The sequence below is a fragment of the Psychrobacillus sp. FSL W7-1493 genome (assembly GCF_038004905.1).
Taxonomy (GTDB): Bacteria; Bacillota; Bacilli; order Bacillales_A; family Planococcaceae; genus Psychrobacillus.
In genome coordinates this window covers 2,961,000-3,018,670 of the sequence record NZ_JBBOSB010000001.1, presented here as the reverse complement: position 1 = coordinate 3,018,670, position 57,671 = coordinate 2,961,000, and the positions used below count along the sequence as shown (strand labels likewise).

Genomic DNA, 57,671 nt, shown 5'->3' with positions numbered 1-57,671 from the left:
GGTGGCTTATCACTGGAAGTTTTAGATACTCATAAATTAGTTATCAGTGGGGCGAATCTGGAAGCTACGCTAGATGGAAACCCCGTGGAGCTATGGACATCATTTCTAGTCATCAAAGGTCAAATCCTATCCTTTAATAGTCCAAGTAAAGGAAGTATTGCTTACATAATTCCACAAGGAGGATTTTGTGCGGACGAGGTGATGAACAGTAGTTCAGCATATCCAAGAGCAGATATTGGATATGTACTGAAGCCAAACATGATTTTATATGGGAGGGATACTTCGTTTACAAAAAGACGTTCTCGATTAATACCGTCTCTTATTCCTGTTTATGAAAATGAAGTGACTGTTAATGTTTGGAAAAGTCCTCATTTGGCTTTATTTGAAACGAGCAGTATCGATACTTTTTTTAGTTCGATTTATACATATAAATCCGGGAATCGGATGGGATATTATTTAGATGGCCCTGAGCTAAAGTTCGTCTCTAAAGGCGATATTCTATCGGAGGCAACCCAGTTTGGTACTATTCAAATTACTAATAATGGTCAGCCGGTTGTTTTAATGGCAGATGCACATACGGTTGGTGGATATGCAACTATAGGAAAAGTTGCAGATGATGATTTGTGGAAGTTTTCACAGTTAAGGATAGGTGGAAAGGTCAGCTTTCAAGGGATATAGTGATGAGGATTGACATAATTACACTTAGCAGTTGTGTGTTTTATGACAATCCTTTTAAGAGTATGCATGAATCAATTTCATAAATAGTCCTTACAGATTGAACACGAACATTTTCTATTTATTGATTGAATCGGCAGGCGGCGACTCCGGTGGGATGAGTGAGATAGATAAGACATCACAACCACGCGCGTTAGTGATGGGTGAAGGCTTATCGCTCACCCCACGGAAAGCGTCCGACAAAGCGTAAATCAATTCTAATCTATCCCTTAAAAACAGGTTAATATTCTTGATCTTTTATTAATTGTTCGTATTTTTACATATTAAAAGGAATTATGAAATTGATACGCATATATATTGTTAAAGGAAGTTTCAATGCATTTCTAAATGTAGTTTTATTTCCTCGGAAATTTTTTTTAATTCATTCTCGTTCATCATATAATACCAAATTCCATCCTTTAGTTCTCCAGCACCCTCTTCAAAGGTTAAAGTTTCAATCGTATTTATACTTTTTTTATAATCTTTTTGTATATCTAGCATCTGCTCGAAGGTCATATTGGTTTGTATATTTTCTTCAATAATTAGGAGGAGTTCCTTATGCCTTAGGAGTAGATTGAAGTTTGCGCCCTTTTTTAGAAGAGATTGAATTACTTGTTTTTGACGATGTTGTCTTCCAAAATCTCCTTGTGGATCATCTTTGCGCATTCTCACATAATCTAGCGCCTGCTCTCCCTGTAATCTAATTTTTCCCTCAAGAAAGGTATGGCCAAACACTTCAAAGGTCGTTTCATTTACAACATCTACTCCACCTACAAAGTCCACGATGTCTTGGAAACCTTCCATATCAATTTTGACGACATAATCAATTGGGACGTGCAGTAGATTTTCTACTGTATTCACTGTCATTTCTATATCCCCAAATGCATAAGCATGATTGATTTTGTCATGTATACCTAACCCTATAATTTCTGTATAAGTATCGCGAGGAATACTCACCATTTTAATAGATTCACTAGTAGGGTTTACTGTTAGAAGAAGAAGTGTATCTGACCGTCCTTTATCACCATCTCTTTTATCCACACCCAATATCAATAGAGAAAAAGGAGTCTTCTGCTGTAACTCAATTTTTTCCTTTCGAAGGGTGGAAACTTCTCTTAATTCAGGTTCGTGTATTTCTTGTAGAGTTGTCGTAATATCCTTGTGAATATTTTGTACATAGAAAAATAGAGCAACTCCAATACAGAGTAAAAAAAATACAATGGACAAAATAATATTTTTTTTGGACATGAAAAACTTCTCCTTGCTCCTAAATAAATTTCTTCATGTAACAATATATGAGATAAGACTTTGTTCATTCCCTTTTTATTATTTTATCATTTATTAATGATATTTATATGCTTAAATGTGATAATTATCACATTTTAATTAAAATATTATAGGTATAATTAATCAAAAAGGGAGTGTTATTATATGCGTGGTTCTGTGAAAAGTAAACTTTTAGTCCTAGCTTTAATCGTTATATTACTACCTTTATCAATACTAGGTCTCAAGAATTATTTGTTAGCTAAAAAAGAATTTGATGAATTAGGGAAAATGGGGATTCAAAATGGTACCTATGCAATATTGGATTTAATTGATGAGTTGAATAAAGAGGTAGAAAAAGGCGTTATAACAATTGAAGAAGCAAAAGCACGAGTTGCAGATAAAATTATCGGTCCTTTAAAGGAGGACAATAAACGTTCTATCACTAATCCGGCAAGCTACGGGAAGAATTTCTATTATTATGTTATGGATGATAAAGGCAACTTATTAGTACACCCCAACCTGGAAGGGGAAAATATATATGATAACCAGTCGGAGGATGGTCAGTATTTTATAAGGGATATTATAAAAAAAGCATTAAATGGTGGGGGATATGTGTCTTATAAATGGCCACTTCCTAGTGACGAAGCGCAAGTGGAACCCAAAATTACATATAGTATAGAAGATCCTAATTGGGGTTGGGTAATTGTAGCAGGTACATATGAAATGGACTTTAATAAAGCTGCACATACCATGTTATTTACAACCATTGCGACCATTTTTATAGCCCTCCCGTTAGGGTTAGGAGTATTTTGGTATTTTGCTAGAAAAATGACATCTTACTTAAAGAAGATAATGGTTTTGACCATGGATATATCTGATGGAAAGCTTAGTGGAAATGAGATACCAATAGAAACAAGGGATGAGTTAGGTCAGCTTGCATTAAATGTGAATACTATGAAGAATAGTTTAGAGGAAATGGTGAGTCAAACAAAATTATCTTCAGACCATATGAAAGGCTCCTCTGAAATGCTGAGTGCTGTAATAGAAGAAACTACGGCAGCTGCAGATGAAATTTCACATGTTATTACAGAAATCTCTAAAGGGGCAGTTATACAAGCAGAGGAAGCAGAAGTAGCTTCTGATAAAGTAAATGATTTGTCTACAGTTATTGAGAAAACACTTAAGCAATATAATGAAATTATTGTAGGGGTTAGTCAAATGACAAGCGTACAAGAAAATGGTTTATCGAACATAAACGCCTTGACTACAAATACTGATAGACTGCAAGCAGTTATGGATGTCCTCCAGTCTACTTTTACTCAACTTACTGATCGTATGGGACAGATATCTCAAATTGTTCAGAGTATTAATGATATATCTGCCCAAACCAATCTACTTGCTTTGAATGCAAGTATCGAAGCTGCCAGAGCAGGAGAGCATGGAAAAGGGTTTGCGGTAGTAGCAGAGGAGGTAAGAAAGCTATCGGAAGGTACCCAAGTAGCTACAGATAGTGTACGTAATCTTTTAAAGCAAATTGAGCAGGACACACGTTTAGCAGAAGTTCAAATGACTGAAACTCAATCTATTTCAAATGAACAAATGGATTCAGTTGAGTATACAAAACAATCATTCGTTGAGCTGACTAAATCCATACAACAAATAAAAGAAGATCTTATCTATTTAAATGAAGAGATGAATATCATGTATTCTAATAGAGAAGTGGTTGTAGGGGCAATATCTAATATTGCAGCCGTTGCAGAGGAATCAGCAGCAGCAACAGAGCAAATGAATGCCTCAATTGAAGAGCAGAACAATGCTATTAATTCTATTATGAATTCAGCCCTTCAACTTCAACAGGAAGCTGAAAACATGCATGACTTGGTATCGAGATTTAAGTAAGAGATAAATGTGTTAGTATATATTCCATGTATACAAGGATAATGGGGCTACAACAGTACCTGTTATCTTTGTTTTTTTATCGAAAGAAAACGGGAATAACACCTTTAAATGAGCTATCTCTTTCTAGTTTTATTACTAGGTAAATGTTGAATCAAAAGAACAATAAAAAACTGCAGCAAGCTCAGGGGTATAACTTGAGCTTAACTGCAGTCTTAGGATGAAACTTTATCTTTACGATTCTTCCACTCTAGCACTTGCGCTATTTACTTGTAAGAAATATCTGCTGATATCTCGGAAAAAGGAGTTAAGCATATTATTGAACATGTCTAATGCATCAAAGGAATATAGTCTATAAGGATCTTCTTGTCCGTAGCCGCGAACGGAAATACCTTCTCTCAAATGGTGTAAGTTTCCTAAATGGGAAATCCAGTATCTATCTAGTGTTTCAATGTAGATGCTTTGGATGTCACTCCAAGTATCTAGATCCACATCCTTCTCTAGCACATCTAGCGCCATTCGGTAAACAACATTAAGTTCCTTTTGTAATTGTTCCTTACTTTCCACAGTGAAGTTAGAGTAATCGACTGGCTCCTTGGCAGCAAGCGTGCCGATAATTTTAATTTCATCAATTACTTCCTGATGCAAAGCAGTTTCCCCAGCTGTATCCATTTCTAAAAGATCTTTTAAGAAGTAATTTAAGCGTTCTTGAATAGCGATTTGAATTAGTGATTGCATATTTTCAATCTTTAATGCTTTTTCACGATAATTATAAATCACTTTTTGCTGATCATTGTTGACATCGTCTAATTTAAGTAAGTGTGATCTACCTGAGAAATGCATTCCTTCAATAACCTTTTGTACGTTATAGACGAATTTAGTAGGGTTAGGGGAAAGTATTAAACCATTCTCATCTGTTTTTACTTTTTTCTTATACTTTGCAAATTCTTCTTCATCATAATAGTAGAAAAGTTCGTCATCTAAGGAAACAATAAATTGTGTGCTACCAGGGTCACCTTGTCGACCACCACGGCCTCGTAGTTGCATATCGATACGAGCGCTACTATGAAGCTCAGTTCCGATAATATGTAGACCACCTAGTTCTGCCACACCTTCACCTAAAAGAATATCTGTTCCGCGGCCTGCCATATTAGTAGCTAGCATAATTTTATTCATTTGACCTGCGTTAGAAATAATCTCCGCTTCATCTTCCTCGGTCTTCGCATTTAACATGTTGTGCTTTAAGCCTTCCTCTTTAAAATAATTAGAAAGTTTCTCAGATTGTTCTATAGAGGTGGTCCCAATTAAAACAGGGCGTCCTATTTCGTGGTGTTTCTTTGTTTCTGCAATAATTTTCTTCATTTTATCTTCAGTCGATAAATAGACAACTGTCTCCATATCTATTCGCTTGTTTGGTTTGTTCGTAGGAATCTCTGTAACTCTTAAATTATACGTCTCCCAAAATTCATCACGGGATGGCATAGCACTTCCAGTCATTCCAGAGATGTGACTATACAGACGGAAATAATGTTGAATTGTAACAGAAGCCTGTGTATTGTTCTCTTCTTTGATGGAGACCTTTTCTTTAGCTTCTATCGCTTGGTGAAGACCGTCGCTATAGGTTCTTCCTTCCATTATACGTCCTGTATACTGGTCAACGATCTGTATTTTGTCGTCCTTCACAATATAATCAACATCTTTTCTCATAACTACTTTTGCACGAAGCGTCTGCATCGCTATATGTAGAAACTCTCTATGTTCGCGATCATATACATTGTCAATCCCAAAAGCCTCTTCTAAACGATCTGCACCTTCATCTAACAATACAATTTGTTTTGTTTCTGGGTAATAATCGTATTCTCTTTTGTCCTCAAACGATTCTACGACCATCTGCATAACCGGGAAGAGGTTTAAGCTTGCGTTAGACTTACCTGCAATGATTAAAGGTGTCCTTGCTTCGTCTATTAAAATACTATCTACTTCATCTATTAACGCATAGAAAAGTGGTCTTTGTACAAGCTCATCTTCTCGCTGAATCATATGGTCTCTTAAATAGTCGAATCCAAATTCTGTACCCGTTCCGTAAGTAATATCGCAATTGTATGCGGCTTGCTTTTCATCTTTTTCTAGACCAGCTACGTTAAGTCCAACGGAAAGACCAAGGAATTCAAAAAGTGGCTTCATTTGTTCGTAATCTCGAGTAGCTAAATATTCGTTTGCCGTAATAATATGGGTTCCTTTTCCGTATGCTGCCATTACGTAAGCAGGTAGTGTAGCCACTAACGTTTTACCTTCTCCTGTTTGCATCTGTGCAATTTGGGATTGTGTTAGAACAGCTCCACCCATTAGCTGAGAATCATAATGTCTCATTCCAAGCACTCGTTTGGAGGCTTCTCGAACGACAGCAAATGCTTCAATAATTAGTTCTTCTGGTGAAATCCCCTCGTTTAGCTGCTCGCGAAAAGTACTTGTATACGCTTGTAGCTCAGTGTCATTTTTTTGAGTGAATGAATCTTCTAGGGCATTTATTTTATTTACAATTTTTTTTAGCTGGTTTAACTCTATAACTTCTCCTGAAATCATTTTCTTAATAGATTGTAACATGTCTAATCTCCTATCTTTTATTTCCAATACTATTATATCATGAAACATAAGTGGTAGCATTTACTATATAAATAGCTATGATTACAATTTAGTTACATGATTATATTTAAAAAGTTTCCATATCATGTTAAAGTTAGAATAGATATGAAAGGGGTTAGAATGTTGAAAAAAATTAGTACAGCAATGCTTGCTATGGTTTTAGCAGCGCCGATGAGTAGTGTTCACGCAGAAGAGACAGTAAAAAAGCCAATGGTTGAAGTAACTGAGCAACAAGGATTAGAAGAAGCAAAAGAAGTTGTCGAAGAAAATTTAGAAGTCGATAACTCGGAAGAATGGCTAGACGACATTATAGAAGAAAAGCCAGTGGAAGAAGTAATTGAGGAAGGCTATGAAAATTTAGGTCCAATGATTTTTAAAGCTTCAGCTGTATCTTCTAAAATTGCAGCAAATAACGAGGGCGACTATTTTATTTACTACATCATGCATGGCTCTCCAGCGGCACTAGTTGTCGTAGACTATTCGTCAAAAGAAATCTTACATACGTTTACGTTAGAAGATTCGAAAAGTGCATGGGGCTTGGATGTAGATGAAAATGGAAAGCTTTGGATTGGTGGGTCGGTGTCGAGTGTTCTTTATAGCTATGACCCAAATGAGGAAGTGTTTGAAAAGCATGGAGCCATTTTTTCAAATAAAAGCGACACATCTATTCAAGATTTAATCGTTTCTGGTAATAAGGTATATGCAGGATCCGCATATGGTGGGTCATTAGTGGCTTTTGACACAGAAACAAAGGAAATAGAGGAATTTGGCCAAATTCGTAAGCGTAAAGAATTTGTAAAAGCTATCGTTGCTGATGAAGAAAAAGATGAAATTTACGTATCTATTGGATCACCAATGGATTTACTAGTAAAAAAGCCGAACACAAAAAATTTCACTTCCTTTTTGCCAGCAAAATACATGTCTGAAAAGTATGCACAAGACTTAGTTTTGACAGATGACTATATCATTGCTAGATTACACCCATCAAATATGGCTGTTATTTTTGACCGTAAAACTTTAAAAATAGTAGACGAATTTGAATTGAGCTCAAAAACAGTGTCCGTAGTCTCTCCAAATGGAGAAGGTATTTACTATACTAAGGGACAACAATTGATTAAATATGAGTTTGAGACAAAGCTCCATACAGAACTTGGTGTTTATCTGCCGAAAGGTACCGAAGCTATTAATCTAGATTTCATCGTAAAGAATCCTGGGGTTCCTAAAGAAGATGGGGTAGATAACGAGGTAGAAAATCTACTTCCAGGTACAGATACTCCACTTAAAGTAGAATCTGGTGTGAAAAATACAGAGGTTATAGTGTCTAAACCCGTTGTGCCGGTAAAAGATCCTTCTATTAAAGAAGAAAAAGGGTCAAATGGTGATCAGGTTATAGTTCCCGAAGAGCCAGTAGAAGAACCAAAAGAATGGATTCTATCAGGGATGGTTGATAATCTAGGTCAAATTTTCGAGTACAATCCACGAACTGGAGATTTACAATACCATAACTTTAATTTACCAGAACAGCCTGTAGAGCTTTACACACTTGCTTCTAGCTCAGATGGGAAACATATTTATGCAAATGGTTATATGTCAGGTGGCCTTGGCGTATACAACGTAGCAACAGGGAACAAGGAATTATACCGTAACATTAGCCAAGTAGAATCTATGTTTGAGATTAATAACAAGCTTTATATTGGTGCCTATCCATTAGCGAGATTATTAGTATATGATCGTGCCATTCCATGGGGAACTGGAAATCCAGCTGAAGTAATTAGAATGAGTTCTCATGGTCAAGAGCGTTCAACAGCTGTAGCAGCATACAATGGTGGAAAAGAAATCATTCTTGGAACTCTTCCGGACACGAGTGTAGGAGGAGGTGCGTTAGTCTTTTACGATACGACTAACAAAGAAACCGATATTTACGAGAATTATATTTATAACCAAAGCATCGTTTCATTAGTTAGCAGAGGAACTCAAGTATTTGGTGGAACTTCTATACACGCAAACCAACAAGTGAATCCTAGGGGAGCAAGGTTATTCTATTTTGACCGATTCGATCCTGAAGCTAAGAAATATATCCATCTACCATTTAGCTCAAGTATGATTACTAGTTTAATAGTAGATAAAGAGAATTTTGTCTGGGGAATGGCTGATGGAAAGCTCTTTAAATATAAGGATGAATGGACAGATATTAAGACAGCAGAGCTATTACCTTTGATATCAGGTCGATTCCGTAATGCTCAAATTTTAGAGGGTGTAGATGGTTACATTTACGGAAGTGTGGAAGGTAAGCTATTCCGTGCAACGAAAGACACTTTACAGGTTGAATGGTTAAAGGATAAAGGTGTTTATGGACTGGAGCAGGACTTAAACGGAAACCTATATTATTACGATGGAAGCAATCTATGGAGATACACGATTGAAAAAAATCGTGGAAAACAAGCTGAAACAGCTGGGAAATGAAGGAGAATTTAATAAAAATGAAACGAAAATTGCTATACCTTTTTGTCGTTTTTGCAGTGGTCACGAGTTCACTATTCCAACCAAGTCAAGTAGAAGCGCAAGCAACGAAAGTGTATTGGGACGGTATTTTAATGGTTCCAGGTCAAGTGGGAAAAATTAAAGTAGTAAAACCGATCAACCTATGGAAACGCACATCTAGTGGTCTAGTGTTTGAAAAAGTTCTGAAGCCAGGTGAACAATACCGTGTCTATCGATATGATGATTTATACGGTGGACAATATGGGCTTGGTGGAGGAATGTATATTACTAAAATGGCGGGATATGTGGAATATAAAACACCGTCTAAAGCTAAGCTTAGAGAATTAGAGAATGCGCAAGGTGGGGCACCAGTTAGCCCCCCTGTAGGAAATCCTACTTCTAACTTATTTCCAAAAGAAGCTATACCTACACTTTCTATCGGTAAGGTAGCTGCCCAGGCAATTACTCAAATAGCTCCAGGGGTAAGGAAAAAACTGATAGACATTGATGGGGCACTAGGAGCTCAAAAGCTTTTTGTTATTGATTACGATGGGAAAACTTCCAACATTCAAATGAAAGCAGAGCTTGCGAAGGATCAAATAGTTGGGTTTGAAACAACTTCCTCACAAGCAAATAGTGTTCCGCAAAATGATTCTTATCATGTTGTAGCAGGAGTTAACGGTGATTATTTTGATAAAACAGGTCAACCGGTGGATTTAATGATGATTGATGGATCTATAGTAGCTACACCGCAAACAGCGTTAAGCGATTTAGCTGTACTTGGCATTACTTCTAATAAGAAAGCTATCATTGGTGCACCTCAAGTTTCTATGAACCTTTCAGTAAATGGGACATCCTATCCTATTAATTCGGTTAATAGAAAAAGATTAGCAGATCATCTCGTTGTCTATACTAGAGACTTTGCTCCAACAACAAGCACTAATGAGCTTGGCACCGAAGTTCGTGTGAAAATCGACTCAGGTAAGCTAAACGGTGGTGAAACACTTGCTGGTACGGTTACCGAAGTGATATCTAGTGTTGGAAATGCTGCTTTAAATACGAATGAAATTATTTTGTCAGGTCATCATTTTGCTAGCGATTTCTTAAAGGGAATTAATGTAGGTGACCAAATTGAAATATCTACTAAATTTACTCCAGCCGAATGGAATGATGTTCGAGAGGCTGTAAGTGGTAGATATCATTTAGTTAAAAATGGAGCACTACAAACGATTAAAGTAGCAGGTATTGCACCAAGGACAGCGGTTGGAGTTCGAAAAGATGGTAGTCTATTCACTGCTGTAATTGATGGAAGAACTACTCAAAGTAAAGGTCTTTCCCTACAAAATACTGCAAAGCTGATGAAAGATCTTGGAGCTAACTATGCTATGACCTTTGATGGAGGTGGTTCCTCTACGGTAGTAGTAAGAGAGCTTGGTAACACGAAAGTGACTGTAGCCAATACTCCTTCCGATGGATACGAGCGATCAGTAGCTAACTCGCTTCTCTTTGTGAGTACGTATAAAACAGGTCCTGCGGTAACTATTTCACCAGCATCTAACGTACTTGAAGTATTCCAAGGGGCGTCTTATACGAATCTATCAGTTCCTGTAAAGGGACTTGACCAATATATGAACCCAGTCGCAATTTCAGGAAATGGAAAAGTTACTTCTACTATATTGTCCACTGTAAATGGTAAGCAGGTTGTCAATGCAAAACCAGGGTCTTATGCAGGAATGGTTACTTATGAAGGTAAGACTACTAATATACAGTTAAGAGTAACAAACACTATAGACAGTATTAAAGCAACTGAAAATTATTTGCAATTAGCGAAAGGTCAGGCCGTTCAGCTTTCCGTAAGTGGGATTAAAAATGGACAAGCAGTTTTAACGGATGCTAGTGCATTTACATTTAGTAGTACTGTAGGTACTGTTCAAGCGAATGGTAAGTACACAGCACCAAACAAAGATGGAATCGGAACGATTACTGTAAAGTACGGAAATAAGTCTTTAACTATTCCTGTTATTGTAGGTGAGGTCGCACCAACTATTTTAGAGTCGTTTAACAAAGGTATCTTTAACTATGAAGCTACTAGCGATAAAGCTAAAAGTGTTTCCGTAACGTCCGTCGCTAATGATAGAGATGGGTCAAAGGCTATCAAGTTAACTTATGATTTTAAAGACACTACTGGTACTTCAGGAGCTTATATTAATGCTAAAACGCACCTTACAATCAGCACACCGTTAAAGAAAATAGGAATGTGGGTCAAAGGTGACGGTAAAGGTAACTGGTTAAGATCTCAAGTAGTTGATGCTACTGGTAAAACGGTTCAATTGGACTTTGATAAAAATGTAACTTGGACCGATTGGAGATTTGTTACAGCTAATGTTCCTGCTGGACTTTCTTATCCATTGAAAATGGATCTTCCTGTCCGTTATATGCAAACAGAGAATGCTAAAAAAACAAATGGTGAAATCATCATCGATGACATTCAAGCTATATATAAAGACTAAAAATGAGTATATAGTAGTAGGTGTTGCGAAGCATTTTAATGTATGATAACGTATTAAGTATGGATTTTGGTAAACTTTGGAGGGAAGTACATGGCTGCAGAAGAAAAAGGGAAAGAGAATAATATTGTAGGAAATGCTCAGAAAGTAATAGGGTTTTATAAGAGACAGGCTTGGGCAGCAAAGGTTTTTGAGAAAATTGAACAGGACTCCATAGTTCAAGACGGCAAAGATATTGTGCTAGCATCCTCTATTATTCAATCAAATAATAATTTATATTTTCCGGCTTTTATGCGTATTAACATGAAGGAAAATGGTAAGGTAGTAGGAGCTTATATGATTCAAGAGGAAGAAGATAGTTTTAGCCTATTACCTTTAGAGATCTTGTTAGAGGAACCAGAAATGCAAGAAATGCTTCCCTTCAAGTATCGGACACTAGAAAAAATCGAGGGAGACAGTTTACAAGTCAACTGGCCTGAGTTCTCGTAATATAGTACTAGAAAAAATAAAGCTTTTTACAAGAATAGAAAGGACTGATTTTTGCTCATACTAAAGCGAAAAGTCAGTCTTTTCTTTCTTTATATTAAATTTGGTTACTAAGCTAGTTTTATAGTATAATCATTAATTGAAGAAACTTTCATGTCGTTAGTTCGTCTATTTTGTAGAACCTAGCGGCTAAAAAGAAAATAAAAAAACAAGGATGATATTTTTGGATATAAAATTACTTCTTGCTTTTATCATATCTATGGCCACGGCAATCGCAGTTACCCCTTTAGTAATTAAGTTTGCACACATAATTGGGGCTGTGGATAAACCTTCTGAAAGAAAAGTTCATCAAAAAGTGATGCCTCGCTTAGGCGGACTTGCAATTTTTATAGCAGTAACAGTTGGTTATTTCGTTGCGGGATTGTATGAAGCAAAGATTACTGGGATTATTGTAGGTGCACTGATTATTATCGTGCTTGGTATTATAGACGATAAATATGAGATCTCTGCAAAAATTAAGTTATTAGGTCAAATATTAGCAGCTTGCGCTGTTATGGGTAGCGGGTTAACAATTGAAGTTTTAAATATTCCTTTTTTAGGTGTATTTGAACTTGGTATTTTCTCTTATATAGTAACACTGTTTTGGATTCTAGCTATTACGAACGCTATCAACTTAATTGATGGATTAGATGGCTTATCAGCTGGGATATCATCAATCGTATTTGCAAGTATCGCATTTTTAGCATTTTCTGCTGATAAAATGTTAATACTTACATTGTCACTTATCTTACTAGGTAGTACGCTTGGGTTTTTATTTCATAATTTCCACCCAGCAAAAATCTTTATGGGTGATACAGGGTCTATGTTCCTTGGATACGCTATTGCTGTCCTTTCGTTATTAGGACTTTTCAAAAGCGTTACATTATTTAGTTTTGTCGTTCCTATTCTAATCTTAGGAGTACCAATTTTTGATACTTCCTTCGCTATAATTCGACGGTTAGTTAATCGTAAGCCGATATCGGTGGCAGATAAGTCTCATTTGCATCATAGATTGCTTGCACTTGGCTTGTCTCATCGTGATACCGTATTAGTAATATATGGTTTCGGTTTGATATTTAGTATATCAGCGATTACATTTGAGACACTAACTTTACGTTGGGCAATTTTTATTATTTTATTTATATTAATTGCATTTGAAATTGTTGCTGAGAAAATTGGGTTAGTGAATGATGAATATCGACCAATTATTTCTGCTTTTCAAAAAGTTGTTGGGTATAAGCGTAATTAGCCCTCTAGTAGGTAGATAAAAACTATCTAGACCACTTTAAAAAGTGGGTTGCGCTTTTCATATATTAAATAATTCATATAGGGTTGGTGTAAACAAATGAAAGTACCAATGTTAGATTTATCGGAACAATATGCATCGCTAAAAACAGAAGTTTTAGAAGCGTTAGACGGAGTTATGAGTAGCTCTGTTTTCATTCTAGGAAGCAATGTTAAAAAACTAGAAGCGGATATTGCCGAATATAGCCATGTGGCACATGGGATTGGTTGTGGGAATGGTAGTGATGCAATTCATATTGCATTACAAGCAGCAGGTATAGGTGCTGGAGATGAAGTAATTACAACTCCATTTACATTCTTTGCTACTGGTGGAGCAATCGTCAGAGCCGGTGCAACACCTGTTTATTGTGATATCGACCCTGTTTCTTTCAATATAGATCCAGCTGAGATAGAAAAGCATATTACGGACAAAACGAAGGCTATTATTCCAGTTCACCTATATGGTCAAATGGCTGATATGGTGAGCATTCGTAAAATTGCAGACAAGCATAACCTAATTGTGATTGAGGATGCTGCACAAGCAATTGGAGCTAAACAAGGTAACTTTACTGTTGGTGAATTAGGAGATGCAGCAACTTATAGCTTCTTCCCGACTAAAAACCTTGGAGCTTACGGTGATGGGGGTATGGTTGTTACCAATAATGATGATATTGCTGAGAAATCTCGCGTTATTCGTGTACACGGTAGTAAACCAAAATATTACCATGCTGTGCTTGGTTATAATAGCCGTCTGGACGAGCTTCAAGCAGCAGTATTAAATGTTAAGTTCCCTCATTTAGACACTTGGAGTGAGCAACGTAGAGCTCATGCAGATTTTTACACTCAATTGTTGAATGAAAAGGTTGGAGAATACATTAAGACACCTGTAAAGGTAGAAGGTTTCCATCATGTATTCCACCAATATACTATTTTGACAGAGCGTCGAGATGAGCTTCAAGCTTATTTAAAAGAAAATGGAGTAGATACAATGATTTATTATCCACTGCCATTACATATCCAACCGGTATTTGAAAGCTTAGGGTATAAACTAGGAGATTTCCCGAATGCAGAAAAAGCTGCAAACGAGGCACTTTCTTTACCAATGTTCCCTGAGTTAAAAGAAGAGCAACAGCAATTTGTTGTTGAAAAGATTGCTGCTTTCTTTTCTGGAAAATAATGATGTAAAAAGTAAAGGGAGACGTTTTTACGTTTCCCTTTAACTACCTTATGAATAGAATTAAAGGAGAAAAGATATGTCAGAAAATAGATCGTTTCGATTATATGATTCTCTAGAGTTTTTCTGGAGGAAAAAGATTTGGTTCATCATCATACCAGTCATTGCAGCTTTAATAGGCTACGGTGCGTCTTTCCTAGTACCAACCAACGGTAAGTATGTAGGGAAAAGTACAGTCTTCACTGGATCTGTAAAGATAGAGGCATTAACTAACCCTGATCATATTATGACTCAGTATGGTAAACATTTTACAGGGAAAACAGAAGTCTTTGTTCCAACTAGAAGTTACATAAAAACAGAGACCTATGGAGATACTGAAGAACAAGTAACGAAAGAATTAAATCAGTTTAATGAGCAACTATTAGCTGGATTAATGAACCAGCATGACAAAGTAATCGGTGGTACTGAAAAATATGCAAGCATTCAAGCAGAGCGTATTGAAACATTAAAAACCACAATAGAAGATTATAAAAAAATATTAATTGAATCTGATAATGTTACAGTAATTAACAACTTTACTACCTTATTATCTGCAGCTGAAATGGATTTAACAAATGCTTTGGCTACGGAACAAAGAGTAAGAAATGACGTCATTGCTTATGAAAAACCAAGCATTGCTGGAGAAACCAGAGTAGGACAAACAGAAACATACGGAACACAAGGAGCTATTGCAGGGTTCATCCTAGGAATCCTATTAGCAATCCTTTCCCTATCGATGTGGAAGTATCTAATCGATGCAAGAAACTATAGAAAAGCGTAAGCACCTATGTCTGCCCCGACAGGCAAATGGGGAAATACGAGGAGGCAGTTTTTCAGCCACCGCTTGTCCCCTTTGCGCTCGGGGGAAAGAAAATTTAAGTACCCAAACATGAAACATTTATTGATAAGATGGTGTCTTTACTAGAGTAAAACGGCACCAATTAAAAGGAGAGTATAAAATGTCTACATATTATGAAGAATTATTAGCAAAAATTGAAAACCACACTGCAGTTATTGGGGTAGTTGGTTTAGGTTATGTTGGTTTACCACTTGCGGTTGAAAAAGCTAAAGCTGGCTATAAAGTAATTGGATTTGATGTACAAGAATCTAAAGTTCAACAAGTAAATGAAGGAATTAACTATATTGGTGACGTAGTAGATGTTGACTTAAAACAAATGGTTGAGTCAGGACATTTAACTGCCTCTACAGATTATGGTTCAATTAGTGCAGTAGATGCAGTTGCTATTTGTGTACCGACTCCATTAGACATTTATCAACAGCCAGATACTTCTTATGTTGAAAGCTCAGTAAATGAAATTGCTAAATATGCTAAAAAAGGTACCCTAGTTGTACTTGAATCAACAACTTATCCAGGTACAACGGAAGAGATTATTAAAAAAGCATTAGAAGATAAAGGATTTGTTACAGGAGAAGATATTTTCATCGCTTACTCACCTGAACGAATTGATCCAGGTAATAAAAGCTTCAATACAAAAAATACACCAAAAGTAGTTGGTGGGATCACAGAAAAATGTACAACAGTAGCTGCTGCAATGTATAGCAATGTATTAGAAGGTGACGTGCATAAAGTTTCTAGTCCGGCTATCGCTGAGATGGAGAAAATTTTCGAAAACACTTTCCGTCACATTAACATCGCTCTAGCTAACGAAATGGCTATTCTTTGTGAAAAAATGGGAATTGACGTTTGGGAAGTAATCGATGCTGCTAAAACAAAACCATACGGCTTTATGGCATTCTACCCAGGCCCAGGATTAGGCGGTCACTGTATTCCAATCGACCCATTCTACTTAACTTGGAAAGCTAGAGAATACAATTACCACACTCGCTTAATCGAGCTTGCTGGTGAGATTAACAATACGATGCCTGAGTATGTAATTACTCGTGCAATGCAGATTTTAAATGATGAAGGTAAAGCTTTAAGAAATGCAAATGTTGTACTTTTAGGTGTAGCTTACAAAAAAGATATCGATGATATGCGCGAATCTCCATCTTTAAAATTAGTAGAACTATTAATGCAACAAGGTGCTAATTTCAAAACGGTTGATCCTCATGTAACTACATTTAGAGTTGCTGGTGAAACACATGAAACTGTAGAATTAACAGACGAGTTGTTAGATTCAGCTGACCTAGTTATCCTAGCTACTGATCATACTGGCTTTGACTATGCTCATATTGCACAAAAATCAAAAGTTATTTTTGATACTCGTAACGCGTTTAAAGGAATTGACACTCCAAATCGCTATATTAAATTATAAGGGCGGGATATAAGATGAATTTTATACATGAAACTGCTGAGTTAGGCGAGAATACGACAGTTGGACACTTTTCTGTTATAGAAGAAGGAGCAAAGATTGGCGATAACGTTCGCATAGGCAATCGTGTAACAATTCACGCTGGTACCATCATTGGTGATGGTACCACCATCGATGATGGTGCCGTAGTAGGCAAACAGCCTAAGCCTGCCAAAACAAGCACAATGCAAATTACGAAAGAAATCCCTCCTTTAGAGCTTGGCAAGGAATGTACAATTGGAGCTAATACAATTGTGTATAGAGGAGCAAAAGTCGGAGAGAGTACGTTAATTGCTGATTTAGCAACGGTTCGAGAAGATGTTGAAATTGGCTCTTTTGTTATCATTGGTCGCAATGTTACAGTTGAGAACTTTGTAACGATCGGGAACCGTACTAAAATCCAATCGAATTCATATATCACTGCTCATTCTATTTTAGAAGATCATGTATTTATCGCACCATGTGTGACAACTACAAATGATAACTATATGGGTAGAACGGAAGCACGCTTCGATAAGATTAAAGGAGCTATTGTTAAACGTGGAGCTCGTGTAGGTGGAGCGTCTATTATTCTACCTGGTATAACAATAGCAGAAGAAACATTTGTAGCAGCTGGAGCAATTGTAACGAAGGATACAGAAGAGAAAACTGTAATTAAAGGTTTCCCAGCAAAATTCTTGAAAAATGTACCTGAGGAGGAGCTTCTTTAAGTGTTCTCTCAGTTAAAACGTTTAGGAGCGGATTCGCTCCTTTATGCATTTATGAACGTAGGTACTAAACTAATCGCATTTATACTATTCCCTTTATATGCACATTATCTTGAAAAAGAATCGCTAGTGGGAATGCTACAGATGGTAGATACTACTGTATCTATGCTTACTTTCCTTGTAATATTTGGTACTGATTCCGCTTTAGCTTATTATTACTTTGAATATAAAGATAAAGAAACACGGGAAAAGTATGTTCGCTCGGTTATGACGTTCCGCTTATCAATAGTTATCTTGTTATTTGCAGTATTTTTAATCGGCGGAGATTGGCTGTCTGCTCTTATATTAGAATCAGCGGGCTATTCTCAACTATTTTATATTGCACTAGGTACGTTATGCTTAGATACCATTATTACACTAGTCTTAACTATTTTAAGATATGAGTTCCATACGAAGAGAGTAGTCTTTACTACTATAGGTAAAATGCTATTAATAGCAGTAGTTTCAGTCCTTTTCTTAATGTTTGTATGGACTTCATTAGAAGGGATACTAGTAGCTCGCTTAGTCAGTGTAGCTATTATCGTCTTAGTGTTAATAAAGCCTGTTAGGGTTTATTTGAAGCCACTGTACGATAAAGCTATTTTAAAGAAAATCTTAGTTTACGCTGCTCCCCTAGTTCCTGCCTCTTTAGCCTTTTGGATCATAGCTAATGCCAACAACTTTTTTATACGGGCATATGGAACATTAGATGATGTAGGTATTTATGGGACCGCTATTAAGTTTGCAACCTTTATAACTCTATTGACGAGCGGTATACAACTAGCGTGGAGACCATTCTCTATGACTTTAAAAGACAAAAAGGATAGTCCCCAATTATTTGCCACATTATATGCGGCATTTTTAATCATTGGTAGCTTTGGAGTTTTAGCTTTAGCGACATTTATGCCATGGATTATTTTAGTAATGCCAGATAACTTTAGAATTGCATTTCAATATGTTGCACCTATTTCAATCGCAACATTTTTAAGCTTTTACTATATGATTGTTTCTACTGGAATATTTTATTCTAAACAAACAAAACATATTTCTATAGCATTTGGGATAGCTGCAATTGTATCAGTTGCATTGAATTTTGTTTTTGTGCCGTACCTCAATATATGGGGAACTGTTATTTCGTATATAGCAGCCTATTGTATCGCTTTATTTATGGTATTCCGTAAAAGTCAAAAGCTATATTATGTACCTTTCTCAGGTGTGAAAATGGGTTGGACAATCTTTTGGCTAATAGCTGCAACTCTTGGAATTGTATATATTCAATTACACGATTTAAATAGCTGGCTAATCATAGGAGTATGGATTGTATTCATTCTTCTAGTCCTACTAGTTCGTATGGATAAGTATTTTGTAAAAAGAAAGTAATGGGGGATAGGCATGTCAAAAAAATGTATAACAAACCTTAGGCATAAAGATTTTCATACTATAAAAGGTGTCGGGTATGAAGGATTTTTCAGAGGATACTTCTATTATGAAAATCAATATGTCACCCATGAAAACTTCGCTAGCATTATAAATGAAGAAATTTTAACATCTAATGACTTTGCCAAATGGAATGGGGAATATGCGTTAATCTATACAACTCCAGTCGAAACAAAACTGGTAACTGATATGAAGCGTTCTATTCCATTATTTTATATGGAGGATCAGTCAGGCAACTGGCTTGTCCAAGATTATATACAGCCTCAGGAAGGCTTAAATATGGATCCAGAGGCAGAGGAAGAGTTCCTAATCACAGGATTTGTTTTTAGAGAGAAGACGTTATTTAAGGAATGGAAACAGGTTCCTGCAGTTTCTTATGTTACGTTGCAGGAAAAGGCTGTCCATGATTACTACTATTCGTATGTTCTTCCAAAAGAAACAGAGCAAATCGATACATTTGCAGCCGAGTTAAAGACAGTATTTCATGACTTATTTGATGATCTTGCAAGTCGTTTAAAGGATCGCCAAATCGTCATTCCGCTTAGTGGTGGATATGACTCTCGATTAATCGCATTGGCCTTGGTGGAACGTGGTTTAAAGGATAATATTATTGCATTTACATACGGAAGACCAGGGAACGGAGAGTCAACTGTTAGTAAACAGATTGCTGATAAGCTAGGCTTAAAATGGAAATACTTTGCCTATGATAAAAAGATGTGGGAGGATATGTACAAGTCTGACGAATGGAAGGACTATGTGGTGTATTCTAGTAATGCTGTTTCGGTAGCACATCTTCAAGATTTTCCAAGCACTAAGCTGCTGGTTGAGCAAGAAGGGTTACAAGACGCAGTGTTTTTACCAGGTCATTCCTTAGATTATCTGGCAGGGGGACATTTACCTTATGAGTCGATTGTTGACAAGCAATTTGAAAAGAGTGAAATTCAAACCTTTATAATGAACAAGCATTTTCGATTATGGGAGCTAGCTGGTAAAGACAGCTATGCAGAAACAGATATCGGTAAAGGATTGTATCAGGATATTGAAGCGTATTCCAATTATACCAATGAACGTGTCACTTCTTTAATTGATGAATGGAATTGGCGAGAACGACAAGCGAAATTTATCATTAATTCTGTTCGTGTATACGAATATTTTGGACAAGGCTGGTCCATTCCGTTATGGGATGATCGTTTAATCCACTTTTTCAGTAAAATCCCTGCGGATTTAAAGTATAAAAAATATTTATATGATTACACATTGCATCAAATGTATCCGGAATACTATCCATTGCCTCAAAAGCCAGGACCAGAAAATTCACTTAAAAATAAATATGGTATTCTCTATCCTTTACTACGCAAAATATATAGAAAGAAAAATCTATATCGTAAATATTTTGATGAGCCAATGGAGTGGTACGGAATCTATCCGACTTACAAGCAGTATGTACAGTCTCTTACTTTTAAAAGAAATGGTCAAAAGTATGAGCATCCGTACAATATCAATTCGTTTATCGTAAAAGACATGATTGAAATGATGAAGGAGATTACAAAATGAAGGTTCTAACTATTTTAGGAGCAAGACCTCAGTTTATAAAAGCAGCAGCAGTTTCACGTGTTATTCGTGAAGAAGTAACAGAGCTTATCGTTCATACTGGTCAGCATTATGATGCCAATATGTCAGATATATTCTTCGAAGAATTAAACATTCCAAAGCCTGACTATCATTTAGGAATCGGTTCAGGAAACCATGGTAAACAAACTGGTGAAATGCTAGCTAAAATCGAAGAAATAATTTTAAAAGAAAATCCTGATTTCTTATTAGTGTATGGTGATACAAATTCAACATTAGCAGGAGCACTTGCAGCTGCTAAACTGCATATTCCTATTGTTCATATCGAAGCAGGTCTTCGCAGCTTCAATATGAGAATGCCTGAAGAAGTTAACCGTATTTTAACGGACCATGTTTCCACGTTGTTACTTTGTCCAACGGAGACAGCTATCCAGAATTTAACGAACGAAAATATTAGCGCAGGCGTGTATAATATTGGTGACGTAATGTATGATGCAGTTCTATACAATAAAGAGCTAGCTAAGTCTACATCTACTATTTTAGAGACTGAAAAGCTCGCTCCAAAGGATTACTTACTAATTACGATTCATCGTGCGGAAAATACAGATGATGTTGACCGTATGAAGTCAATTTTAGATGCGTTCCGTCAAATCGAAGATAAAAAGGTTTGGCCAATCCATCCAAGAACAAAGAAAAAATTAGAGGATTACGGCTTTAAGCTAGATGAAATTCCTAATTTACAAGTTATAGATCCAGTTGGTTATTTGGATATGCTTTCCTTAGAAACAAACGCAAGAAAAATCGTAACAGATTCTGGTGGCGTTCAAAAAGAAGCATACTTTGCAGAAGTACCTTGTGTCACTGTTCGCGATCAAACGGAATGGGTAGAGACATTAATAGAGGATGCAAATATCTTAACTGGAACAGATACAAATAAAATCGTAGACGCAGTTAAAAAAGAAGTAACTCCTTCTTATACTCCTGTTTTCGGTGATGGAAAAACATCGGAAAAAGTGTTAGCTTTACTAAAGGAATATTCAAGTAAATAAAGTAGGTGTGAGCATTGTTAATATTTAGCATATGGCTCTTTACTGTGGTGGCTTCCACATACCTTTTTAAAAAGGTTTCTGGAAGCCTTTCGCTTGTAAAGCCAAATATGATTTCTATTGTTTATTATTATTCTTTCCTTATCTCCAGTTATATTGGCGGATTGTTAATAGCTTTAGGAATAGATGATTATTATATGATCAAAAGAATGGACCATGAGGAATATCGAATAATTGGTTTTATTTTATTGACGCTATTAATGATTTTATTCCCACTAACTCAGTTAGTTGTAGGTAGAATTTTTGGGTTTAATGGGGAGCTAGAATTTAATAACTATCTGCAAAAACCCGTTCGTACAAGTGTAGATAAGAATGAGCGTATCTTTAGATTGGCTTTTGGTGCTTTATCCGCTATATCTGTTTTAGCAGTTGCTTATACCTTATTGAAGACAGCGAATGTTCCTTTATTGGAGCTTTTAAAGGGGAATACATCGGAGCTTGCAAAGCTTAGAATTGATGCGAGTAGAGGCTTCAGTGGGAATGTGTATATTCGGAATATATTCGGTATCGCATTGACTCCAGTCCTTTCTATTATTGCATTTGTATATACTACGAAATCGAGAGCATTATATTGGAAAGTATTGTTCTTTGTTTTATTCATTTCATCCGTCCTAATCTCTACCTATGATTTAGCTAAGTCTCCAATTTTCTTTTATATCATCATGCTGCTTCTAGCTGGTGTATATACACAAAAGCTAAAGCTCAATTGGAAGAGAATCAGCGGTTATATTTTGGCGGGAAGTGCCTTATTAATCGTTATGTATGTGGCGATTCAAGGGGTTACAGAGATTGAAAGCTTCTTGTCTCATAATTCTGGCCCAATTGGAAGGATTATACTGGCGCAAATTTCACCATTCTTTTTACATTTGGATACGTACTCACATTCTCTAAGCTTCTTAGAAGCGAAAGGCTTGCCTTCCTTTATTGCTGGAATTTTCGATATCGAGCAAGTACGATCAGCACGAATGGTAATGGAGAATGTGTTTCCTGAAAACGTAGACAAAGGTACTGGTGGTGTTCTTAATACCATTTTCCTTGGTGAAGCCTTTGCTTCGTTTGGATATCTAGGTGTTATTATATCTATTATTTATATTGCAGCAGTTATACAGGTGTTATATATCATCTTTTTACGCTTACCGAAAACACCAGTGGTTATAGCATTGTTTGTCTACTTTACGATTAATCTACCAAGAACACTTGTTGGAGGAGTAGCTGACTTTTTCTTTAACCCAGTGTGGATATTAATGACCGTAGTATTGGGTGGATTGTTTATTCTGGAACAGTATTTCCATATTATATGGACGTTCCTATTAAGCAAAGTACGAAAAAAAGGAGCACCACAATGAAAAATATTTTAATTTATTATCCTTTTACTCTTGCTACTAATCCGAAGAGTGGTTCAGCAATTCGCCCCGTTGAAATGATTAAGGCAATAGAAAAATATGCAACCGAAAATAATTTAGAAACTATTGTTATTTCAGGTACTTCTACTGAGAGACGTCAATTATGGAATAAGATGCTTGCTGAAAAGAAACAAGAGCAAACATTGTTTTGTTATTCAGAAAATCAAACGATTCCTTTATGGTTAACAGATCCGGGACATATTCCAAAAGACTGGATTATTGATAAGGATGTTTTTAAAACATTAAAGAGACTTCAAGTGCCTATAGGTGTTTTTTACCGAGATGTGTATTGGAAATTCGATGAATTATATCCTTTGAAGGGTATCAAAAAAACGGTTATGAAGACTATTTATAGGATGGAAGAAAGATTCTATGAGAAGTATGTTCATACACTGTTTCTTCCAAGTGATGCTATGGGAAAATACGTAGCTATCAATACGAACAAAATGGCTCTTCCACCGGGCGGTCGCTTTACCGAGTTGAATGACAACTATCGAGAAATGCAAAAGCCGTTTAAAGGTATTTATGTAGGTGGCATTAATAACGAGGATTATGGATTACCAACACTCGTCGATGCATATGCGCTTCTAAATAAGGACGAGACATTAGGAAACTTGGTCATTGTTTGCCGTGAGGAAGAGTATACTCAACTTAGCCAAGAAGAAAAAAATAAAATACAGCAGCCATACATCGAGCTAAAGCATGTGAGTGGGGCAGAGCTACAAGCATTATACGAGCAAGTAGACTTTGCATTTATCCCTCGTAAAAGATCCACTTACAACGACTTTGCAGTACCGATTAAATTAGTAGAATACTTAACGGCGAGCTTGCCTATTGTTGCAACGAATTGCTCTGCACAAGAAGACTTTATATTATCGGGACCATACGGCGTAATAGCCGAGGATGATGCTGAGGGACTTGTGAAAGGTATGCTAGCTATTCAACCTGAATATTTACAGTTCAAACAAAATATTAAAAAAAGCTTTTTACAGCAACATTCTTGGAATGCACGTGCCGAGCAGGCTGCACAAGCGCTTATAGGAGGTAATAAAAAATGAAAATAGCTGTATTAGCTCCAAGTAAGTCTATTCATACACATAAGTGGGCATTATTTTATCAATCGAAAGGTATAGACGTAAAAGTATTTACGTTCAAGGATCATTATTCGGAAGATAATGCCAAGCAAGTACCTACCGAAATTTTGCCGAAGGTGTTACCCGGTAAGGCATCTTATATTGCAGCAGCACCTGCCTTAAAGAAAATGCTAAAAGAATGGAATCCTGACATCTTGCATTCCCATTTTATCTCAAGCTATGGATTGCTAGGAGCGATTGTTGACTATAAGGTCCATTTTGTATCGGTATGGGGCAAGGATATCTTTGATTTTCCTAAGAAAAATAAATTAAATGAAAAGCTTGTCAGATTTACGTTAAGTAAAGCAACGGCTATCTGCTCAACAAGTCATATTATGGCGAAGGAAACGAATCTTTATACGAATCGTCCTGTATACGTAACGCCATTTGGAGTGGACTTGGAGAAGTTTTACCCTGAAGCCCATACAAATGAAAGTAATGACAAAATCATTGTTGGAACGGTAAAAGCATTAGAGGACAAGTATGGGATAGCTGATTTGGTAAAAGGCTTTGCTAAGTTTCATATAGAGTATCCAAATTCTGAGCTACTCATTACTGGGGATGGCCCTCAAAGAAAAGAATATGAGCAGCTGGCAGATGAGCTTGGTATATCCAACGTTACTACATTTACCGGAAAGGTACCAAATACAGAGGTTCCTGCTATTATTCGTAGCATGTCTATTTTCGCTGTTCCTTCCACAGAAGATAGCGAAAGCTTTGGAGTAGCCGCAGTAGAAGCGATGGCTTGTGGCGTTCCGGTCGTCGTGTCGAATGTCGGGGGATTACCGGAAGTAGTAGTGAAGGATGTCACGGGTATTGTCACTGATAAGGAAAGTCCAGATCAGCTGGCAGCTGCTTTTATAAAACTGGCCGGGAACAATGATTTAAGAGCTGGAATGGGTAAAGCAGGCATAGCTCATGTAAAGGACAATTATAGTTGGGTTGATAACGCTAATTACATGTTGTCATTATACGAAAAATATACAGAGGCTTAAAAGTTTAAATTGCCTCTAATAGAAGAAAAGGTGAATTATATGATTAAGAAAGCAGTCATTCCTGCAGCGGGCTTTGGTACAAGGTTTTTACCAGCTACAAAAGCATTGCCAAAAGAAATGCTTCCAATTGTAGACAAACCAAATTTACAATATATTATCGAAGAAGCTATAGCTTCAGGGATTGAAGATATTATCATCGTTACTGGACGAAACAAAAAATCTATGGAAGATCATTTTGATAAATCCATTGAACTGGAGTTATTGCTTAAAAATACGGGCAAGCTAGAGTTATTAGAACAAGTGGAGAACATCTCTAATTTGGTGGACATCCATTACATGAGACAAAAAGAACCACTTGGATTAGGACATGCCATTCTTTGCACTAAAAAATTCATAGGCAACGAACCATTCGCAGTATTGCTTCCAGATGACATCATCGATTCAGAAGTCCCAGCACTTCAACAAATGATTGCCAAGTATGAGGAAGTACATAGCAGTATTTTAGGCGTAAATGAAGTTCCAAGTGAAGATGTAAACAAATATGGAATTGTCGATTATAGTGCAGCGGAAAACGACTTATACTCAGTTAAACGACTAGTAGAGAAACCTGCTATTGAAGATGCTCCGTCCAATCAAGCTATAGTTGGACGCTATATTTTGACTCCTGGCATATTTGAAGAACTTGAAAAAGTACAGCCGGATGCAAAAGGTGAAATTCAGCTTACAGATGCTATTGATGCCTTACTGAAAAAAGAATCCATCTATTCTTATATGTTCGAAGGCAAGCGTTATGATGTTGGAGACAAGTTTGGGTTTTTGCAGGCAACATTTGACTTTGCATTAAAGCGTGACGATTTAAAGGAACCATTACTTGCTTACTTGAAGAATAAATTGAAAGATTAAACGGTGATTGCGATGCGTATTGTATATTTATGTCAACATTTTCCACCAGAAACAGGTGCACCTCAAATTCGTGTATATGAAGTTAGTAAGGAATTACTTGCTCAAGGACATGATATTCAGGTAGTTACCGCGTTTCCTCATCATCCACACGGAATTATTCCAGATGAATATAAAGGGAAAAAATATGAGTTTGAAAAATGGGATGACATCCCGGTTCACCGAACTTGGATTTATCCATCTAAAAAAGGGTCGTTTTGGAAACGCCTTGTTTCCTATTTTTCATTTACCTTTAGTTCGTTCTTTGGGTTAATGAAAACAGGGAAAGTGGACGTTATTATTGTCAATTCTCCACCGATCTTTCTAGGATTGACTGGGTTAATTGGGGCAAAACTAAAAGGAGCCAAGTTCGTTTTTAACGTAGCGGATGTTTGGCCAGAGTCGGCTGTTAAGCTTGGGCTTGTAAAAAATAAAATGTTTATTAAGCTTGCAGAAATTCTGGAATCCTTTCTTTATAAGCATTCTTGGAAAATCGCAACTGCCACGGATGGTATTAAGTCATACATCATTAACCACTCTCAGCCAGAGGAAAAAGTATTTGTATTACCTAATGGAGTTAATACAAAATTCTTCTATCCTCAGGAAAAGAATGAAGAGTATGTAGAAAAGTTTGGCTTACAGGGTAAGTTTGTTTTTGCCTACGGAGGAAACCTTGGATACGCTCAAGGGCTTGAGTTTATTTTGTATGCAGCGAAAAAAATGCAGGAAACCGTTCCACATGCTCACTTTCTTATTGCAGGAGCAGGACCAGAAGAAGAAAAGCTTCATAAATTGAAGGATGAGCTTGGTTTACAAAACACTACATTTTTAGGACATCTTCCTTTGAAGGAAATGCCAAAATTATTTTCAGTAACAGATGTAAGTATAGTTCCACTTCGTGACATACAATTATTTGAGGGCGCACGTCCATCGAAAATTTTCCCTGCAGCAGCATCTGGAGTACCAGTGCTATATTGTGGTAAAGGGGAAAGTGCAAAAATCATTACAGAAAATAATATAGGATTAGTAGCTCAACCAGAAAATGTTGACTCAATGTCTGAAAAAATGTTTGAATTTGTAGAAATGAAGGTAAATGATAGAAAAGCTATGGAAGAAAACGGTAGACGATTAGCAGAAGACGAATATAGCTGGACTACAATTGTAAATGACTTGTTACAAAATATTACTCAAAAGTAATATTCTTTACGATATACACCATCCGTTAAATTATGTATAATTGGTAAGATAAAATTTAAAAGTAAAGTAGGGAATTATTATGACTACTTCACGTCAAAACAAGAGAAAAAACAAGACGAGAAGAAAAATTTTATATACTGTACTGATCGTTGCGATGGTGTTATTGTCTGGAGTTATCGTATTTGCTACTAATTTGTCGTTTCAGACAAAGAACGCTGTTAACAAAATCTATGAGCCACTAGATCGTGAAAAGGAAGAACAAAACGAGGCAATAGAGAAGTTCGACAATGCGAAGGCAGAAGATTCAGCGTTTACTATTTTATTGGCCGGTATTGAGAATGAAGAAAAAGCTAAATATGGCCGTTCAGATGTGCTTTTAGTTGCAACAGTAAATCCTAAGACAAATAAGATATCCATGGTAAGTATACCACGTGATACAAGAGTTTATATTCCTGACCTAGGGTATAACGATAAGATAAACCATTCCTACGCGAATGGTGGTATTAACTATACGATCAATACAATTGAAGAGATGTTAGATATTCCGATAGATTACTATGTTTCGACAGACTTCCAAGGCTTTGAAGATATCGTTGATACGGTAGGTGGAATTGATGTAGAGGTGCCATTTACATTTAAAGCACAGTTAACAGGCAGCTTAAAGTGGAAAACGTACACAGAAGGCCCTATGGAACTTAACGGTAACGAAGCTCTTGCTTATGTACGTATGAGAAAAAGCGATCCGCAAGGTGACCTTGGTCGTAATAATAGACAAAAGCAAGTAATTAAAGAAATAATTGATAGAGGCACGAGCATATCAAATATTACTAAAATAGATGATATGATTGAAGATATAGGAAATAATGTGAAAACTAATATTCCTTCTTCCGAATATCTTGGTCTAATTAAGACATACCAAAAGATTAAGTCTTCACCAATCGAGCAGCTTCAGCTTAAAGGGGTAGATGATACACGTAGAGGCGTCTATTATTTCATACCAGATGAAGAAGGTTTAGAGGAACTTAGTGAGCAACTAAAACTAAACTTAAAAGATTTCGGTAATAATGCCCAAACTGATTCAAAAAAATCAACTAAAGTAACTGATTTAACAATTGGAGAGTAAAATGAGGAGTCCATATGGACTCCTCATTTTACTCTTTTTTCTATTCCTCGAGTATATTTCATGTCTATTAATACATTTGTTGGATTGTTTTATAGTAAAATTTGCATTAAAATGTAGAAAATACACGTTTTCAGGGAGGAAAAAATGAAAAAAGTAATCGCATCATCTGTTTTAGCAACTTCTGTCCTTTTGCCCATTAATCTTCTGACAAGTGATACAGTTTACACGTATGCTGCCTCGAACACAGCAATTGCGTCTACTCAACAATCTACTAAAGGCCTAATTACAAATAACAATGTCAATATTAGAAAAGGAGCTACTACTAGCTACAATAGCATTGGAAAAGTCCAAAATGGACAGCTAGTTACTATAATTGACCGCTTTACAAATGCTAGCGGTGAATTATGGTATAAAGTAAAGGCCGATTCTATGTCCGGTTGGGTAATAAGCGATTACGTAAAAGAGGTTTCAAATGCTGTAGGAGGAAACTCTACTACTAATGGAAATTCTTACGTTGGTTCTTCACAAAAAATAGGGAAATCTGCAGCTCATATGAGAAGCGGTGCAACTACTTCCTACAAAATATTGTCTACTGTTCCATCTGGAACTTCCTTGAAAATTTTAAGTAGTTTTACAAACGCTCAAAAAGAAGTTTGGTTTAATGTAGAATATCAGGGGAAAAAAGGGTGGGTTTTATCAGATCTATTTTTATTGAATGCTACTAATGGAGAGACTGGTACCTCTATGAAGGTAGTAAATCAATCGACGGTCCATAAAGGGGCAACTAAAAGCTATGCAACAGTTGCTACTGTCAAAGCCGGCACTACATTGACTGTTCATCAAGAGTTTACAAATGCTGCAAAAGAAAAGTGGATGCAAGTAACCTATGCAACTGGGAAAAAGGGTTGGATCCAAGCTACTGCTTTTGAAGAAGCAACAAGTGATTCTAAGACAGTTGTAAAAGCTTCTACTGTACATTCAGGGGCAACTAAAAGCTATAAAGTTGTTGCAACTATTAATGTAGGAACAAAGTTAGCAGTCCATCAGGAATTTACAAATGCTGCAAAAGAAAAGTGGTATCAAGTAACTTATGCAACGGGCAAAAAAGGCTGGATATCTGGGGAAGCATTCGATAGTGTTTCTACTTCACCAGAAGCACCACCAACTGAAACGCCAGATAGTGGACAAGTTATAGAACAAAATACAAATCTAGTAGTTTCTGTTTCCGTCGCTAATATGCGTTCAGGCCCTAATATGTCCTATGATGTTGTTACTCAATCTAGATTAAACGACTCTTTTATCTCTACCCATTATGCATTAGATACAAACAATGAAAAATGGTACAAGGTTGGCACAACTAGTGGAGAAGCATGGCTTCATGAATCTGTAGTAAACATAGTGGATAGCACAATAGAGCCCCCAGTAGTCACTCCAGGCAATGGAGAAACTGGAACTATTAAAAGATATAATGCTTTGGTATACGCAGATAGTAAATTTAACTCTGCCGTTTTACAGGGGCTTCCTAAAGATACAGCATTCACGGTATTAAATAAGATAAATGGTACAGACGGAACTAATTGGTTACATATTAAAGCAGGGGCAGTCGAAGGTTGGATTCCTGACTTTGAGGTAAGTGATAACATACCTACAAAATATGCAACAAAAGCGTCTACTGTATTCAGCAGTGCAAGTGCCACCTCTAAAAAGGTAGAGTCTGTCACAGCTAGCTCTCCTTTAAGAATCTTACGTACTTTAAACAGCTGGTTAAATGTTGAAACACAAAGTGGAAAACGTGGTTGGATTCAAGCTTCCTTAGTATCCGATGCATCACCAGTCTCTCTTATTAATGGAAGAACTGAAGTGCGTAACGGACAAAATTATTTAGTATGGACAAAACCTACTAATTTTAAGATAACTTATACAATGCCATCTGCAAATGTATTAAAAATTAATGGTAATCTATCTAGTATTAATACAATCGCTTCCGGCTTAAAGGGAGTAAAAAGCATGAAGGTAGATACAGTATCAGGAGGTACTTCGGTATTAACTGTTACATTTGATCCTAACTATACGTATACAATAAGAGATTACGATAAAGAGTTAACGATCAAGGTTGTTACCAAAGGCTTAGCTGGTAAGAAAATCATTATTGATGCAGGTCATGGAGCTAAGGATCCGGGAGCAGTAGGTCCTAAAGGCACTAGAGAGAAAGATGTTAACCTTGGCACTGCTAAATTCTTGAAGGCAGAGCTAGAGGCAGCAGGTGCGATTGTAACCTTAACACGTAGTACCGATGTATTTTTAGAACTAAAAGAGAGAACTGATATTTCTAATGCTTCTGATTATGATGCATTTATCAGTATCCATGCGGATTCATTCTCATCCACATCTAAAGGAACTACTACTTATTACAATACGTCAGTTAACTTTAACGGTCCAAAGAGTTTTACACTAGCGAAAAGCGTTCAAGCAAATCTAGTCAAAGAGGTTGGTACCTACAATAGAGGAGTAAAACAACAATCATTCTATGTTAACCGCATGAATGAGATTCCTTCTGTGTTAGTGGAGCTTGCATTTATCTCTAATCCATCGGAAGAGGCATTATTAGCCTCCGATTCCTTCCGCAAAAAAGCAGCGGTAGGTATTCGTAAAGGACTACAAGACTTCTTTAATCAATAATTGTTAAGTAATAGGAAATTATGCCGATAAATATCCTAGGAGTGATTCCTAGGACATATCGGCCATTTTTTTGAAAAAATTCTTTGTCGAAATATTGGGTCATTAGTCATTAGTCATTTCTAGCGATAAAACAATAAAAAGATAGGAAGGAAGACAAAAAATGAAAAAGAAAATACTTACAACGATTGGGGTTGTATTAGGTTTAAGCTTTCTAATTGCCATTAATACACCGACCACTACGAATGCAAATTCTAATCTACTATTAGCTTCAGTTGATTGGGTGCAATCTCAATTGAATCCGTTAAATTCAAAAGTAACAACTTTAGAAAAGAAAGTTGCTGAGCAGGACGCTATGATTAAACAACTGCAAAAAGCAGTTTCAGAGGGTGGCACAGTAATTCCGCCTATTCCATCAACACCTGACACACCTACACCTGGTACTTTACCTTCAGTTGTATACACAAATGCTAGCAGCGTGAAGGTTCATAGTGGAGCTACACGTAATTACAAGGTACTTGCAACATTTACAGCAAACAAATCATTAAATGTAATTGATCAGCACGGTACGGGAGCAAACCTATGGTACCGAGTAGAAGTATCTTCAACTGTAAAAGGGTGGGTTCACTCTGGAGACGTTACAACAACAAAGCCAAGTAATGTAACACCAAGCTCTGTTAGTGCAAAAGAAGCAGTGAACATCCGTAAAGGCGCTACAACTAGCTATGCTTCTATCGAACTAGTAGCAAAAGGAACTTCTTTAAAATACATAAGTTCTTTTAAAAATGCAAAAGGTGAAACGTGGTACAATGTTCAATCCCCAAAAGGAAACAAAGGTTGGGTACTAAGTACGTTAACTGAGGTGAGATAATTGAATAAAAAATTTGTAGCAGTATTAGCGGCTGTTTCATTAAGCTTTGCGTCAGCCAATACAGCACTTGCATATAAGCAGGAGACCTATTCGAAGCAAATACAAGTCGAGGTACACAATACTTTTACAACTTCCTTGTCTTTAAATGGGGTATATAAGTTAGAAAATCTTACAACTAAAGAAATGTTCTTTGCACTGCCTAATACACCTATAACATTTTCTCAGGTTAATGGGGAGGTTTCCATTTATCAAATGGGGGCAACTATGTACTCTTCCAAAGGCTATGCCTTACATGCACTTACAGGAAATGAAAAAATAGTTGTATTTCGAGCTCCTGTAGAAGGAAGAAAGGGTGCAACCGCTGATTATGGGGTTGTAAAATCCTATCAACCGTTCCAAGGGGCAAAATATGTAACGGAGTTTACGAATGGAAATGGAGAGCTTTGGTATTCCATTACGGATGAACAGGGGGTTTCCTCCTGGGTACCTGCCAAGGACGCAACTGTAGCGTCTGTTGTCTCTCAGCCACTCGGTAAGACACCAAACGGCTCGCAATATAGAGGAAGCTTCAATGTCGTGAAATCAGGAACTAACGTCCAAATTGTGAATAGACTAGATTTAGAAAACTACTTAAAGGGCGTTATTCCTAATGAGTCTTTTGCTTCCTGGCATCTTGAAGCATTAAAAGCTCAAACGATAGCAGCCCGTAGCTACACGCTAAGCAAAGCTGGCATCTTAAGCAATACCACTAAGGATCAAATGTATAAAGGCTATACATCTGAGCATAAAAACACAAATGCAGCAGTAGATGCTACTAAGGATTTAGTAGTTAAGTATAAAGGAAAACTTGTGGAAGCATTTTATTTTTCAACTAGTGGTGGGAAAACAGCAAATATTGGTGATGTATGGGATTCTACGCAGGTACCACAATTTATATCTGTGGATGATTCGATTGAGCAATCCCCATACAAAAACTGGTCTGTACAAATTCCGGTATCCAATATTTTAACGAAGTTTGGTTTTAGCCCGACTGATCAGCTATTGGATATTAAGCTGACAAAAGGTGGAGCAAATGGTGAAGTTACAGCAGTAACAGCTGTAACCTCTGCAGGAGAGAAAACTATTACAGGAAATGAAACAGTAATGCGTAATGTTTTCTTAGATGCAAGCAACAAATCCTTGAAGTCAAGCTGGTTTGACGTTGCATTTACAAAACCAACTGGTGGAGGAGTAAATGATATTACTGTTCAACAGGCTAATGGAACAACTCCTGTGGATTCGCTGACTGGTGTTTCCGTTCAAACAGCTAACGGTATTGTAACGATTCCAGAAGGATCGATAAGCATCCAAACTAGTAGCGGTACTGTGAACACAGATACTGTACAAACGGGCATTCAATCTGTGACGGTCAACGGAAAAGGCTACGGACATCGTATCGGTATGAGTCAATATGGTGCCAAAGCTCGAGCAGAAGCTGGCTGGACATACGATCGCATACTCAAGCATTACTATCAGAGTGTAACGATTGAAAAATATTAATAAAGCAAAAAGCAAAAAGCAAAAAGCAAAAAGCAAGAACGTTGAGGAATCAACGTTCTTGCTTTTTTATGTGCGCCCGGCATGCGCATGAACTATAGGGTGCAAGTCCCGAACCCCGAAGACAGAAGTAGAGGTTAGCCGAGAGCAAGGGTGTCCGTGGTGACGCGGAATCTGAAGGAAGCTGGAGGCAAATCACCGGTCCGAGGAACACGAATCTCATAGAAGGCTAGGTATGATTGAGTGAGTTTGCATAACAAAACAAAGCTCTTTCTGTCGAAGGTCATACCAAGTAAATGAGGCGGATAGATGGTGTGAAAGTGCATGCGCTTACCCGGGGAGGTCTGATGGAAACGTGAAGTACCCTTCATAACCCACTCCATGAGGAGTGGCTGAACCATCAGAAGTCAGCAGAGGTCATAGTACGAATGGGTCTAGAACCATTCGGAAGGACTGAACAATTAGGAGAGAATAACCCTTGGCTTTCCAACTTGGATGAATGAACACAGAAAACAAAGAAACCTCACGCTTAGAAAGTAGTGGTGAATCCCACGAGGGTATTTGCGGAGGGTGTAGTCCAGTTGGGCAAAAGAAGATAAGTTATTCACGGAAAGGAACGAAATGGCGATGTTGAATCAGATACTGGAACGGAAAAACATGATACAAGCGTTAAAGCGGGTAGAAGCGAATAAAGGAAGCCATGGAGTAGACATGATGCCCGTACAAACCTTACGACAGCACATCCTCGAAAATTGGGAAACCATTAAATCGCAGATTTTGAATGGAACCTATGAACCGCAGCCAGTACGTCGAGTCGAAATCCCGAAACCAGACGGTGGTGTGCGTCTATTAGGTATTCCAACCGTGACAGATCGTTTGATTCAACAAGCTATATCGCAGATATTATCTGAGGAATATGATAAAACATTTTCAGAATACAGCTATGGATTCCGACCAAATCGGAGTGCCCATGATGCCATTCGAGAAGCAAAGGGTTATATAAAAGAGGGTTATCGATGGGTCGTGGATATGGATTTAGAGAAATTCTTTGATAAGGTCAATCATGACCGACTAATGGCAACGTTAGCGAAACGAATTTCAGATAAACCTTTACTAAAACTCATCCGTAAATATCTCCAATCCGGTGTCATGATAAATGGAGTAGTTTCCAGTACAGAAGAAGGAACCCCGCAAGGTGGACCTCTAAGTCCACTCTTATCAAACATCGTATTAGACGAACTTGATAAAGAGTTAGAGAAACGTGGACATAAATTCGTTCGGTACGCAGACGACTGCAATATCTATGTGAAGAGTGAACGGGCAGGGATACGAACAATGGCGAGTATACAACGATTTATTGAAGGAAAACTTCGACTGAAAGTTAACGAAAAGAAATCGGCAGTGGACCGCCCTTGGAATCGAAAATTCTTGGCGTTTAGCTTTACTGCTCATAAAGAACCGAAGGTTCGTATTGCAAAAACAAGTCTACAACGAATGAAGAAGAAAATACGAGAAATTACCTCTAGAAAGATGCCATATTCCATGGAATATAGAATTGAAAAGTTAAATCAATATCTAGTGGGTTGGTGTGGATACTTCGCTTTAGCAGATACACCTACCATATTTAAAATATTGGATAGCTGGATTAAACGAAGATTACGTATGTGCCTTTGGAAGGATTGGAAGAAACCTCGAACAAGAGTCAGAAATCTTACTCGATTAAAAGTTCCTTATGGAAAAGCATACGAGTGGGGAAATACCCGTAAAGGGTACTGGCGCATTTCTAAAAGCCCCATATTACACAGAACCCTTGGCAATTCCTTTTGGGAAAGCCAAGGGCTGAAAAGTCTGCACGTTCGTTACGAAACTTTGCGTCATTCATCTTAATTGAACCGCCGTATACGGAACCGTACGTACGGTGGTGTGAGAGGTCGGGAGTTAATCACTCCCTCCTACTCGATTTCAAAATGAATAAGAATGAGACTATGCAACGCTTAGGGGTTGATTAAACTCGATGTTGGGGGGACAATACTATGCTAATTTGCCATATTATATAGAGTTTACCCCTGATATGACAACTTTAGATTTTGTAATCTCTAACATAAAAGTGTTATTTTCTTTAAGAATTTACTTATTCTTTGATTGTAGCGGCAGGCGGCGACTCCAACGGGATGAGTGAGACAGATAAGACATCACAACCACGCGCGAAAGCGATGGGTGATGGCTTATCGCTCACCCCGTGGAAAGCGTCCGCCTAAAGCGAAAATCGGCTATTTCTCATTTATGATTCTATAAATTATCCTACTGTTTCGGACAAGAAATATGATAAGAGTTTTATTAGTCTTCGCTTATATCTTTTTTATCCCACAAGCTAAACAATAAATATATTGCAGCTGTAGCAATAGCGAAAATTACAGCTCCCGTTACCGGTAAGTAGATGGAATCTAGGAAAAACGAAACGGTCATAATAAGTATAAATGATACAATCATATAACTAAAAAACTTATGGAATTTCTGATGATTATCCGACTTACCTTCAATCAATACATCAACTGCCATAATTATGACGAACTCAATAACTCCATAAATGATAATAAACCAAATTAGATTCGACCAATGATCATATTCAATGCCAACTAGCAATAGGACTCCAATTTCTGCTGCCATGGAGACAATAAGTGTGCCAAGAACACCAACAATTACTAGTAATATACCAAATGCGGTTCCTAAATTTTTCTTCATATAATTTCCCTCGTTATTCGTGATGTCATTTAAAAAGAGTGTAGACAAAGCCAAAATACGAGACTTTGTCTACACTCTACTAGTTATTAAGGTTTTATAAAATTTTGAGTGTAATAAGGAATGGAGCCATGTGTCCATTTCACAAAGTAGACACCCACTCCTACATGGGTGTAGGCAGTGTTTATTACATTTTTTCGATGGCCTAGTGAATTCATTAATGCTTCATGGGCAAAATATGGATCCGTGTATCCCATCGCAATATTTTCTCCGGCATTTCTAAATTGTACGCCACCTTTTTCTAAACGGTCAAAAGGTGATTCACCTTTAAGATTATTATGATTAAAATAATCGTTCTTGCCCATATCCGCACTATGCTTGCGCGCTACATCCGCTGCCTTTGGAGCCGATTGTAAAACTTGTACGCCATGAGCTTTTCTTTCTGCATTGATTAAATCAAATAAAAGATTCTCGTAACCTGTTTCTAGTGTTGTAGACTTTTTGGGATATAAATTTGGATTATTGTTTATTAGTTGGTAGTCTACTAAGTAAATAGCTGAGATTTTATTGTCGTTATGGACGTCTATGAAGAAGTTTGCTTCATATTTTGGTGTCGAGTAAGTGATAATCTCTACTGGGTACGTATTTCCACTTGTTTCATAGCTTTTACCAAATTTGTTCTCGAGCTGACTGATTGTATTGGAAACGGAAATTCCGTTAACTTGAAAGCTTTTATCCTTTGTATATAAAGAAGATATTTTATTGCTAAGTGTACTGATCGCATAAAATTTGTCGTAATTGTTATGGTAAATCCCAGTAATTGCTCCAAATTCGTTAGCGACTGTTTTCTTCGCAGCACCGAGCTTATTGGTGACTGTTGAAATGGAATCACCAATCATAAAAGAAGTTGTCGGAGCAGGTGTGCAATTTAATTGGCTAAGTTTAGATTTAGATGGTGTTTGATAAATAATCGATGTATCGTCCTTAATCACTAATCCGCCACCAAGGTGATAATATGTTGACTTGTTAGCATAGACTCGATAATTATCTCCAGGCTTTACTGTTCGGAATGGTTCAAAGTTGCCATTATTGTTTTTATAAATCGTTGTCGGCTGTTGGATAAGCACTCTACCAATCTGTCCTTTTTTCAGCTCAACGCCATCCCAAGTGACTTTATCTGGACAATCAGCTGCAAAAGTAATTGCAGGAGCAATACTTAAGCCGAATAGTAACACAAGTAAAATTGAGAATTTTTTCATCTTTTTCCATCACTCCTCTACCTAATTATAAATCAAACGACATCAAACTCCAAAAATACTTTTTCGACAATGTCGATTTTTGCTTGGCCGTTTGTTATTTCTGTTACCCACTCTAAAAATTTTAACTCATCTTCGGCTTTGGTGTATACATATATTTCCACTAAATCTGCGTAAGCAATTTCTTTTAGAGGATAGACGGAGTTTCTAATTTCATTTTCAACTTTACCTAGCCATGTATAGTCAATAGAAGCTTTCATTAAATGATGGAGCTGACATTCTACTTCGCCTGCTGCCTCGATGCCTTCCGTAGTCGCTTTACTATAAGCCCGAATAAGGCCCCCACCCCCAAGCTTAATACCTCCAAAGTACCGTGTAACTACTACGACAGTATCTTTTAGTGCTCTTTTCTTAAGGACTTCAAGCATCGGGACCCCAGCAGTACCACTTGGTTCGCCATCATCATTCGCTTTTTGAATGTGATCATGCTCGCCAATTATGTATGCAGAACAGTTATGATTAGCATCTTTATGCTTTTGTTTGATACTATTAATAAAATCTTGTGCTTCCTCTTCTGTCTCAGCTCGTTGTATATAAGTTATAAATCGGGACTTTTGAATAATAATTTCACTTTGTGCGTATCCCTTAATTGTTTGATAATTGTTTCTCATAATAAATTTCCCTCCTAAATGCTTTGAAACATACTTGTAAACTAATTTTAATTTAATTTTAGTTAATTAGTGCTATAATAGAATTTGTCAGTAAAAATGAATGAAGACTCATGTTAAATGTCTAAAGGAGAAAAAACAGATGACGAACAAGAATCTTGAATTGCAATCGTTAGATGTTATTTTCGATCGAATGGTCGAAGTAATGGATCATTCGAAAAAGGATATATTTATTATAAGCGAACAAAGTCGTCAAAGCTTCGAGGAAATGAAAGTTGAGTTAGAAATAATTCGTGGAAGCATTGAGGCCGTCATTCTGGAAGGAGACTCGCTTGAGGCAAAGTCGAGACTTGCTCGTAATAGATTAGCAGAGGTTTCGAAGAATTTTAACTCATACGATGAACCGCAAGTACGTAGCGCTTACGAAAATGCAAATGAGCTTCAAATTAATCTTTTAATCAAACGTAATGAAGAAAAACAACTGAGACAGCGTAGAGATGAACTAGAACGAAGGTTGCAAGGACTATTAGAAATGATAGAACGTGCAGACCAGCTTGTCAATCAAGTCAACATTGTCATCAACTATCTTACTTCAGATTTAAAGGAAGTGGGAGAAGCACTTGAAAACGCAAAAATTAAACAGGATTTTACACTGAAAATTATTGAAGCACAAGAAGAAGAAAGAAAACGCCTTTCACGAGAAATCCATGATGGTCCTGCCCAAATGCTAGCAAACGTCTTACTAAGAACTGATTTAATCAATCTTACGTATCAGCAGCGTGGTGGAGAAGAGGCCATGAAGGAAATTATCGAATTGAAGAGCACTGTGCGCGAAGCACTTTCGGAGGTACGTCGCATTATCTATGACTTACGCCCAATGGCCCTAGATGACCTAGGTTTAATCCCGACGCTCCGAAAATACATTGCCACTACGGGAGAATACAATCCCACAAAGAAAATACATTTTCAAACATATGGAGAAGAAATACGAATTCAGCCCAAATTTGAAGTAGCCATTTTCCGTTTAATCCAAGAATGTCTGACGAACGGACTAAAACACGGTCAGTTTTCAGAAGCATGGGTGAAGGTAGAATGGGTGAAACATAAGATGAACATTATCGTGAAGGATAATGGAGTCGGTTTTGATCCAAAAGTGGTAAAAGAAAAATCATTCGGCTTGATCGGTATGCAAGAGAGAGTCGATTTACTAGAGGGTTCGATGAAAATTTTATCGTCCCCAGGAGATGGAACTACTATTTTGTTTAGTATTCCAATAAATGAGGAATAGAAACTATAGCTGTTTTTTTAATAGGAGGAAATGACCAATGACAAAAATTATCATTATAGATGATCACCAACTTTTCCGTGAGGGAGTAAAGAGAATACTAGACTTTGAAGATTCATTTGAAGTAGTAGCAGAAGGTAGCGACGGCAATGACGTTCTACGCTTATATGAGCAAAACTTACCAGACGTAGTGTTAATGGACATTAACATGCCAACCAAAAACGGCGTAGATGCTACAGAAGAACTAATCGAAAAATTCCCAGAAGCAAAAGTAATCATGCTTTCTATCCATGATGATGAATCTTACGTATCTCACGCATTGAAAACTGGTGCATTAGGCTATATGTTAAAAGAAATGGATGCTGTGGCAATCGTTTCAGCAATCAAAGTAGTAGCTAAAGGTGGCTCTTACCTACACCCAAAAGTAACTCGTAATCTAGTATCAGAATTCCGTCGTCTAAGTGAACGCGAAAACAAAGGAAACTTCCACCAAACGGAAATCCGTCGCCCGTTCCACTTACTAACGAAGCGCGAATGCGAAGTACTACAATTACTAACTGACGGACAAAGCAACCGTACAATTGGAGAAACACTATTCATCTCCGAAAAAACAGTTAAAAACCATGTATCCAGCATTCTTCAAAAAATGAACGTAAACGACCGTACCCAAGCCGTAGTAACCGGCATCAAAAACGGTTGGGTTGAAGTTCGATAATACTATAATAGATTAATATAGTGCCCAATATGTATGCCCCTCCAGATTTTTTTCTGGAGGGGTTTTTGGTTTTGGAGAGAACCTTGCGGAGATGAGAGAGAACCTTGCAGAGACGAGTGCAAACCTTGCAGATATCGAGTCAAACCCTGCAGAGACGAGTACAAACCTTGCACAAACGAAAAACCTTGCGGAGACGTGTTAGAACCTTGCAGAGATGAGCGAGAACCTTGCAGAGACGAGTGAAAACCTTGCAGAGATCGAGTCAAACCTTGCAGAGACGAGTACAAACCTTGCACAAACGAAAAACCTTGCGGAGACGTGTTAGAACCTTGCAGAGATGAGCGAGAACCTTGCAGAGATGAGTGAAAACCTTGCAGAGATCGAGTCAAACCTTGGAGAGACGAGCACAAACCTTGCACAAACAAAAAACCTAGGTGATGCCCTAATAAGTTGCCCGCCCCCCCATCTTATTCTTTCCAAACAAAATATCTTTTCCGACCATTTTCATGGCCTTCTATATTTGCAAAACTATTTAATAACCGAGATGCCGTATAGGGAGAGTCTACTAGACAAAAATGTTGGAAATCCTTAACGGTCATTTTGGATTTCACAAGTAAAAAGAATTCTCTAATAGCTGCCTTATGCGCCGCACGATCCGTATCCCCACACTTCCTACATTTCCATGTAGAGTATTGTCGCTGCATCCCCAAAACTCCACAGCTTGGACACTCGACTCCACGCAGCAAGTCTCCCGGAGCGATTCGATAATACTCGCATAAAGGGGGCATGACATATGGTGATAGACTTCGCTCAATCAAAGAAACAATTTCCTCAAACTTCGCAGAGTCAATTGGCTCACTCAATCCATTACCATGCATTTGATAGATTCTCTCGATCATACTTTCTAGTTTGAAAATTGGATAGTTGGAGGGCTTTTCACGGATACGGCTGGATTTGGCGGTCATGATGATGGCACCGGTCACTTTCATGGTGGGGCACACGTTACGTAGAAATTCTTTTAGGAAGCGGATGTTTCGTGTTAATTGAAAGTAGGGGTTTGGGTAGGCAGTTTCTATGCCGTCTACTTCTTTATAAAACTCTTCGTCTTTAAAATACAGATTGCCGTTCATGTTTTTGGATTCGATTACCATACAGCAGCGGTCACTCACTATTAAACAATCAATCTGTATTTTCCATTCATCCAACAACAAACCTACATTGGAAAATATATGATAGTTCCCATCCAATCTTAATTCCTCGAGCTTCCCGAGTAACCGATTTTCACCGCGTTCCCCGGCTTCACTTCGTCTTATATCCTCGGTGACGAACGTAAATTGCTCATGCTCCAACGACAATCTTTTTAATAAAATCTTCTGGGTTGGGTACAATAAATTTATTCACCTCCATTCTACATCTATCTTACTTCAAACGTCTGAAAATTTCATTATTTTGAATATCGAAACTTATTCGTTGAGTTTTCGTCCTAACTATGACAAAATAACCAACAGCAGGAGGGAAACAGATGAAACTTATAATACAAGGACTTTCTCTAGCAGCAATTATATTAGTACTTGCTGCTTGTAACGATAAAGAAGAAGTAAATTCAGAATCGGGATCAGTGAACGACTCAACGCCATCACAAACAGAATCTACCCTCGATCACGGTGTAAAGGATAAATCAGACGTAGGCTTCGAAATGTCTTCTGACGGAAATGTGGAAGAAGCAACGAATGTACCTGAAAAGGAAAAAACGGCAGTATTAAATGCATTCAACGAATATATAGAAGCATTTAACGCTGAGGATATCGACCGTTATTTGAGTGTAATCTCTAAAAAACCAGAGGGCTTCAACTATGAGGACGATAAAAAGATGGTAATCGAAACCTTCGAAAATTATGATACGGTACGTACAGCCGAAGATGTGACTATTATCGAATATAACGATAAAGAGGCGCAGGTTTACTCTAATCTTCATATTGCCCTTCATGAGCCCGGATCAGGTGCTAAGCTTGATCGAAATGGTCGCCAGGTGACTGTTTTTGCGAAGGAAGAAGGCAAGTGGTTGGTAACAAGTGTCTATTTCATAGGCGAAACATCTGAATAATGAACCACTTCCCCAACGTATATGATAAATATCATGGTTGGGGTCTTTTTATGCTTTCTTTTCCTATCCAGATTAAGTAAACTAGAGTTAGGAGAGTGATTTCTTATATGACGAAAACGGTAGTAGTAACGGATAGCACAGCGTATATCCCTGAAGAAATACGAGCAAGCTTGAATATTCAAATGGTTCCTCTAAGTGTCGTGATAGGAAACGAGACTTATAGAGAAGAAATAGATATTAATACAACAGAATTTTACGATAAAATCAGAAATGAAAAAGCACTTCCAAAAACCTCACAACCGTCTCTAGGAAACTTCGTAACCACCTTCGAAAATTTGGAGAAGGATTATGACTCCATCATTTCGGTTCATCTATCTAGTGGTATTAGCGGGACATTAGCTGGAGCAGAGCAAGCAGGTGGAATGGTAGATGGAATCGATGTCTACACATTCGATACAGAGATTTCCTGTATGGTACAAGGCTTCTACGTAATACGTGCTGCCGAAATGGCACAGGCAGGAGAAACGCCTGAAGCAATTCTCCAAGAGCTGAACAAAATGAAGCAGTCCATGCGTGCGTATTTCATGGTAGATAACCTGGATCACCTTCACCGCGGAGGTCGCCTAAATGGCTTTGAGCGTGTTATTGGTTCAGTTCTTCAAGTGAAACCAATCCTTCATTTTGAAAATAAAGTCATCGTTCCTTTTGAAAAAGTTCGTACACGCAAAAAAGCGATGAAGCGAATTGCAGACATGCTAGAAGAAGACTCTAAAAAATACGATAAAATCAAGGCAACTATCATTCATGCAAACAACGAAGAAGAGGCTAATGCATGGAAGATACTTCTCGAGGCTATTATGCCAAACGTTGAATTTACGATTAGCTACTTTGGACCGGTTATCGGAACGCACCTTGGAGAAGGATCCATGGGGCTAGGCTGGTACCACGTCGAGTCTTAATGATGAACGAGCAATTACAACAATTTCTCACTGGACGCATATGGCTTCGCGCGCACACACCATTTCCGCGCGAGGTCATTGACGACCATATCCGCACCGGTCACATTCACCTCAAGCCAGGAATTGAAACAATACAATCCCACTCAATATTCCAATCAAACAAGTACATCTGTAATCGATGCCACAACACAAACCCATTCCTATTTTACTCATTTCCATGTTCCCGTTGTAATCAAATCTGTACCTATTGTCGCCATTGCATCCGCATGGGACGAGTTAGTAACTGTTCTGAGCTAATTACGTGGGCAAAAGAGCCAGCAATCGGAACAACTAAAGACATTTTTGGTTGGAATGGTCAGCTGACACCACTACAGCAAAAGGCGAGCGAGGAACTTCTACGCAGTGTCCAAAACAACCAGTCTCACCTGCTGCATGCAGTTTGCGGAGCAGGTAAAACAGAGCTGCTCTTCCCATCGATCTATACCTCTCTACAGGCTGGTAAACGTGTATGTGTTGCTGCGCCAAGAACAGATGTCATTTTAGAGCTGTTCCCTCGATTTCAAAAGGTATTCCCTAAAACAATTATTCATGCCCTTTATGGAGGAGCTCCAGACCAGGAAGGCTTTGCCACATTAATTTTAGCAACAACTCATCAGCTATATCGCTTCGAGCATGCCTTTGACGTTGTCTTTGTAGATGAAGCGGATGCCTTTCCGTACTACGCAGACAAAACCCTTCAGCAAGCCGTTGTCAAAGCAGCAAAGCCAGATGCCGCCATTCACTACGTCACAGCCACACCAACAGACTCACTACAAACAACTAACCATTCCATTCTTTCTAAGCGATATCACGGACATCCATTGCCAGTCCCACGATTCGATAGTCTATGGGGCTACCAGAGACAATTAAACAAAGGTAAAGTACCAAAAAAGCTGCAGCAATGGATGGATGATAAAATCCAAAATAACCTCCCATTTCTCGTGTTTCTGCCAACTATTGAAATGCTTGAGCAATTCCCTGGAGACCTACCTAGGGTTCACGCCGAGCATCCTGAGCGAAAGGAACGGGTCATGCAGCTCCGTGAAAGGAAGATTCCTGGTCTATTAACAACGACGATTCTAGAAAGAGGAATCACGATAGAAAATGTTCATGTTGCGGTAGTGGGAGCAGAACAGGCCATTTTCACTGCTAGCGCACTAATTCAAATAAGCGGAAGAGTAGGGCGTTCCAGCTCTTACCCTGATGGGGACATTGTGTTCTTTCACCATGGGGTAAGTCACGCGATGGATGAGGCAAAAGAAGAGATTGAAAGGTGGAATGAACTATCGTTTGTTTAATTTGTGGAAGTAAGTTTACACGCCCTGCGACTTGGAGGAGGCTATTCCTCTATGAAACGGAGAGTGCTTGCTGTGACAGGTGCATGCAGAAATTTGAAAAGGCAGATACTGTGTTTGATTTCTCCGATTTTATTTGCACCAAATACGAAGGGGCCATCACCGAAGTTAGATCGCTTTATACGTACAATGAAGCGATGAAAGACTATCTTCACCAATATAAGTTTCTTCAGGATGTTGCACTTGCTAACGTTTTTGCAGGAGAAATAAAAGCACTACCTATGCATGGAATAGTAGTACCCATTCCAATGCACCCAGAGAAGTTAAAGGAAAGAACCTTTTCTCAAGTGGAGGAGTTATTAAACCATGCAGACATACCATTCCAGAATCTTCTTATCAAGTCTACTCCCAGCGAGCAAGGGAAAAAGTCGAAAAAGGAACGTTTGGGAGCAGAGAATTTATTCGAACTGATCCACCATGTCGAAGCAACGCACTATATTTTATTCGATGATATATACACTACTGGAGCTACCGTCCACCAGGCTGCGAAAATACTGAAGGACGCGGGTGCTAAGAGCGTGGAGGCCATCACTTTAATAAAAGGCTAATCTGCCGATATAATACATAACTAGCAGAAATAGTGGAGGTATGGTCATGGGAGAGCTAAAGAATTGCCCAACATGTGGCGAGTTTTTTAACTATACTGGGTTAAGAGAAGTATGTAATCCTTGTGCAATGAATGAGGAAAAGCAATACGAGATTGTTTATCGATTCCTAAGAAAACGAGAAAATCGAGCTGCTACCGTAGAACGTATTGTAGAAGCAACCGGAGTGGAAGAGTCACTTTTACATAAATGGGTTCGTAAAGGGAGACTACAGCCAGCAATGTTCCCGAATCTTGGGTATCCATGTGACAGCTGTGGTAAATTGACTCAGGTAGGAAAGCTTTGTGGGAAATGCACCCAGGAGCTTAAATCAGGTTTACGTCAGTTCGATGCTGCAAAAGAATTCCGAGATAAAGTAAATAACCAAGAAGCAGTCTATTATAAGGACCAGAAATAGAGGCTGAGACAAAACTATTGTCCAAATAAAAAGCTTCGTACATCGTAAATTTTTTCGAGCTTCTATCCAATCGCCTTTAGTTGTTTTCCGTTACGGCGGTCGCTTTCCGGGGGCACGGCTTCAATCTCCTCGTCGCTTCGCTCCTGTGGGGTTTTCAGCTCGCGCTGTTCCCCCAGGAGTCGCCGCCTTCTCTCCAAACAACTAAAATGGAGAAATGTCTTTAAAAAATTTGCAGCAAGAAAAGCGCAACCGCCTGTTGGGGCAAGGCAGTTGAGCTAGAAAAAAATTTATCCATAGGCCAGAATTTTATAATTTCCTAAGCAGTAAAAAACGTGAAATCATGTTGTCGATTTCATGTTTTTTTACTTATTAACTAGTTATATCCCAGCCTCTTTCCTTATAGTTTTATAGACCTACAAAAAGTTTATGATGCTCGTATAATAAGACTCTTTGCCTATTCCAATCATTTCCTTCAAAAGAACTCTAAACACTCGCGAAAATAAACCGAAATAAACAATAGACAATTTTATGAACGAAAGGGGAATGTATATGAAAATCACCAACCATGGTGTTAATCAAATCAATCCATACCAACGTAATCAAATGCAAGTAGGAAAAACTCAACAAACGATGAAGCAAGCCGCTGACCAACTAGAAATCTCATCTGCAGCAAAAAGTATGCAGACGAAATCACCTATAGAGGTCAATCAAGCAGAGCGCGTTGCAGCTCTTAAAGCAGAAATCGAGGCAGGCACTTACAAAGTGGATGCGAAGCAGCTAGCTACAAATATTTTAAAATATTATCAAATCTAAAGGAGACCCGAGCATGTCCATCGAAAATATTCTGCACTCTCTAACGAACTTAAATATGCTTCACAAAAGTTTATTAGACATTGCATACAAAAAAACAGAAGCAATCAAAACGGGGGACATGGACAGTCTTAACAAGCTGCTCAAGGATGAGCAAGCGCACGTAGCCGGTATTTCTCAGCTAGAGCAACAGCGTCAATTAGGGGTAACGGATTACCTTCGAGCAAAAGGAATTGCTCCAATCGACAACCCAACTGTAGCCCATGTCTTAGAAAACACCAACACCGAGAAAGAAAAGGAGCAGCTAAGTGCTGCACGAAACCAGCTTCTTCTCACATTAGGAACGCTTAAAGACCAAAACGACCTAAACCAAAAGCTAACATTCCAATCACTACAATTTGTCAACATAACATTAGATATGCTACGACCAAAGCCAGATCAAATAAATTATTCGAAGAACGAAGTAAAGGGTCCTTCCAAGGATAAATCATACTTCGATTCACAAGCTTAAGGAGGCTGACCCATGCGCTCCACATTTATGGGACTAGAAGCAAGTAAACGAGGGCTGTTCACACAGCAGTCCGCTCTTTATACAACAGGACACAATATTTCAAATGCAAACACGCTAGGTTACTCACGTCAGCGAGTGAATATGGAAGCTACACTTGGTTATCCGGGAACTGGCTTGAATGCTCCAAAAACAGCTGGACATATTGGAACAGGAGTTCAAGCACATTCAGTACAACGAATAAGAGACAATTTTATAGATCGACAATATCAACAAGAAACTACAAAGCTAGGTTATTGGGAATCACGTTCTAATGCAATTAGCCAAATAGAAGACATTGTAACAGAGCCTTCTGATTTTGGTTTAAATGCTGCGCTCGATCAATTTTGGAGCTCTTTACACGACTTAAGTGGTAGTCCCGAAAACGCCGCTACTCGTAAAGTTGTTATACAACGTGCTTTACATGTAGCAGATTCATTTAACTATACACATAAACAATTATCTGATATTCAAGGAAACGTAGGGAATGAAATTAAAGTATCTACTGATAAAATTAATTCTATGTTAAAACAAATTGCTTCTATTAATGAACAAATTCAAGCTATTGAACCAAATGGTTATATGCCAAATGACTTGTATGATGCAAGAGATACATTAATCGATGAGTTAGCCCAATATTTCCCTGTTGAAACTGAACGAGTAGCTTCAGGTGGTAACGCTTTAGCGATTGCCGAAGGAAGTTTGACAGTTAGTCTGAAATTAAAAGATGGTACTAAAGTAGAACTTGTAAAAGGTAAAGATTTTTCACAACTAGAAACTTTAGATACTTCTAATAAGAAATTGGATGGTACGGATTTAACTGCAGGATTTAAGGAGATTAAAATTACAGGTTTGGGCAGTCAAACAATTACTTATGAACAATTAGATCCGTCCAAAGGAAAACTAGTTTCTCTAATTGACTCATTTGGACATGGAAATCCTCCAACTGGTTATTTCCCAGAAACATTAGATAAATTAAATGATATGGCCAATGCTTTTATTAAGGAATTTAACGAGGTTCATAAAAAAGGATACACACTTGCTGAAGAAAATACGCTGAGTACCACTAATCAGGAGTTCTTTACAGGAGTAGGAGCTGCAGGTATAGATGTTCGTGAGGATATCATAAATAACCCTAATTTAATCGCTGCATCAGATGCAGTTGGAGAAGTAGGAAACGGAAAAAATGCAATTAAATTAGCAAACATGAAATTTAATAAGTTAACTGATTTGGATGGCGCAACGGTACAATCTTTTTATCAAGGAGTTATTGGTAAACTTGGGGTAGATGGTGAGCAAGCGAATCGTTTAACGACTAACGCCGGTACGATACTTTTAACGGTTGCAAATAATCGCGCTTCAGTAAGTTCAGTATCTCTTGATGAAGAAATGACTAATATGATTACATTCCAACAAGCGTACAATGCGAATGCACGTATGATTACGGTAATTGATGAGACTCTAGACAAAATAATAAACGGCATGGGTCGAGTAGGCTTGTAGAAAAGGGGATATTTAAATGCGTGTAACACAATCAATGCTTTCTAGTAATATGCTTCGTAATCTCTCCAACAGCTATTCCAAAATGGGGAAACTACAGGATCAAATTAATACGGGGTCAAAAATTAGCCGTCCTTCCGATGATCCAGTAGTAGCTGTAAAAGGAATAGGTTATCGAACAAATTTAAATAAAGTAGAACAATATAAGCGCAATATGGGGGAAGTAGAAAATTGGTTAGATACTTCCGATGATACCCTTGATCATGTTGGAATTGCTCTTCGTCGTGTTCAAGAGCTTGTAACCAATGCTGCAAATGATACGAACACAGACGAAGACCGGGAAAAACTAAAAAAAGAAATAGATCAAATTAAACTACAAATTCGTGATTTAGCAAACACCAAAGTTGGAGAAAAATATTTGTTTAGTGGAACAAATACTCTGAGTCCTGTTTTTGAAAATGGAAAATTTGCTGGTCAAACTTTTACAGAAGGTGACAGCCTAACTAATTTAGCTATTTCTGCTAACGCTGGTTTTAAAAACTCAGTAGAAATTGAAGTGTATGACGGAGTAAATTTAGATATTAATACTAAAGCTATTGATATGTTTGCTCAAATTGACGATATGCTAACAAGTATTCAAAAAGATTTAGCAGATCCTACTGGAACATTAGGAAGTAAAATTGGTGATCATTTAAGTACAATAAGTACTGTGCAAAATAAAGTGCTTGAAAATCGAGCTGATATCGGGGCTCGTCAAAATCGGGTAGATATGATGATCAATCGTCTTGCGACACAGGAAGTAGTTGTAACAAAGCAACTATCTGATAATGAGGACATTGATTATGAAAAAGTAATCACAGAAATGATTACTCAGGAATCAATTCATCAAGCTGCACTTTCAGTAGGTGCCAAAATCATTCAATCCACATTAGTAGATTTTATTAGATAATTCAAGGCGTTTGGACAACCTGTTCAAACGCCTTCTTTCGAGGTGAGACAAATGAATTTTCCACAGCTTCAAATACGGACCACAGATGCGAAGTTAGGTCTTAATATCGTTAATGCTAACCAAACAATTAAACAACCGAAGGCAACTCAACATATTGAACAACCTGCTGCAATTGTAGAAATAGACACAACTCGTGGTATTATGAGAATTGATGCTTCTCAAGCAAGAAGAGATATTGGATTAATAGGACCCCTCGAATCTGCTTCTAACTTTGCAGCAGAGGGTCGGAAAAAAGCAATGCAAGGGATTGCTAGACGAGTACGTGAAGGCAACCAAATGATGGATATTGCACATAACCAAAATGCAATAGTGTCTATTGCAAAACAAAACACATTTCCTAACAAAAAGCCTTTAGGAATAAATTTTATCCCATCCATAGACTCAGTGAAATTAGATTATGAGCCTGCTAAACTGGATATAAATGTTCAAACGCAAAAGCCTAAAATAAGCGCACAGATTAATAAACCAATTTACGACTATACACCAGGTAAAGTATCAGGATTTATGATACAAAATCCAACGATTGAAATTGACTTCATAGTCTAAAGGAGTAATGAATTATGAACATTGAAACAAAATTTTTAGGATCAATGGTAATAGATGAAAAAGAAATTATTCAATTCCCACATGGAATACCAGGGTTTGAAGAAATAAAGGAGTTTGTAATCTTACCCTTAGAAAAGGATTCACCTTTCGCAGTACTTCAATCAATTAAAGAACAGGAAATTGGCTTTGTTATTGCTTTCCCTTTTGCATTTAAAAATGATTATACATTTGATATTTCTGAGGACGATAAAGAGGACTTGCAAATAGAAAAAAGTGAAGACTTAATCACTTACTCCATTGTAACCTTAAGAGATCCATTCCATAGTTCCACAATAAATTTACAAGCCCCTTTGTTGATTAATACCAAAAATAGACTTGCTAAACAATTAGTATTACAGGATGCAACCACTTATCCGATTAGGTTTCCTATTGAAGGGAGTGCTTTATAATGCTTGTTCTTTCAAGAAAGAAAGACGAATCTATAATGATTGGCGACCAAATAGAACTGAAAATACTGAGTGTAGATGGTGACCAGGTAAAGCTGGGAATAGTAGCACCCAAAAATATAAAGGTATACCGATCAGAAGTATATGAAAGTATACAAAAGCAAAATAAAGAGGCGTTAAATATCTCCCAATCATTAATAGAACAAATTTCCAAAAAAAATATCTAATAAACTATTAAACTATCTTCAACTTGTACGATAATACTAATGTAAGGCAGAAATGGGGCGGCCGACCTTATACTGCCAAACAACTTCCACAAGGATGTGGAACTAAATAAACCAAAATTCAAGGAGGAATCTCACAATGAGAATTCAACACAATATTTCAGCTTTAAACACACACAGAAACTTAACAGCTAACCAAGGATCATCTGCTAAAAACTTAGAAAAATTATCTTCAGGTTTCAAAATCAACCGCGCTGGAGACGACGCTGCTGGTCTTGCAATCTCTGAAAAAATGCGTGGACAAATCCGCGGTTTAGATATGGCTACTAAAAACTCTCAAGATTCAATCTCTCTAATCCAAACTGCTGAGGGTGCTCTTAACGAAACGCATTCAATTCTACAACGTATGCGTGAATTAGCAGTTCAATCTTCAAATGATACTAATACTACTTCTGACCGTGGAGAATTACAAAAAGAAGTTAAAGAATTAATCACTGAAATTGGACGTATTGCTAGCGATACAGAATTCAATACAAAGAAATTATTAAATGGTTCTGCTTCTGCACTTAACTTCCATATTGGAGCTAACGAAGGACAAAGTATTACACTAGCTATTTCTGATATGAGAGCAACTGCTTTAAGTGTAGATGCTATTTCTATCTCTTCACAAGCAGATGCGGATGGTGCTATTACAACTATTCAAGCTGCTATTGACCTAGTTTCTGCTGAACGTGCAAAACTTGGTGCTAACCAAAACCGTCTAGAACACACAATCAACAACCTTGGAACTTCATCAGAGAACTTGACTGCAGCTGAATCTCGTATCCGTGACGTAGATATGGCTAAAGAAATGATGAACTTCACTAAAAATAATATCTTGACTCAAGCAGCTCAATCTATGCTTGCTCAAGCTAACCAACAACCACAAGGTGTACTTCAATTATTACAATAATCGTAAATGAAAAACCGAATTCCTTTTTGGAATTCGGTTTTTTTTATTGATATTTATTTATTCTCGCCGATATAGAACAAGAGGTGGAATTTGTGAATCTTGAAATAGAAAATATTAAAACTAAAACAAATGGATTTACTTTGAGAATAAACGAATATTTTTTGCATAGTAAATATAATCCAGTTAAAGAAGCCGAACAATTAGCCATTAATCATTTTAAAAAAAATCATATCCATATACTGTTTGGTAATGGACTGGGGTATATAACAGAAGCTTTACTTTCGATAATGGACGCTAAAAGTACATTATTGGTAGTGGATCCGTTAGTAGATGAATTATATAAATATAGTAAAAATACAAATAAAGCAACTATTATAAAGCAACTTACAAACGAAAACTTTGGAACTTATTTGGGAGCAAGCCTTGATAATTATAATAGAAATGTCACTATTTTTTCTTCACCAAATTACGATAAGTTATTCCCAAAAGAGTACAAAGAACTATTAAAATTAGTCAAAAATAAATTAAATTTAAATATCATAAATGAAAATACAGTTCGTTTTTTTGCTGACACTTGGCAGAAAAATTATATTAATAATCTCTTCTTGGCTCAGAAGGATTACTCAGTGAAAATATTAAATAAAAAATTTAATTGTCCCGTTATCATAGCATCAGGTGGACCATCATTAACAAAACAAATTCCTATGTTAAAAGAAAAATTGGAAAATGTCTTGTTAATTGCAGCGGGTTCAACTGTAAATACTTTGCTTTCACATGGAATTGAACCGGATTTTGTAATTTCAGTTGATGGTGGAATAGAGAATTACAATCATTTTCAAGAATTAAAGTTAAAAAAGCCACATCTTATATATAGTATGACAAATCATTATAAAATTAGAGACTCATTTCATTCTAAGTGTTTCTTTTTCGTTTCAAATGAATTTGTGAACTCAAAGGATAATATTGAGTATACTTTAAATAGGGAAGTTCCAATCATATTTGGTGGAGGCTCTGTAGCAAACTATGCATTTTCCATAGCAAGTTACATCTCAAATGGACCTATAGCATTGATAGGTCAAGACCTGGCATATACTTCCAATAAAACACATGCCGAGCATAATAAACACTATAAGATAATTGATGATCAATATAGAGAAGAAAGAGGGATGTTTTACGTTAAGGGTTATAATAACGAAGATGTCCTTACTGATTATGCATTTTTGTCAATGAAAGACACTTTTGAAAGACTTGTGAGTATAGTAAAACATGAAAATTCTATCTATAATTGTACAGAAGGTGGTGTGTTTATAGAAGGATTTAAACATGATACCTTTAGTAATTTCTGCAGAATACACGTAGGGAACAAAATTAAAAAGGATATTTTATTTCCTAATGAAATTAATGATTATAATGGATTTACAGAAAAAATTAAAGAAGAAATGACAAATTATAATAAAATTATTAGTTTTTTAAATTTAGGTTTACAGGAATTGAATAATAATAAAAACAATGTAGCTTTTTCAAATAATAGTTTAAGGAAATTGAAAAATGTGGATGAGGAAATAGGAAGGTTGTTCTCTAAAGTGTCTATGAGCACAATAATAAATCCTATTACAATAGATATTTTAAAAAAATTTCAAGAAAAAGAAGGTGAAACAACAAGTGAAACCTTCAATCGAATTTATAGCCAAAATAAAGAACTTTATTCTAGATTACTAGAAGCTGCAATAATATCAAAAAAATATACAGAGAACTTAGTAAAAAAAATAGAGAGTTGAAGAGGATGAAATTAATGAGCGATTTATTAAAAGATACAGTAGAGAGTTACAATAATTATTTAGTAAGATTGCCTATAGGTTGCCAAGAAATTTCGGACTTACTTAGAAAAGATCATATTATGGATGCCATGAATTTAATTACTAATTTTAGTGAAGGAGTTATATGGTTAACAACTGCTAACGACTTTTTTTTAAAGAGTAACTTACAAAGTGAATTAAATGCTAAAAAAATTCATGAGTTTTTATACGAAGTAAATAGTGGATTAGAAATTCAAGATTATATTCTTATTGCTGATATGTTTGAATACGAAATAAAACCTTTTTTTGACGAATGTCCAGCAATAGAATTTACAAACTGATTATGGAATTTAAGGTTGAGGTTGCCAAAAGTGGGGAAAACACCTTACTCTATAATGGGAAATATATTTATAGCAAATATCATCCTTCCAAAGATGCCGAAAAGTTTATTGAGAATGAAGTAGACTTTGATGCAAAAGGGTATTTATTGGTTGGTTTAGGATTAGGTTATCATTTAGAAAGTTTATTAAATCTTGCTCCCAATAAAAATATATTGCTATTATTGTTAGACATAGAAGAAATGAATATTTTTAAAAAACATTCAAGAGACAAGCAAATAATTTGTCAGAAAAATGTTAAGCTTATTAAAGCAGGAGATAAAATTCAAGAGTATTTAGACTATCAAGTGATTTTACCGAATGTCTGGTTAAAAGCAATTTCTGAAAACCATCCATATTTCACAATTTTAGAGGATATTAAAATTAGACAAATGAGTTATAACTCTACAGCGCAACTTTTAAAAAGTAACTTTTTAAGTAATATTCAAAATAGTAACTTGTATGTTAATGGATTAAAAAATTCTTTTGAAAATAAAAGTGCCTGTCTGGTATCAGGTGGCCCATCTTTAAATGAGACTGTGAAATGGCTTCAAAAAGCAAAAAACAAAACTTTCATTTTAAGTGTAGGTTCTTCATTGAAAACATTATTAATGCATGGTGTTGTTCCTGATGCAATTATCATCACGGATCCGTCAATAAATGTTGTAAAACAAATAGAAGATAGTCGATATAAAGGCCATTTGTTTTATTTATCAACAGCTAATAATGAAATGTCAAAGATACATGATGGTCCTAAAATATTGTTATTTCAGCAGGGATATTTTCTGGCAGAGCAATATGTATTAAAAAACGAAAGTCCACTAATGGAGACTGGTGGGTCTGTTGCAACAACTGCAATTTCGCTTATTGAATATTTAGGCTTTAAAAAACTTTTTTTATTTGGTCAAGATTTAGGGTTTAAGGGTAAGAGAACACATTCTACTACATCCACTTCTGGGATTGAAATAGCAGAGAGATTTAACTTTAGAAAGATACTTTCTAACAACGGGGAAATGATTAATACAACTCCTAATTTAAGTACCTATCATCGTTGGATAGAAAGAAAGGCAAGAAATTCAAATATGACAATTTATAACACAGCGAAAGATGGAGCTAAAATTGAGAATGTTCCAATGATTAAACAAGATATTTTTGTAGAATATATCCAAACTCTTTCAGATTGTCAGTTTAAACAAATATTAGAAAATAAGTTGAAAAACTAAAAAAGGTGAAATCAATGCAAAATAAGACATTATCTAAAAAAACGATACTAGTAACTGGTGGAACGGGATCATTCGGGAAAAAAATTATACGTAAATTACTAGAAATTGATGTAAAAAAAGTTATTGTTTTCAGTAGAGATGAGTTAAAACAATATGAGATGGCACAGGAATTTCATGATAATAGGATTAGGTTCTTTATAGGTGATGTTAGAGATAAAGATAGACTTTATCGTGCTTTTGATGGAGTAGATATTGTCATCCATGCTGCAGCAATGAAGCATGTTGAAGCATGTGAGTACAATCCATTTGAAGCTGTAAAGACGAATATTCATGGTGCGCAAAATATTATAGAAGCTGCAATAGACCGTGGTGTAGAGAAAGTCATAGCTCTTAGTACAGATAAAGCATGTAGCCCAGTGAATCTATACGGAGCGACTAAACTAGCATCGGACAAATTATTTGTTGCGGGAAATTCTTACGTTGGTGAAAAGAAAACTCGTTTTTCTGTTGTTAGATACGGAAATGTCGTTGGTAGTCGAGGAAGTGTAGTACCATTCTTTAAAAAGTTAAAGGAGACAGGTACGTTGCCTATTACTGATGAGCGTATGACACGATTTTGGATTACTCTTGATCAAGGGGTTCAATTTGTTTTAGATAATTTAGAGCGAATGCATGGTGGAGAGATTTTCATTCCTAAAATTCCAAGTATGAAAGTTACAGATTTAGCAATTGCAATAGCGCCTGAATGTGAAACTAAAATTGTAGGGATTCGTGCAGGAGAAAAATTACACGAAGCTATGATTACCGAAGATGACGCACGTCATACTGTTGAATTTGATGATTATTTTATCATACAACCTGAATTTTCTTGGTGGTCCAAAGAATTTGCTACGGGAGGAAAGCTTCTTCCAGAAGGCTTTAAATATGCAAGTGATATTAATGATGAATGGTTATCTATTGAACAATTAAAAGAATTAGTGGGAGAGATTTAGGCACCGTCTAAGCATTTTCATATCTGATTATTTTTTGAAAGAAAGCGAAGAGTGACATTTTATGAAAATAGTAGCGATAATTCAAGCTAGAATGACTTCCACACGTCTACCAGGAAAAGTTTTAATGCAAGTAATGAATAAGCCGTTACTAGCATATCAGTTAGAACGTGTGAAGTTATCAAAATTTATTGATGAGATTGTTGTAGCAACAACTTTAAATGATACCGATATACCCATCGTCGAATTATGTGAGCAGTTAAGTATATCATGTTATCGCGGTTCCGAATTGGATGTTCTCTCAAGATACTACGAAGCAGCAATAGAACATAAAGCGGACATAGTAGTAAGACTTACTTCAGATTGTCCACTTATAGATCCTGAAATAATAGATCAAGTAATTAATTATTATCTTAATAATAATTATGATTATGTTTCTAATACACAAGTGAGAAGCTTCCCTAGAGGAATGGATACAGAAGTATTCTCTCTTGAAAATTTAGAATTAGCTTTTAATAATGGTAACAAAGACTATGAAAGAGAACATGTTACCCCTTATTTTTATTTGAATAAGGAGCTTTTTTCAATTGGGCAAGTGATACATGAAGCTGATAATAGCAACTTTCGCCTTACAGTAGATACAAGAGAGGACTTAGAGTTAATTACAATCTTATTAAAAAAATTGTATCTTAAAAATGGGGATTTTTGTTTAAATAATATTATTGAAGAGTTAGAAAAAGATACAAGTCTTGCTAAAATTAATGCTCATATCGAGCAAAAAAAACTGGGTGAGTAATTTTAATGAAAATTATATTAATTGGTTCAACAGGAATGCTTGGGCAAGAGTTGTATAAAAAGTTCTCGCAAAAGGATTTTGAAATCTTGACCATATCACGTTCAAACAGTACAAATAATGTTGATTTATTAATAGATTCTAAAAAGGTAACAGATTTAATTACTCAAGAAAAACCAAATATCGTAGTGAATTGTGCAGCAATGATAAATTTAAAAGAATGTGAAAAAAACGTTGATAATGCATATATGTTAAATGCTAGGTTACCATCCATTATTGCAAGAGCTTGTAGTGAAATTAACTGTTATTTTATTCAAATTTCTACTGATCATTACTATGAAAATGATAAGAATCTACAACACTCTGAAAATGATACTGTTGTTTTATTGAATGAGTATGCTCGAACAAAGTATGCAGGCGAATTCTTTGCACTAACAAATAACAACTCTCTTGTCGTAAGAACAAACATAGTAGGATTCAGAAATAAAAAGGATGAACCAACTTTTATTGAATGGGTTATTAAGTCATTAGTACAAGAACAAACTATTGTAGGTTTTGAAGATTTTTATACATCAAGTATTGATATTTATAGTTTTTCAAATATTTTAATAGAACTAATTGAGCTAAAATATACAGGTATCATTAATATAGGTGCTAAAGATGTATATAGTAAGTATGATTTTATTTATGAACTTGCAAAGAAATTTGGAAAAGAAGGAAATGTAGTTAGAGGGAAATTAAACGATTTTCAAGAAATTAAAAGAG

50 protein-coding genes (2 of these 50 cut by a window edge) are annotated in these 57,671 nt (G+C 36.7%); 44 read left to right on the top strand and 6 right to left on the bottom strand.

Annotation, left to right across the window (positions count from 1 at the left end; translation table 11 throughout):
- On the top strand, nt 1-678 hold the 3' portion of the coding sequence (locus MKX96_RS15185) for a 5-oxoprolinase subunit C family protein (protein WP_340884847.1). It extends 180 nt beyond the left edge of the window; 678 of the gene's 858 nt are visible here — the last part of the coding sequence; its start codon lies beyond the left edge, outside the window; its stop codon occupies nt 676-678.
- 369 nt (nt 679-1,047) lie between these two features.
- Here MKX96_RS15185 and MKX96_RS15180 read toward each other — a convergent pair whose 3' ends face one another.
- The gene (locus MKX96_RS15180) at nt 1,048-1,962 is read right to left on the bottom strand and encodes an LCP family glycopolymer transferase (RefSeq protein ID WP_340884845.1); all 915 of its coding nucleotides are present in this window, start codon (nt 1,960-1,962) and stop codon (nt 1,048-1,050) included.
- A 183-nt stretch (nt 1,963-2,145) separates the two neighbouring features.
- Between MKX96_RS15180 and MKX96_RS15175 the strand changes: the two genes are divergently transcribed.
- Complete coding sequence (locus MKX96_RS15175; RefSeq protein WP_340884844.1) at nt 2,146-3,879, top strand: methyl-accepting chemotaxis protein; 1,734 nt, start codon at nt 2,146-2,148, stop codon at nt 3,877-3,879.
- 231 nt (nt 3,880-4,110) lie between these two features.
- Here MKX96_RS15175 and secA read toward each other — a convergent pair whose 3' ends face one another.
- Nucleotides 4,111-6,480: a preprotein translocase subunit SecA gene (gene secA, locus MKX96_RS15170; RefSeq protein ID WP_340884842.1), complete on the bottom strand. Its 2,370-nt coding sequence runs from the start codon at nt 6,478-6,480 to the stop codon at nt 4,111-4,113.
- Nucleotides 6,481-6,642: 162 nt separating this feature from the next.
- Here secA and MKX96_RS15165 point away from each other — a divergent pair, with 162 nt between their 5' ends.
- The 21 genes from MKX96_RS15165 to ltrA all read left to right on the top strand — a co-directional run bounded on the left by MKX96_RS15165 (nt 6,643) and on the right by ltrA (nt 35,459).
- Entirely contained in the window at nt 6,643-8,982 is a 2,340-nt protein-coding gene (locus MKX96_RS15165) for a hypothetical protein (protein ID WP_340884840.1), read from the top strand.
- Between the two features lie 17 nt (nt 8,983-8,999).
- Nucleotides 9,000-11,510 (top strand): phosphodiester glycosidase family protein, encoded by a 2,511-nt coding sequence (locus MKX96_RS15160; RefSeq protein WP_340884838.1) that lies wholly within the window; start codon nt 9,000-9,002, stop codon nt 11,508-11,510.
- Between the two features lie 90 nt (nt 11,511-11,600).
- Complete coding sequence (locus MKX96_RS15155) at nt 11,601-11,996, top strand: hypothetical protein (RefSeq protein ID WP_298467074.1); 396 nt, start codon at nt 11,601-11,603, stop codon at nt 11,994-11,996.
- A gap of 220 nt (nt 11,997-12,216) precedes the next feature.
- Nucleotides 12,217-13,281, top strand: a complete 1,065-nt coding sequence (locus MKX96_RS15150; protein ID WP_340884833.1) for a glycosyltransferase family 4 protein — start codon at nt 12,217-12,219, stop codon at nt 13,279-13,281.
- 96 nt (nt 13,282-13,377) lie between these two features.
- On the top strand, nt 13,378-14,493 hold the full coding sequence (locus MKX96_RS15145) for a DegT/DnrJ/EryC1/StrS family aminotransferase (protein ID WP_340884830.1): 1,116 nt from the start codon (nt 13,378-13,380) through the stop codon (nt 14,491-14,493).
- Between the two features lie 76 nt (nt 14,494-14,569).
- Nucleotides 14,570-15,310: a hypothetical protein gene (locus MKX96_RS15140; RefSeq protein ID WP_340884828.1), complete on the top strand. Its 741-nt coding sequence runs from the start codon at nt 14,570-14,572 to the stop codon at nt 15,308-15,310.
- A 178-nt stretch (nt 15,311-15,488) separates the two neighbouring features.
- On the top strand, nt 15,489-16,805 hold the full coding sequence (locus MKX96_RS15135) for a nucleotide sugar dehydrogenase (RefSeq protein WP_340884826.1): 1,317 nt from the start codon (nt 15,489-15,491) through the stop codon (nt 16,803-16,805).
- Between the two features lie 14 nt (nt 16,806-16,819).
- On the top strand, nt 16,820-17,551 hold the full coding sequence (locus MKX96_RS15130; protein WP_340884823.1) for an acyltransferase: 732 nt from the start codon (nt 16,820-16,822) through the stop codon (nt 17,549-17,551).
- Nucleotides 17,552-18,967, top strand: a complete 1,416-nt coding sequence (locus MKX96_RS15125; RefSeq protein ID WP_340884821.1) for a lipopolysaccharide biosynthesis protein — start codon at nt 17,552-17,554, stop codon at nt 18,965-18,967. It abuts the gene before it with no gap.
- 12 nt (nt 18,968-18,979) lie between these two features.
- A complete protein-coding gene (locus tag MKX96_RS15120; RefSeq protein WP_340884819.1) occupies nt 18,980-20,578 on the top strand; it encodes an asparagine synthase C-terminal domain-containing protein in 1,599 nt (532 codons plus the stop codon).
- Complete coding sequence (gene wecB / locus MKX96_RS15115) at nt 20,575-21,642, top strand: non-hydrolyzing UDP-N-acetylglucosamine 2-epimerase (protein ID WP_340884816.1); 1,068 nt, start codon at nt 20,575-20,577, stop codon at nt 21,640-21,642. The genes MKX96_RS15120 and wecB overlap by 4 nt, the downstream gene beginning before the upstream one ends.
- A gap of 14 nt (nt 21,643-21,656) precedes the next feature.
- The gene (locus tag MKX96_RS15110) at nt 21,657-23,045 is read left to right on the top strand and encodes an O-antigen polymerase (protein WP_340884813.1); all 1,389 of its coding nucleotides are present in this window, start codon (nt 21,657-21,659) and stop codon (nt 23,043-23,045) included.
- Nucleotides 23,042-24,160 carry a glycosyltransferase gene (locus MKX96_RS15105; RefSeq protein WP_340884811.1) on the top strand — a complete coding sequence of 373 codons (1,119 nt, stop codon included), beginning with the start codon at nt 23,042-23,044 and terminating at the stop codon, nt 24,158-24,160. Before MKX96_RS15110 ends, MKX96_RS15105 begins: the two co-directional genes overlap by 4 nt.
- Nucleotides 24,157-25,230 carry a glycosyltransferase gene (locus tag MKX96_RS15100; protein ID WP_340884809.1) on the top strand — a complete coding sequence of 358 codons (1,074 nt, stop codon included), beginning with the start codon at nt 24,157-24,159 and terminating at the stop codon, nt 25,228-25,230. Before MKX96_RS15105 ends, MKX96_RS15100 begins: the two co-directional genes overlap by 4 nt.
- A gap of 39 nt (nt 25,231-25,269) precedes the next feature.
- Nucleotides 25,270-26,133: a UTP--glucose-1-phosphate uridylyltransferase GalU gene (gene galU, locus MKX96_RS15095; protein ID WP_340884807.1), complete on the top strand. Its 864-nt coding sequence runs from the start codon at nt 25,270-25,272 to the stop codon at nt 26,131-26,133.
- Between the two features lie 12 nt (nt 26,134-26,145).
- The gene (locus tag MKX96_RS15090) at nt 26,146-27,366 is read left to right on the top strand and encodes a glycosyltransferase family 4 protein (protein ID WP_340884805.1); all 1,221 of its coding nucleotides are present in this window, start codon (nt 26,146-26,148) and stop codon (nt 27,364-27,366) included.
- Nucleotides 27,367-27,445: 79 nt separating this feature from the next.
- Nucleotides 27,446-28,489, top strand: a complete 1,044-nt coding sequence (locus MKX96_RS15085; RefSeq protein ID WP_340884804.1) for an LCP family protein — start codon at nt 27,446-27,448, stop codon at nt 28,487-28,489.
- A gap of 144 nt (nt 28,490-28,633) precedes the next feature.
- The gene (locus tag MKX96_RS15080) at nt 28,634-31,168 is read left to right on the top strand and encodes an SH3 domain-containing protein (protein WP_340884802.1); all 2,535 of its coding nucleotides are present in this window, start codon (nt 28,634-28,636) and stop codon (nt 31,166-31,168) included.
- Nucleotides 31,169-31,328: 160 nt separating this feature from the next.
- Nucleotides 31,329-32,036, top strand: a complete 708-nt coding sequence (locus tag MKX96_RS15075) for an SH3 domain-containing protein (RefSeq protein WP_340884799.1) — start codon at nt 31,329-31,331, stop codon at nt 32,034-32,036.
- Nucleotides 32,037-33,575, top strand: coding sequence for a SpoIID/LytB domain-containing protein (locus tag MKX96_RS15070; protein ID WP_340884797.1), 1,539 nt, complete (start codon nt 32,037-32,039; stop codon nt 33,573-33,575).
- Between the two features lie 624 nt (nt 33,576-34,199).
- Nucleotides 34,200-35,459 carry a group II intron reverse transcriptase/maturase gene (gene ltrA, locus MKX96_RS15065; protein WP_340885944.1) on the top strand — a complete coding sequence of 420 codons (1,260 nt, stop codon included), beginning with the start codon at nt 34,200-34,202 and terminating at the stop codon, nt 35,457-35,459.
- Nucleotides 35,460-35,909: 450 nt separating this feature from the next.
- On the opposite strand, the gene MKX96_RS15060 is transcribed toward ltrA, so the two are convergent.
- The 3 genes from MKX96_RS15060 to MKX96_RS15050 all read right to left on the bottom strand — a co-directional run bounded on the left by MKX96_RS15060 (nt 35,910) and on the right by MKX96_RS15050 (nt 38,238).
- Nucleotides 35,910-36,314 carry a histidine kinase gene (locus tag MKX96_RS15060; protein WP_340884795.1) on the bottom strand — a complete coding sequence of 135 codons (405 nt, stop codon included), beginning with the start codon at nt 36,312-36,314 and terminating at the stop codon, nt 35,910-35,912.
- An 86-nt stretch (nt 36,315-36,400) separates the two neighbouring features.
- The gene (locus MKX96_RS15055; protein WP_340884793.1) at nt 36,401-37,570 is read right to left on the bottom strand and encodes a CAP domain-containing protein; all 1,170 of its coding nucleotides are present in this window, start codon (nt 37,568-37,570) and stop codon (nt 36,401-36,403) included.
- 32 nt (nt 37,571-37,602) lie between these two features.
- Nucleotides 37,603-38,238, bottom strand: a complete 636-nt coding sequence (locus MKX96_RS15050; protein WP_340884789.1) for a YigZ family protein — start codon at nt 38,236-38,238, stop codon at nt 37,603-37,605.
- 139 nt (nt 38,239-38,377) lie between these two features.
- On the opposite strand from MKX96_RS15050, the gene MKX96_RS15045 reads away from it, so the two are divergent.
- A complete protein-coding gene (locus MKX96_RS15045; protein ID WP_340884786.1) occupies nt 38,378-39,523 on the top strand; it encodes a sensor histidine kinase in 1,146 nt (381 codons plus the stop codon).
- A 37-nt stretch (nt 39,524-39,560) separates the two neighbouring features.
- A complete protein-coding gene (locus MKX96_RS15040) occupies nt 39,561-40,235 on the top strand; it encodes a response regulator (RefSeq protein ID WP_251552765.1) in 675 nt (224 codons plus the stop codon).
- Between the two features lie 467 nt (nt 40,236-40,702).
- On the opposite strand, the gene MKX96_RS15035 is transcribed toward MKX96_RS15040, so the two are convergent.
- Nucleotides 40,703-41,623 (bottom strand): nuclease-related domain-containing protein, encoded by a 921-nt coding sequence (locus tag MKX96_RS15035; RefSeq protein ID WP_340884783.1) that lies wholly within the window; start codon nt 41,621-41,623, stop codon nt 40,703-40,705.
- A gap of 134 nt (nt 41,624-41,757) precedes the next feature.
- Between MKX96_RS15035 and MKX96_RS15030 the strand changes: the two genes are divergently transcribed.
- From MKX96_RS15030 to MKX96_RS14940, 19 genes are all read left to right on the top strand, one after another.
- The gene (locus tag MKX96_RS15030; RefSeq protein ID WP_340884781.1) at nt 41,758-42,339 is read left to right on the top strand and encodes a nuclear transport factor 2 family protein; all 582 of its coding nucleotides are present in this window, start codon (nt 41,758-41,760) and stop codon (nt 42,337-42,339) included.
- Between the two features lie 107 nt (nt 42,340-42,446).
- Nucleotides 42,447-43,298, top strand: coding sequence for a DegV family protein (locus MKX96_RS15025; RefSeq protein ID WP_340884780.1), 852 nt, complete (start codon nt 42,447-42,449; stop codon nt 43,296-43,298).
- A 266-nt stretch (nt 43,299-43,564) separates the two neighbouring features.
- Complete coding sequence (locus MKX96_RS15020; protein WP_340884777.1) at nt 43,565-44,635, top strand: DEAD/DEAH box helicase; 1,071 nt, start codon at nt 43,565-43,567, stop codon at nt 44,633-44,635.
- A gap of 83 nt (nt 44,636-44,718) precedes the next feature.
- Nucleotides 44,719-45,240: a ComF family protein gene (locus MKX96_RS15015; RefSeq protein WP_340884775.1), complete on the top strand. Its 522-nt coding sequence runs from the start codon at nt 44,719-44,721 to the stop codon at nt 45,238-45,240.
- 46 nt (nt 45,241-45,286) lie between these two features.
- Nucleotides 45,287-45,694: a TIGR03826 family flagellar region protein gene (locus tag MKX96_RS15010; RefSeq protein WP_340884772.1), complete on the top strand. Its 408-nt coding sequence runs from the start codon at nt 45,287-45,289 to the stop codon at nt 45,692-45,694.
- Between the two features lie 549 nt (nt 45,695-46,243).
- Nucleotides 46,244-46,507, top strand: a complete 264-nt coding sequence (gene flgM / locus MKX96_RS15005) for a flagellar biosynthesis anti-sigma factor FlgM (RefSeq protein WP_340884770.1) — start codon at nt 46,244-46,246, stop codon at nt 46,505-46,507.
- Nucleotides 46,508-46,520: 13 nt separating this feature from the next.
- Nucleotides 46,521-47,015 carry a flagellar protein FlgN gene (locus MKX96_RS15000; protein ID WP_340884768.1) on the top strand — a complete coding sequence of 165 codons (495 nt, stop codon included), beginning with the start codon at nt 46,521-46,523 and terminating at the stop codon, nt 47,013-47,015.
- 12 nt (nt 47,016-47,027) lie between these two features.
- Nucleotides 47,028-48,554, top strand: a complete 1,527-nt coding sequence (flgK, locus tag MKX96_RS14995; protein WP_340884766.1) for a flagellar hook-associated protein FlgK — start codon at nt 47,028-47,030, stop codon at nt 48,552-48,554.
- 16 nt (nt 48,555-48,570) lie between these two features.
- A complete protein-coding gene (gene flgL, locus MKX96_RS14990; protein WP_340884762.1) occupies nt 48,571-49,500 on the top strand; it encodes a flagellar hook-associated protein FlgL in 930 nt (309 codons plus the stop codon).
- Between the two features lie 51 nt (nt 49,501-49,551).
- Nucleotides 49,552-50,106 (top strand): DUF6470 family protein, encoded by a 555-nt coding sequence (locus MKX96_RS14985; protein ID WP_340884759.1) that lies wholly within the window; start codon nt 49,552-49,554, stop codon nt 50,104-50,106.
- Between the two features lie 14 nt (nt 50,107-50,120).
- On the top strand, nt 50,121-50,555 hold the full coding sequence (gene fliW, locus MKX96_RS14980) for a flagellar assembly protein FliW (protein WP_340884756.1): 435 nt from the start codon (nt 50,121-50,123) through the stop codon (nt 50,553-50,555).
- Nucleotides 50,555-50,779: a carbon storage regulator CsrA gene (gene csrA, locus MKX96_RS14975; protein WP_340884753.1), complete on the top strand. Its 225-nt coding sequence runs from the start codon at nt 50,555-50,557 to the stop codon at nt 50,777-50,779. The genes fliW and csrA overlap by 1 nt, the downstream gene beginning before the upstream one ends.
- 136 nt (nt 50,780-50,915) lie before the next feature.
- Nucleotides 50,916-51,728 carry a flagellin N-terminal helical domain-containing protein gene (locus MKX96_RS14970; RefSeq protein WP_340884750.1) on the top strand — a complete coding sequence of 271 codons (813 nt, stop codon included), beginning with the start codon at nt 50,916-50,918 and terminating at the stop codon, nt 51,726-51,728.
- Nucleotides 51,729-51,820: 92 nt separating this feature from the next.
- Nucleotides 51,821-53,506, top strand: a complete 1,686-nt coding sequence (locus MKX96_RS14965) for a motility associated factor glycosyltransferase family protein (protein WP_340884747.1) — start codon at nt 51,821-51,823, stop codon at nt 53,504-53,506.
- Nucleotides 53,507-53,520: 14 nt separating this feature from the next.
- Nucleotides 53,521-53,865: a hypothetical protein gene (locus MKX96_RS14960; protein WP_340862768.1), complete on the top strand. Its 345-nt coding sequence runs from the start codon at nt 53,521-53,523 to the stop codon at nt 53,863-53,865.
- A 2-nt stretch (nt 53,866-53,867) separates the two neighbouring features.
- Nucleotides 53,868-55,124: a motility associated factor glycosyltransferase family protein gene (locus MKX96_RS14955; protein WP_340884745.1), complete on the top strand. Its 1,257-nt coding sequence runs from the start codon at nt 53,868-53,870 to the stop codon at nt 55,122-55,124.
- Between the two features lie 14 nt (nt 55,125-55,138).
- On the top strand, nt 55,139-56,116 hold the full coding sequence (gene pseB, locus MKX96_RS14950) for a UDP-N-acetylglucosamine 4,6-dehydratase (inverting) (protein ID WP_340884743.1): 978 nt from the start codon (nt 55,139-55,141) through the stop codon (nt 56,114-56,116).
- A 61-nt stretch (nt 56,117-56,177) separates the two neighbouring features.
- Nucleotides 56,178-56,909 carry a glycosyltransferase family protein gene (locus MKX96_RS14945; RefSeq protein ID WP_340884741.1) on the top strand — a complete coding sequence of 244 codons (732 nt, stop codon included), beginning with the start codon at nt 56,178-56,180 and terminating at the stop codon, nt 56,907-56,909.
- Between the two features lie 5 nt (nt 56,910-56,914).
- Nucleotides 56,915-57,671: the 5' portion of an SDR family oxidoreductase gene (locus MKX96_RS14940; protein WP_340884738.1), read on the top strand. 131 nt of this gene lie beyond the right edge of the window; the window shows 757 of its 888 coding nt (coding positions 1-757); the start codon lies at nt 56,915-56,917; its stop codon lies beyond the right edge, outside the window.

Coding starts and splice junctions, on each gene's coding strand:
- MKX96_RS15180 (WP_340884845.1), bottom strand. CDS start 1,962: ATGTCCAAAAAAAATATTATTTTGTCCATTGTATTTTTTTTACTCTGT.
- MKX96_RS15175 (WP_340884844.1), top strand. CDS start 2,146: ATGCGTGGTTCTGTGAAAAGTAAACTTTTAGTCCTAGCTTTAATCGTT.
- secA (WP_340884842.1), bottom strand. CDS start 6,480: ATGTTACAATCTATTAAGAAAATGATTTCAGGAGAAGTTATAGAGTTA.
- MKX96_RS15160 (WP_340884838.1), top strand. CDS start 9,000: ATGAAACGAAAATTGCTATACCTTTTTGTCGTTTTTGCAGTGGTCACG.
- MKX96_RS15155 (WP_298467074.1), top strand. CDS start 11,601: ATGGCTGCAGAAGAAAAAGGGAAAGAGAATAATATTGTAGGAAATGCT.
- MKX96_RS15145 (WP_340884830.1), top strand. CDS start 13,378: ATGAAAGTACCAATGTTAGATTTATCGGAACAATATGCATCGCTAAAA.
- MKX96_RS15140 (WP_340884828.1), top strand. CDS start 14,570: ATGTCAGAAAATAGATCGTTTCGATTATATGATTCTCTAGAGTTTTTC.
- MKX96_RS15135 (WP_340884826.1), top strand. CDS start 15,489: ATGTCTACATATTATGAAGAATTATTAGCAAAAATTGAAAACCACACT.
- MKX96_RS15130 (WP_340884823.1), top strand. CDS start 16,820: ATGAATTTTATACATGAAACTGCTGAGTTAGGCGAGAATACGACAGTT.
- MKX96_RS15120 (WP_340884819.1), top strand. CDS start 18,980: ATGTCAAAAAAATGTATAACAAACCTTAGGCATAAAGATTTTCATACT.
- wecB (WP_340884816.1), top strand. CDS start 20,575: ATGAAGGTTCTAACTATTTTAGGAGCAAGACCTCAGTTTATAAAAGCA.
- MKX96_RS15105 (WP_340884811.1), top strand. CDS start 23,042: ATGAAAAATATTTTAATTTATTATCCTTTTACTCTTGCTACTAATCCG.
- MKX96_RS15100 (WP_340884809.1), top strand. CDS start 24,157: ATGAAAATAGCTGTATTAGCTCCAAGTAAGTCTATTCATACACATAAG.
- galU (WP_340884807.1), top strand. CDS start 25,270: ATGATTAAGAAAGCAGTCATTCCTGCAGCGGGCTTTGGTACAAGGTTT.
- MKX96_RS15090 (WP_340884805.1), top strand. CDS start 26,146: ATGCGTATTGTATATTTATGTCAACATTTTCCACCAGAAACAGGTGCA.
- MKX96_RS15085 (WP_340884804.1), top strand. CDS start 27,446: ATGACTACTTCACGTCAAAACAAGAGAAAAAACAAGACGAGAAGAAAA.
- MKX96_RS15080 (WP_340884802.1), top strand. CDS start 28,634: ATGAAAAAAGTAATCGCATCATCTGTTTTAGCAACTTCTGTCCTTTTG.
- MKX96_RS15075 (WP_340884799.1), top strand. CDS start 31,329: ATGAAAAAGAAAATACTTACAACGATTGGGGTTGTATTAGGTTTAAGC.
- ltrA (WP_340885944.1), top strand. CDS start 34,200: ATGTTGAATCAGATACTGGAACGGAAAAACATGATACAAGCGTTAAAG.
- MKX96_RS15060 (WP_340884795.1), bottom strand. CDS start 36,314: ATGAAGAAAAATTTAGGAACCGCATTTGGTATATTACTAGTAATTGTT.
- MKX96_RS15055 (WP_340884793.1), bottom strand. CDS start 37,570: ATGAAAAAATTCTCAATTTTACTTGTGTTACTATTCGGCTTAAGTATT.
- MKX96_RS15050 (WP_340884789.1), bottom strand. CDS start 38,238: ATGAGAAACAATTATCAAACAATTAAGGGATACGCACAAAGTGAAATT.
- MKX96_RS15045 (WP_340884786.1), top strand. CDS start 38,378: ATGACGAACAAGAATCTTGAATTGCAATCGTTAGATGTTATTTTCGAT.
- MKX96_RS15040 (WP_251552765.1), top strand. CDS start 39,561: ATGACAAAAATTATCATTATAGATGATCACCAACTTTTCCGTGAGGGA.
- MKX96_RS15030 (WP_340884781.1), top strand. CDS start 41,758: ATGAAACTTATAATACAAGGACTTTCTCTAGCAGCAATTATATTAGTA.
- MKX96_RS15025 (WP_340884780.1), top strand. CDS start 42,447: ATGACGAAAACGGTAGTAGTAACGGATAGCACAGCGTATATCCCTGAA.
- MKX96_RS15020 (WP_340884777.1), top strand. CDS start 43,565: ATGGGACGAGTTAGTAACTGTTCTGAGCTAATTACGTGGGCAAAAGAG.
- MKX96_RS15015 (WP_340884775.1), top strand. CDS start 44,719: ATGCAGAAATTTGAAAAGGCAGATACTGTGTTTGATTTCTCCGATTTT.
- MKX96_RS15010 (WP_340884772.1), top strand. CDS start 45,287: ATGGGAGAGCTAAAGAATTGCCCAACATGTGGCGAGTTTTTTAACTAT.
- flgM (WP_340884770.1), top strand. CDS start 46,244: ATGAAAATCACCAACCATGGTGTTAATCAAATCAATCCATACCAACGT.
- MKX96_RS15000 (WP_340884768.1), top strand. CDS start 46,521: ATGTCCATCGAAAATATTCTGCACTCTCTAACGAACTTAAATATGCTT.
- flgK (WP_340884766.1), top strand. CDS start 47,028: ATGCGCTCCACATTTATGGGACTAGAAGCAAGTAAACGAGGGCTGTTC.
- flgL (WP_340884762.1), top strand. CDS start 48,571: ATGCGTGTAACACAATCAATGCTTTCTAGTAATATGCTTCGTAATCTC.
- MKX96_RS14985 (WP_340884759.1), top strand. CDS start 49,552: ATGAATTTTCCACAGCTTCAAATACGGACCACAGATGCGAAGTTAGGT.
- fliW (WP_340884756.1), top strand. CDS start 50,121: ATGAACATTGAAACAAAATTTTTAGGATCAATGGTAATAGATGAAAAA.
- csrA (WP_340884753.1), top strand. CDS start 50,555: ATGCTTGTTCTTTCAAGAAAGAAAGACGAATCTATAATGATTGGCGAC.
- MKX96_RS14970 (WP_340884750.1), top strand. CDS start 50,916: ATGAGAATTCAACACAATATTTCAGCTTTAAACACACACAGAAACTTA.
- MKX96_RS14960 (WP_340862768.1), top strand. CDS start 53,521: ATGAGCGATTTATTAAAAGATACAGTAGAGAGTTACAATAATTATTTA.
- MKX96_RS14955 (WP_340884745.1), top strand. CDS start 53,868: ATGGAATTTAAGGTTGAGGTTGCCAAAAGTGGGGAAAACACCTTACTC.
- pseB (WP_340884743.1), top strand. CDS start 55,139: ATGCAAAATAAGACATTATCTAAAAAAACGATACTAGTAACTGGTGGA.
- MKX96_RS14945 (WP_340884741.1), top strand. CDS start 56,178: ATGAAAATAGTAGCGATAATTCAAGCTAGAATGACTTCCACACGTCTA.